Source organism: Streptomyces sp. NPDC051636 (assembly GCF_044453765.1).
GTDB lineage: Bacteria > Actinomycetota > Actinomycetes > Streptomycetales > Streptomycetaceae > Streptomyces.
The window spans coordinates 55,225-105,235 of the sequence record NZ_JBITDA010000029.1 but is presented as its reverse complement, the minus strand read 5'-3'; the positions used below and the strand labels follow the sequence as shown (position 1 = coordinate 105,235).

The window sequence follows — 50,011 nt, the reverse complement described above, 5'->3', positions numbered from 1 at the left end:
CTCCACTGGACCCGCCGCATGATCGAGATCCGCAAGCAGAATCCTGCCTTCGGACTGGGGTCCTACACCGAACTGCAGTCGTCGAACCCGGCGGTCCTCGCCTTCCTGCGCGAGTACGAGGACGACCTCGTCCTCTGTGTGCACAACTTCTCGCGGTTCGCGCAGCCCACCGAGCTGGACCTCAGGCGGTTCACCGGACGGCATCCGGTCGAGCTGTTCGGCGGGGTGCGCTTCCCGGCGATCGGCGAGCTGCCGTACCTGCTGACCCTGGCGGGCCATGGCTTCTACTGGTTCCGGCTGCGCAAGGAAGGCGCATAGAAGCCCGGGTGGGGCGGTTTCCCCCGCCCCACCCGGGGCACGCAACAGTAACCACCCCGACGACCCGGGGAAAGGACGTGACGCCATGGCGGATACGGTCACCCCATCCGGCACCACCACAAGTCCCGGCCAGATCCTCGCGTCGCTCGATCCACTGCTGCGCGAGTGGCTGCCGAGGCAGCGCTGGTTCGCGGGCAAGGGACGCCCGGTCACCGGCTTCACACCGGTCGCGGCCACCGAGTTGCTGCCGGCCGGCGGCCGGCTCGGCCTGTACCACCTGCTGGTCCAGGCCCACCAGCCGCCCACGCTGAGCTCCCCGCCCCACCCAGGTGACTGCTACCAGCTCCTCATAGGCGTGCGCGAGGCGCTGCCGCCCCGGCTGGCGCCCGCGCTGATCGGACATGTGGCCGAGGGGCCGCTCGCCGGGCGCACGGTGTACGACGCTCTGTACGATTCCCGGCCCGCCGAGGTGCTTCTGGAAGCCCTGCGTTCCCAGGCCCGCATCGGCGGGCTCCGTTTCGAACGGGACCCGCGCCAGGAGATCCGCGAAGGACTCGTGGCCCGCCTGATGACCGCCGAGCAGTCCAACACCTCGGTGGTCTATGGAGATACGTTCATTCTGAAGCTCTTGCGCCGGGTCGTGCCCGGCGTCAACCCCGACCTCGAGATACCCCTCGCCCTGGCTCGCGAGGGCTGCGCCCGGGTGCCCGCGCCGACCGCCTGGCTGCACGCCCAGCTGGACGGCGACTCCTATGTCCTCGGCGTTCTCCAGCCCTTCGTGCGGGGCGCGGCCGACGGCTGGGAGCTGGCGCTGCGCGAGCTGGCCAAGGGCGAGGACTTCGCCGCCGACGCCCGCGCGCTGGGCCGGGCCACCGCCGAGGTGCACACCGCGCTCGCCCGCGCCCTGCCCACCGTCACCCTGGGCCACAGCCAGCTGCGGGTCCTGGTCGACGGCATGGTGGAGCGGCTGGAGGCGGCCGTACAGGCGGTGCCCGCGCTCGGGCCGTACGAGACCGGGCTGCGCTCCGCCTTCGAGGCGCTGGCCGACCTGGCCGCCGAGGGCCGCACCTGGACCGCCCAGCGCGTCCACGGCGACCTGCACCTGGGCCAGTGCTTGCGCTCGCCGTCCGGCCAGTGGTCGCTGATCGACTTCGAGGGCGAACCGGCCCGGCCGCTGGCCGAGCGGCGCATGCCGCAGCCGCCCGTGCGGGACATCGCCGGGATGCTCCGCTCCTTCGACTACGCGGCGCACTCCGTGACCCCGCCCGCGCCGGGCTGGGCTACGGCGTGCCGGGCCGCCTACTGTTCGGGTTACGCCGAGGTGGCGGGCACCGACCCGCGCACCGATCCCGTAATGCTGCGCGCCCACGAAACCGACAAGGCGATCTACGAGGTCGTCTACGAGGCCCGGCACCGCCCCGACTGGCTGCCCGTACCGCTGTCGGCGGTCCACCGCCTCGCCACGTCCGACCTGACCTGACCCTCGCCCGGGAGACGCGTCCGTGACGTCCAAGAAGTCAGCGCCCGACAAGACCAAGTCCGCCAAGAACAAGACCGCAAAGCCCGCCACGCCCGCCAAGAAGCCGGCCGCTTCCCAGACCACACCGCCTGAGGTCAAGAAGGTGCCCGCGCCCGCGCTCTCGCCCGAGGCCGCCGTCTCCCCCGCCCTCGACGCCTCCGACCGCGAGCGGCTGCTCAGCGGCACCCATCACGACCCGCACGGGGTCCTCGGCGCCCACCCGGTGCCCGGCGGGATCGCCTTCCGGGCCTTCCGCCCGTACGCCCGGTCCGTCACCGTGGTCTCCGGCGACCTGCGGACCGAACTGCACGACGACGGCGAGGGTTTCTTCTCCGGGCTGCTCCCGCTGCGCGAGATCCCGGAATACCGGCTGCTGGTGGCGTACGAGGGGAACGTCCACGAGACCGAGGACGCCTACCGCTTCCTGCCCACGCTCGGCGATCTCGACCTGCACCTGATCGGCGAAGGCCGGCACGAGCAGCTGTGGCAGGCGCTGGGCGCGCACCCGACCACCCACCAGGGCGTGACCGGCACCCGCTTCGCGGTGTGGGCGCCGAACGCACGGGGCGTGCGGCTGGCGGGCAGCTTCAACTTCTTCGACGGCACCGGCCACCCGATGCGCTCGCTCGGCTCCTCCGGGGTGTGGGAGCTGTTCGTGCCGGGGCTCGGTGAGGGCGAGCTGTACAAGTTCGAGATCACCCGCCCGGACGGCTCCCGTACGCTGCGCGCCGACCCGCTGGCCCGGCGCACCGAGGTCCCGCCCGCCACCTCGTCGATCGTGACGGCCTCGCACCACGAGTGGGGCGACGAGGAGTGGCTGGCCCACCGCGCGGACACGCCGGTGCACGAGGCGCCGTTCTCGGTGTACGAGATCCACCTGCCCTCCTGGCGTCCCGGCCTCACCTACCGGCAGCTCGCCGAACAGCTCCCCGCCTACGTCAAGGACCTCGGCTTCACCCACGTCGAGCTGATGCCGGTCGCCGAGCACCCCTTCGGCGGCTCCTGGGGCTACCAGGTCACCGGGTTCTACGCGCCGACGGCCCGCCTGGGCACCCCGGACGACTTCAAGTACCTGGTGGACGCGCTGCACCAGGCCGGGATCGGCGTGCTGATGGACTGGGTGCCCGCGCACTTCCCGCGCGACGACTGGGCGCTGGCCGAGTTCGACGGCCGCCCGCTGTACGAACACTCCGACCCGCTGCGCGCCGCGCACCCCGACTGGGGCACCCTGGAGTTCGATTTCGGCCGCCGCGAGGTGCGCAACTTCCTGGTCGCCAACGCCGTGTACTGGTGCGAGGAGTTCCACATCGACGGGCTGCGGGTGGACGCCGTCGCCTCCATGCTCTACCTCGACTACTCCCGCGAGCCGGGCCAGTGGACGCCGAACGAGCGCGGCGGCCGGGAGAACCTGGACGCGGTGGCCTTCCTGCAGGAGATGAACGCCACCGTGTACCGGCGCTGCCCGGGCGTGGTGACCGTCGCCGAGGAGTCGACGGCGTGGGACGGCGTGACGCGGCCCACGCACCACAAGGGGCCGAGCGGCTTCGGCGGCCTGGGCTTCGGGCTGAAGTGGAACATGGGCTGGATGCACGACTCGCTTCAGTACATGAGCCACGAGCCGGTCCACCGCACGTACCACCACGGCGAGCTGACCTTCTCGATGGTGTACGCCTACAGCGAGAACTACGTCCTGCCGATCTCCCACGACGAGGTGGTCCACGGCAAGCGGTCCCTCGTGTCGAAGATGCCGGGCGACTGGTGGCAGCAGCGCGCCAACCACCGCGCCTACCTGGGCTTCATGTGGTCCCACCCGGGCAAGCAGTTGCTGTTCATGGGCCAGGAGTTCGCCCAGGGCGCCGAATGGTCCGAGGCGCACGGCCCCGACTGGTGGCTCCTCGACCCCGCCTACGGCGCCGAGTCCGACCACCGCGGCGTCCGTGACCTGGTCCGCGACCTGAACACGGTGTACCGGCACACCCCGGCCCTGTGGCAGCGCGACACCGACCCGTCCGGCTTCCAGTGGATCGTCGGGGACGCGGCCGACGACAACGTGCTGGCCTTCCTCCGGTACGACGCGGAGGGCACGCCCCTGCTGGCGGTCTCCCACTTCTCCACGGTCGGCCGCCACGACTACCGGCTCGGCGTCCCCGACGACTTCCCGGCCTGGCACGAGGTCCTCAACACCGACGCGGCCCGCTACGGCGGCAGCGGCGTCACCAACCCCGACCCGGTCAAACCGGAGGCCACCGCGTGGCACGGCCGCCCGGCGAGCATCCGGCTGACCCTGCCACCACTGGCCACGGTGTGGCTGCGGCCGGCCTAGACGGGGTCTGGTGACCCTGCGTGGGCACGTGCACGCAGGATCACCGGACGTCTGTTGAATCTTGGTGAACCCGTGTTACGAGAGCGCCGCAGCGAGAGGCTTCGGCAACTCCTCGGTGTGCAGCACGCCGAGCCGCTGGGTGGCCCGGGTCAGGGCCACGTACAGGTCGCTGGTGCCGTACCGCCCGGGCTCGACGACGAGTACGGAGTCGAACTCGAGCCCCTTGGACTGGCGGGGGTCGAGCAGGACGACCGTGCGGGTGAGATCGGGTTCCGCGCCCGCCGTGACCCCGTCCAGCCGGGCCGCCAGCCGGCGGTGCAGCTCGCGCGGGGCGATCACCGCCAACCGGCCCTCGGCGGGGGTGAGTTCGGCGACCGCCTCGGCCACCGCGCCGGGCAGGTCGTCGTATGCGCGCCGTGCCCAGGGCTGTACTCCGGTCGAGCGGACCGAGCTCGGCGGGTCGAAGTCCGGGTTCTCGGCGCGGACCACGGCCGCCGCGACGTCCATGATCTCGGACGGGGTGCGGTAGTTGACGCCGAGGCGGGTGTGCTCCCAGCGGTCCTCGACGTACGGCTGGAGGATGTCCGCCCAGGAGCCGACGCCCGCCGCCTCCGCGGTCTGCGCCGGGTCGCCGACCAGGGTCATCGAGCGGGTGGGGCTGCGGCGCATCAGCAGCCGCCACGCCATCGGCGACAGCTCCTGCGCCTCGTCGACGATGATGTGCCCGAACGCCCAGGTCCGGTCGGCCGCCGCGCGCTCGGCGGCGCTGCGGTGGTCGTCCTCCTCGTGCCGCTCGGCGAACCGCTCGGCGTCGATGATGTCGTGCGCGGACAGCACCTCGGACGACTCCGGGTCGCTGTCCTCCTTGTCCTCGAACTCGTACGTCCGGGAGGCGTACGACACGTCGAGCACGCCCTGCGCGTAGGCGATCTGCGCCTCCCGCTCCCGCTCCGCGCGGGCCCGGGCCACCCGGTCGTCCTCGCCGAGCAGTTCGGCAGCCTCGTCCAGCAGCGGCACGTCCGCCACCGTCCAGGCCCGCGTCACCGGGCGCCGGATGGCGTCGGCGTCCGCTTCGGACAGGTACCCGTCCGGCTCGGCGAGGAAGTCCGCGACCAGCCGTCGCGGAGTCAGCCGCGGCCACAACCGGTCGATGGCGGACCAGACTTCGGGGTTCTCGGCGAGTTCGTCGCGGATCTGGGTGATGTCGCCGGCGTCGAGCAGGTTGGTGCCGTCGTACGGGTCGGTGCCGATGCGCTCGGCGACCATGTCGGTGAGCGTGTTGAGGATGTGCCCCTCGAAGTGCTCGCGGGCGGCGTTGTGCGGCAGCTTGGCGGCCCGGGTGCGTTCGCGGGCCATGTTGACCAGGCCGTCGTCGAGCATCAGCACCTCGCGGTCGTGCTCGATGGCGATCACCGGGTCGGGCAGCGCCTGCCGGTCCCGGACGACGGCGGCGAGCACGTCGGCCATGTCGGCGCGGCCCTTCACGGCCGCCGCCTCGGGAGTGTCGGCGGCCGTCGCCTTCACGCCGGGGAACAGTTCGCCGACCGTCGCCAGCAGCACGCCGGTCTCGCCGAGGGAGGGCAGCACCTCGCCGATGTAGCCGAGGAAGGCGGGGTTGGGGCCGACGATCAGCACGGCCCGCTTGGCGAGCAGCTCCCGGTGCTCGTAGAGGAGATAGGCCGCCCGGTGCAGGGCGACGGCCGTCTTGCCGGTGCCGGGGCCGCCCTCGACCACCAGAACCCCGCGGTGCGGTGCCCGGATGATGCGGTCCTGGTCGGCCTGGATGGTCTGCACGATGTCGCTCATGCGGCCGGTGCGGGCGGAGTTGAGCGCGGCCAGCAGCACGGCGTCGCCGCTCGGGTCCTCGTGGCCGGTGCGGGTGGCGTCACCGAGGTCGAGGATCTCGTCGTGCAGGGAGGTGACGCGCCGGCCGTCGGTGGCGATGTGCCGGCGCCGGCGCAGCCCCATCGGGGTGTGGCCGGTGGCCAGGTAGAAGGGGCGGGCGACGTCGGCCCGCCAGTCGATGAGGACCGGGGTGCGCTCGGCGTCGTCCTTGCGCAGGCCGATCCGGCCGATGTGGTGACTGGTGCCGGAGGTGAGGTCGATACGGCCGAAGCAGAGCGAGCCGTCCACCGCGTTCAGCGCGGCGAGCAGCCCCGACCGCTCGGCGACCAGGATGTCCCGCTCCAGGCGGGCCTGCATGGGCTTGTCGCCCTGGGCGAGCGCGTCCGTGACGGAGGTCTCGGTGTCGCCGCGCAGGGCGTCCACGCGTGCGTACAGTCCGTCGATGAATTCCTGTTCGTGCCGCAATTCATCGTCTGGAAATTCGGTGTTTGACAATTCCGCTCCCGCCCGGATATACTGTGCTCACTGAACTTCTCCGTGACCTCATTCACCTGAAGTCGCGAACCATTGAATATACGCAAAGAAATCCCCCGAGCGCAATTGCTCGGGGGATTTCTTCTTGGCCCGGACCGGGGTTACAGCACGTCGGACAGCTCCTCCAGGAGCCTGCGCTTCGGGCGCGCCCCCACCATCGACTTCACCGGCTCCCCGCCGCGGAAGACCATCAGGGTCGGCGTCGACAGCACGCCGTAGGCGATCGTGGTCTGCGGATTCCGGTCCACGTCCAGCTGGACGATCCTCAGCCGGTCGCCCTCCTCGAAGGCGATGTCCTTCAGCACCGGCGCCAGCTGCCGGCACGGCCCGCACCAGTCGGCCGTGAACTGCACCAGCACCGGCAGTTCGGCGCCGATCACCTCGGTCTGGAAATTGTCGTCCGTCACCTCGTCGAGGCCGCTCACTTTGGTCACCGTATCCGCCCTCCCAGTTCGCACCCGGGTTCCGGACCCCCCGGAACCAGCGCCTCGGCGGCCAGCTCGTCCCTGGCCCGCTCCGCCCGCGCCAGCTGCCCGGCGACCTTCTCCCGGACCGCCGTCAGCTCGCCGATGAGCCCGTCGAGCTCGGCCAGCTTGCGCCGGTAGACCGCGAGCGACGCCGGGCACGAGTCGCCCTCCGGGTGACCGGCCCGCAGGCACTCCACGAACGGCCGCGTCTCCTCCAGCTCGAACCCGAAGTCCTGCAGCGTCCGGATCTGCGTGAGCAGCCGCAGGTCGTGCTCGTCGTAGGTGCGGTGGCCGTGGTCGTCGCGGCGCGCGGGCAGCAGCCCGCGCGCCTCGTAGTACCGCAGGGTGCGCGTGGTGGTCCCGGCCCGTGCGGCCAGCTCGCCGATTCGCATACCTGCGACCGTAGGCCTTGACGCCGACGTCAACGCAAGCACCTCCAGGTGCACGGTGTCGGTGACGGCCACCTAGAGGATCCAGCAGTCCTCACCGACGACGTGGTGCGCCCCGGTGATCTCCGGGCGGTCGAGCAGCGCCAGGGTCCGGGGGTGTTTCAGTGTGCAGCCGCCGTGCGGGTTGACCCGTACGAACGCAGCCTGATCCGCCCGCCGGTCTGCAGGAGGTCGAGGATCTGCCGGCCCAGCGCGTCGAAGGCCACCCGCGGTGATCGGCGGCAACGCGTGGGCGGGCCCCCGTCAGATCACCCCCGCCGACTCCTCCACCTCCAGCAGCGACGCGCTGTGCCGCTCCTCCTCGAAGACCTTCCGGCCACCCCGCAGCCCGAACAGCCGCTTGGTGAGGGCGATGTAGAGGACGGCAAGGATGTTGAGGACGAGGGTGGCGATCTTCAGCCAGCTGATGTGCTCGGTGAGTTCGTAGATCTCCAGGGGGAGGAACGCGGCGGTGGCGACCACCGTGAGGTACTCCGCCCAGCGCTTGGCGTACCACAGGCCGACCGCCTCGACGAGCTCGATCAGCGCGTACACCAGCAGCAGCGCGGCCACCAGCACCAACGTGGAGTGCTTGTAGCCGAAGACCTTCTGGATGGAGCCGACCACCGGCGAGTGGTCGAGGTCGTAGTGGAAGTGCCTGAAGACCGGGCGGAAGACATCCAGGTACTCGTTGAACAGCCGCCGCACCGCGTCCTGGCTGTTGCTGAACTTCCACACCGCGACCGCGACCAGCACGATGAACACGCCGCGCACGGCCCGCTCGACCGCCAGGAACCGCAGGACGAACAGATCCCGCAGCACCTTCCCGCGCGGCACCAGCGGAGCGTCGGCGGCCGGCCCCGAGCCGTGCGGCTCGCCGAGCACGAAGTCACCGCAGCGCAGACAGCGCCACACGTCCCCCAGTGCGGTCTGGGCGTGCAGCCGCAGCCGCAGCCGCGGGTCGTCCGGCGCGTACGTCACATGCCCCTTGCGGGAGCAGGTCCGCCGGTCCCAGTCGATCTTCATCCCCCGTGCCTCCATACGAACTTGAGCGGCTCACGAACACCAGAACGTGCCGCTCCGGTTGATCCGGACACGGCACGTTAGTGGATGCGGATGAGCGACGGGCGTGGGGGCCCCCGGTCAGCGCGCCCCGCTGCCCACCAGCTCCTTCTCCTCATCGGCCGGTGCCTCCCGCGCGGCGGCCTCCCGGCGCGGCGGCAGCACCGCCACCAGGACCGTGCCGACGCCCAGGATCACCGCGCCGGGGAGGCGAGCTGAGCGGCCTGCCCGGGGTCGCTCGCCCGCGCGGCCTGGGCCGCGACCTGCCGCGCCTTCTCCCCGACGCCCTGCGCGACCGCGTACCCGGCGCCGGCGGAGTCCTGCGCGGTGCCCAGGGCGCTCGCCGGAGGCCCGCTGCCGGCGGGTGGCGTCCGTGCGGTGGTCGGTCCGCGGGTCTGCTGACAGCACAGGAGGCGGGCCGCTCCGCCGCGGCCAGTGTCCTGAACGCGGCGGGCGTGCCCGCCTCGTCGCCCACCGTGGTGGCGAGGATGAGCGAGTACATCGCAAAGAGGGGTCTCCGGGCGGCTGAGCCCACGGGGGAGTCTCAGCCGCCCGGAGACGGTGGGCCGGGCGCCCGGCCCGGGTTCAGGCGGGGCCGGACGCCCGGGGCGGGCGGGGGCCGTCAGGCCTTGGCCAGCTCCTTCTCGCCGTCCTGGCGCGGCGCGGGCAGCTCCTCCGCCGGAGCGGCGGCCTGACCCTCGTCCAGCAGGGTTGTCTCGTCGAACGGCAGCTCACCGGCGAGCACCTGGCGCACGCGGTCCCGGTCGATCTCCTTCGTCCAGGTGCCGATCAGGACGGTGGCGACGGCGTTGCCCGCGAAGTTCGTCAGGGCGCGGGCCTCGCTCATGAAGCGGTCGATGCCGACGATCAGGCCGACGCCGTCGACCAGCGCGGGCTTGTGCGACTGCAGGCCACCGGCCAGCGTGGCCAGGCCGGCGCCGCTGACGCCCGCCGCGCCCTTGGAGGCGAGCAGCAGGAAGAGCAGCAGCGGGATCTGCTCGCCGACGGACATCGGCGTGCCCAGGGCGTCGGCGACGTACAGCGACGCCATGGTCATGTAGATCATCGTGCCGTCGAGGTTGAAGGAGTAGCCGGTCGGGACGGTGATGCCGACCACCGGCTTGCTGACGCCCAGGTGCTCCATCTTCGCGATCAGCCGCGGCAGCGCGGACTCGGAGGAGGAGGTGGACAGGATCAGCAGGAACTCCCGGCCCAGGTACGTGAACAGCGAGAAGATGTTCAGTCCGGTGATGACCCGCAGCAGCGTGCCGAGCACGACGAAGACGAACAGGACGCAGGTCACGTAGAAGCCGAACATCAGCACGGCGAGGCTCTTCAGCGCGTCCGGACCGGCCGAGCCGACCACCGCGGCGATGGCGCCGAAGGCACCGATCGGAGCGGCCCACATCACCATGGACAGGATGCGGAAGACGAGCCGCTGGATGTGCTCGACACCGCGCAGCACCGGCTGGCCGGCCGGACCCATCGCCTGCAGCGCGAACCCGGCGAGCAGCGCGACCAGCAGGGTCTGCAGCACCTGTCCCTCGGTGAAGGCGGAGACGAAGGTCACCGGGATGATCGACAGTACGAAGTCGACCGGCGGCAGCGCGTCGCTGGACACCTGGGCGTGCCCGGTCGCCTTGAGCGCGTTGGTCAGGTGCAGCCCGTCACCCGGGTGCAGCACGTTGCCGACGACGAGACCGATGGTCAGCGCGACCAGCGACATCACGGTGAAGTAGCCGAGCGCGATACCGCCGACGGCACCGACCTTGGCGGCCTTCCGGACGGACCCGATCCCGAGCACGATCGTGCAGAAGATGATCGGCGAGATCATCATCTTGATCAGGTTCACGAAGCCGGTACCCAGCGGCTTGAGCTCGACACCGGTGTCGGGCCAGATCAGACCCACCGCGATGCCGAGGGCCACCGCGACGATCACGGCGATGTACAGGTAGTGGGTACGGTCCCGCTTCACAGCGGGTGCGGCAGGTGCCGTATCGGGAGTGCTGGCGGCCACGGCTGCCCTCCTTGACGTTTTCGTCGGCAAACACCGGCGTGCGGCTCACGTCCGGGCTTTGCAGGGGAATGCCGTGAGCATCTCCCGCCCTGTGAGGGCGGTCACCCTTCCGTTCATTTAGTTCACACTTGACTCGGAGGCAGACTGACGACATGCGTGTTCCAGCCATCCCGAGGCCCCGCAGCCTGGCCGGCCAGCTGTTCGCCATGCAGGCCGTGCTGATCGCGGTGGTCGTGGCCGGATACGCGCTGTTCATGTACGTCAACGACCGCGACCAGGCCGAGGACGCGGCGACCAGCCAGGCCAGGGCGGTGGCCCGCTCGGTCGCGGACGCCCCCTCCGTGCGGGAGGCGATCGGCACGGCGGATCCGACGGCCCGGCTGCAGCCGTACGCGCTGCGGGTCCAGCGGGACACCGGCGTCGACTTCGTCACGATCATGAACCCGCAGGGCATCCGCTGGACCCACCCCGACCGGACGCAGATCGGCAAGCGCTTCCTCGGCCACATCGGCCCCGCCCAGCACGGCCGCACCTTCACCGAGACGTACACCGGCACGCTCGGCGCCTCCGTCCGCGCCGTCACCCCGGTGTGGAACGGCAACCGGGTCGTCGGCCTGGTGAGCGCCGGCATCCGGGTCGAGGCGATCAGCAAGCGGGTGGCGGATCAGGTGACGGCGTTGCTCGGCGTGGCGGCGAGCGCCCTGGCCCTGGGCGCCGTCGGCACGTACGTCGTCAACGCCCGCCTGCGCCGCCACACCCACGGCATGAACGCCACCGAGCTCAGCCACATGCACGACTACCACCAGGCCGCGCTGCACGCGGTGCGCGAGGGGCTGCTGATGCTGGACGGACAGTATCGGGTGGCACTGATCAACGACGGCGGACGGGAGCTGCTGGGGGTCGGCCCGGAGGAGGTGGTGGGCCGGTCGGTCGCGGATCTCGGCCTGCCCGCACCCCTGACGGGAGCGCTGCTGGCCTCGGAGCCACGGGTGGACGAGGTACACCTGACGGCGGACCGGGTGCTGGTGGTGAACACGTCACCGGTGTCGGGCGGGGAGCGCCGGGGCACGGTGGTGACGCTGCGCGACGTGACCGAACTCCAGTCCCTCATGGGCGAGTTGGACTCCGAACGCGGCTTCACGCAGGCGCTGCGCTCGCAGGCGCACGAGGCCGCGAACCGCCTCCACACGGTGGTCTCACTGATCGAGCTGGGCCGCGCGGAGGAGGCCGTGGACTTCGCCACGGCGGAACTGGAACTGGCCCAGGCCCTGACCGACCAGGTGGTCGCGGCGGTGAGCGAGCCGGTGCTGGCGGCCCTGCTGCTCGGCAAGACGGCCCAGGCCAACGAGCGGGGCGTGGAGCTGGTGGTCTCGGACGACAGCCGCCTGGACGACGGCCTGCTCCCGGAGAGCCTGTCGGCGCGGGACCTGGTGACCATCCTGGGCAACCTGATCGACAACGCGGTGGACGCGGCGCAGGGCAGCGTGCGGGCGCGGGTGACCGTGACCGCGTACACGGAGGGTGCCGAGCTGGTGATGCGGGTCGCGGACACCGGGCCGGGGGTGGACCCCGGCCATGCGGAGCTGGTATTCCAGCGGGGCTTCTCTACCAAGCCGGCCGGACCGGGCGGGCGCGGACTCGGGCTGGCGCTGGTACGGCAGGCGGTGACGCGGCACGGGGGGACGCTGTCGGTGGCGGAAGCGGCCGGGGGCGGAGCGGAGTTCGAGGTGCGGTTGCCGTTGGGCGGTGCGGTCACCGGGGGCACGGGCGGGAGAGGTGACGTATGACGGCGACCGGGCCGGCGGAGCAGCCCATTCGCGTCCTGGTGGTGGAGGACGACCCCGTCGCGGCCGACGCGCACGTGATGTACGTCGGCCGGGTGCCGGGCTTCGTCGCGGTCGGCAAGGCCCGCACGGGCGCGGAGGCGCGGCGCCTGCTCGACCGTACGGCCGTGGACCTGCTCCTGCTGGACCTGCACCTGCCGGACGTGCACGGACTGCAGCTGGCACGCTCACTGCGGGCGGCCGGGTATCACGCGGACGTGATAGCGGTGACGTCGGCACGGGACCTGACGGTGGTGCGGGAAGGGGTCTCGCTGGGTGTCGTCCAGTACGTCCTGAAGCCGTTCACCTTCGCCACGCTGCGGGACCGGCTGATGCGGTACGCCGAGTTCCATGCGGCGGTGGGTGAGGCGAGCGGGCAGGACGAGGTGGACCGCGCGTTGGCGGTCCTGCGCGCGCCCGGGCCCGCGGCGCTTCCGAAGGGGTTGAGCGGGCCGACGCTGGAGCGGGTGACCGGGGTGCTGCGGGAGGCCGCGGAGGGGCTCACGGCGGCGGGGGTCGCTGAGGCGGTGGGGATATCCCGGATTACCGCTCGGCGGTATCTGGAGCACTTGGTGGAGGGGGCCCGGGCTGAGCGGAAGCCGGTGTACGGGCAGGTGGGGAGGCCTGAGCTGGTCTATCGGTGGGTGAGTGGGGTGGAGAAGGGCCGGTAAGGGCGGCGAGGCGCCGTGAGGGCTGGGCTCCCGCCGCTCACCCCGCGCCGCTCACCGCCCGGAACGGCACGGCGTACAGCACGATGTGCGCTCCCAGCCCCACGACCGCGAGCGCCTCGACCACCGAGAGGACCAACAGCCCCGGCGAGGTCCCGCCCCCCGCCCAGTACACGACGAGCGCACTGAGCGGTACGACGCAGAAGGCGAGCAGGTCGACCAGGCACTGCACGACCTTGCGGGAGCAACGGCGTGCGTCTCCCCGGTGCGCGGCCTCCCACCGGAAGACGGCCGCCTCCTCCGCGCCGGCGACCGCGGCGAGCCGAGGCGCCAGCTCCTCCCGCACGTAGGCCCCGATCGCCGAGATCTTCTGGTCGTTGACGAGGTACGTCCACCCGAGGACCACGCACACCGGCGGCAAGGCGAGCAGCATCGACGCCTGCTTCGCCTGGGCCGTGGCGGCGACGACGGCGGCGACGACGGTGAGGGTGACGTAGAGGAGGTTGTCGCGAAAGCCGATACGGCTTTTCTGCTCGTCCTTGACGGTCTGGTACTCGGTGAGCAGCAACTGCCCCACGGTGACGTTTCGTTCGGGCACTGGAACCCCTTCCCCCGGCAGTACCTTAAGAGTGTGCCGGAGCCGCAGCCCACCGTCCTCGTCCTGACCGCGCTCCCGTTGGAGTACGCGGCTGTGCGTGCCCATGTGGAGCACCGGCGGGAAGACGTCCATCCCACCAACGGAACGCAGGTCGAACTGGGGCGGCTGCCCGGCACGCCCTGGCAGGTCGCCATCGGCGAGCTGGGCGAGGGGGCCAGGGCCACCGCCGCGCTCACCGCTTCGCTCATCGACTGGCTGCGCCCGCAGGCGGTTGTCTTCGCCGGGGTCGCCGGCAGCCTGAAAGACGACATCGTCATCGGCGATGTCGTCGTGGGCACGAAGGTGTACGGCATCCACGGCGCCAAACTGACTCCCGGCGGGCCGCTGGTCCGTCCCGAGGCGTGGTCCGGGTCGAACGCGCTGGTGCAGGCGGCCCGTTCGGCTGTACGCGACATGGCCGGCGTACGGGCGCACTTCAAGCCGATCGCCACCGGGGACGTGGTCCTCGCGGACGCCGGGTCGGAGATCGCCCGGTACATCCGGGAGCACTACAACGACGCCGCCGCCATCGAGATGGAGGGGTCCGGGGCGGCCCACGCGGCGCACCTGAGCGGGCAGGTGGACGCCCTCGTCGTCCGGGGCATCAGCGACCGGACCGACGAGCGGAAGTCCGCGGCGGACGCCGGGGGTTCGCAGGAGCGGGCTGCCGCGCAGGCGGCTTCGGTGACGGTGGGGGCGCTGCGGAAGTATCGGCCGAGGGGCGGCAGCGGGGGTTCCGCCGATTCCGAGGAGAATCCCCAGGCGGTCTACGGGGGTGACCACATCGACTTCCGGGGCGGGACCTTCTACGGGCCGGTCATCGGGAAGCAGACCGGACGGCAGTGAACGGTCAACCCGGCCAGACGCATTGACCTGACCGGACCACCGCTCATACCTTCACACGGCAACCACCCCGGCCACACCCCACAGTGCGCCCGCAGGAGGTCATGCCCGTGCGTCCCACCGCCGCCTTAACCGCCCTCCTCACCGCCACCCTCGCCGCATCCGCCCTCACCGCCTGCGGCACCGGATCCGGCAGCAGCCCCGACACCGTCAAGGTCTCCTTCAAGCAGTCGACGGACAACTCCGTCAAGGTGATGGACACCTACCTCGCCGGCATCAAGAAGCAGTTCGAGAAGGAGCACCCCGGCAAGAAGGTCCGGCTCGTCCCCATCAAGGCCCCGGACTCGGAGTACTACACCAAGCTCCAGCAGATGCTCCGCTCCCCCAGAACGGCCCCCGACCTGGTCTACGAGGACACCTTCCTCATCAACTCCGACATCACCAGCGGGTACTTGAAGCCCCTCGACCCCTACCTCGCCAAGTGGAAGGACTGGAGCCGGTTCATCGGCACGGCGAAGTCCGCGGCGAAGGGCGAGGACGGGAAGACGTACGGCGTCCCGGACGGCACCGACACCCGGGGGCTCTGGTTCGACAAGCGGATCTTCGACAGGGCCGGTCTTCCCGCCGACTGGCAGCCGAAGACCTGGGACGACGTCCTCGCCGCCGCCCGCACCATCAAACAGAAAGTCCCCGACGTCACCCCTCTCAACGTCTACACCGGCAAACCCGCCGGCGAAGCCGCCACCATGCAGAGTTTCGAGATGCTGCTCTACGGCACCGGTGACGGCAGGACAGACCCCCTGTACGACAAGACGACCAAGAAGTGGGTCTCCGGCAGCCAGGGCTTCAAGGACGCCCTCACCTTCGTCGAGACCGTCTACAAGGAGAAACTCGGCCCCGACGTCTCCGACGCCCTCGACCCCAACTTCAGCACCAGCGTCCGCGGTGAACTCCTCCCCCAGGGCAGACTCGGAATCGACCTCGACGGCTCCTGGCTGCCGCAGGACTGGCTCCCCGGCAGCGGCCACGCATGGCCCGACTGGTCCAAGCGGCTCGGCCTCGCCTGCATGCCCACCCAGCACGGCCAGGCCCCCGGCAAGGTGAGCATGTCCGGCGGCTGGACCTGGTCGATCCCCGCGAAGGCAGCCAACCCCGGCCTCGCCTTCGACTTCATCAAGACCATGCAGACGAAGGCGAACGCCCGGAAGTGGTACATCGCCAACTCCGGCATCGCGGTCCGCGAGGACGTCGCGAACGACCCCGCGTACGCCACCGCCCAGCCCGGCCTCAAGTTCTTCACGGACCTGGTCGCCGGCACCCACTACCGACCCGCCTACCCGGCGTACCCGAAGGTCTCCACCGCCGTCCAGGAGGCGATGGAGAGCGTTACCACCGGTGACGCCTCCGTCGAGAAGGCGGCGAGCGCGTACGACGAGGAGCTGAAGCAGGTCACCGGCGGCCAAGTGGTCCAGAAGTGACCGCGCGCCGTCTGCTCCGCGCCCTCCCCCTCACCCCGGCCCTCACCCTCCTGCTCCTCTTCCTCGCCGGCCCCATCGCCTACTGCGTCTACATCGCCTTCACCGACCTCCAGCTGACCGGCCAGGCCCACGCCTCCTTCGTCGGCTTCGACAACTTCCGTACGGCCTTCAAGGACGAGGCGTTCCGCAACGCGGTGTGGCTGACCCTGGTCTTCACGGTCCTGTCGTCCCTCGTCGGCCAGAACACCCTGGGCCTGGCCCTGGCCGCGCTGATGCAGCGCGCGTCGAAGCCCGTCCGTACGCTCACCGGCGGAATCGTGATCACGGCGTGGGTGCTGCCGGAGGTGGTGGCGGGCTTCCTGCTCTACGCCTTCTTCCGCCGCGAGGGCACCCTGAACGCCATACTGGACGCGCTCCGTCTCCCGCGCCAGAACTGGCTGTTCACGCTCCCGGTCCTGGCCGTGTCGTTCGCGAACGTCTGGCGGGGCACGGCCTTCTCGATGCTCGTGTACTCGGCGGCGCTGAACGAGATTCCCGGGGAGATCACGGAGGCCGCCGAGGTCGACGGCGCGGGCGGCTGGCGCCGCATGTGGCACATCACGCTTCCGATGATCCGCCGGTCCATCGCCACGAACCTGATGCTCAACACGTTGCAGACCCTGTCGGTCTTCGGGCTGATCTGGGTGATGACGAGGGGCGGGCCGGGGGACAAGAGCCAGACCCTCCCCCTCTTCATGTATGAACAGGCGTTCCAGAAGAGCATGATCGGCTACGGCACGGCGGTGGCTCTGCTGCTCCTCGTGGTCGGCTCCGTGTTCTCCGCCGTGTATCTGCGTCTGCTTCGGGCGGAGGTCTGAGGATGGCCCGCCGTCGCCGTACGTCCCGTCGCCCGGCCGCCGACGCGGGTCTCCTGCTCGTCGCCGCCGCCTTCGCACTCCCCCTGGCGTGGGTGGTCCTGTCCTCACTGGACGCGCACGCGGACCTCCGGGTGAAGGTCCCGGACGGCGTGACCCTGGACAACTACGACGCCGTACTGACGCCTGACATCACCCTCACGCCCCTGCTCAACAGCCTGATCCTGTGTGGCGGCGGGACACTGCTGACGGTGGTGTGCGCGACGCTGGCCGCGTATCCGTTGTCGCGCTTCCGGTCGCGGCTCAACCGGCCGTTCCTGCTGACGATCCTCTTCGCGACGAGTCTGCCGATCACGGCGATCATGGTTCCGGTGTACGCGCTGTTCGTGCGGGTGAATCTGATCGACACCATGCAGGGCACGATCTTCTTCTTCGCCGCGTCCCAACTGCCGTTCGCCGTCTGGTTGATGAAGAACTTCATGGACGGTGTACCGAAGGAACTGGAGGAGGCCGCCTGGACGGACGGGGCCGGGGTCCTTCAGTCGCTGGTACGGATCGTGCTGCCGTTGATGGGGCCGGGGGTCGCCGTGGTCACCGTCTTCTCGTTCGTGATGATGTGGGGCAACTTCTTCGTCCCCTTCATGCTGCTGCTCACGCCTGAGCAGATGCCGGCGTCCGTGAGCATCAACGAGTTCTTCGGGAATCGGGGGATGGTGGTGTACGGGCAGCTGGCGGCGTTCTCGGTGATCTATTCGACGCCGGTGATTTTGCTGTACGTGCTGGTGGCTCGGCGGGTGGGCGGGGGGTTTGCGTTGGGTGGGGCGGTCAAGGGGTGAGGGGAGGCTTGGACAAGTACCGAGCCCACGTGGACCGGATGGAATCCGCCTCCCTCTCGCCCGCCGCATCACACGGCTTCGTCCAGGCCGGCCGAGCCGGCCATCTCCTCTGACCGCCCGCCTCCGCACAGGTGTCACCACAGCACCCTGAAGATCATCACCACGCCGGCGAACAGCCAGAAGAAGGACCCGCCGACGAGCACGAAGACTCTGCCCACCACGAACGGCAGCCAGTCCGCGTGGACGGCACGCGTGGGCAGGTGCGGGTCGTACGCCAACTGGACGCGCTGGAGTCTTCGCTTGCAGGTGTACGTGTGGACGGCGCCGTCGGCGTCGACGTACTCGTACACGACCTTCTTCTTGCCCTCCGTGCCGACGGCCTCGGCAAGGACGGTGATGCCGCGCCGGCCCAGCAGGATCCGGCGGAAGGTCTCCTGCACGCCCGTGGCGAGCATGCCGAGGCCGAGCGTGAGGGGCACCAGGCCGGTGATCACTCCGACGACCCGCGTACCGTGCGTGAGGGCCACCCATACGACGTAACCGAGGAAGGCAAGCAGCAAGACGACGGCCAGGGCCATGAGCCCGGAAAGGCCCCGGTCACGCGGTGATCTCGGGTCGGTGACCACGGCACGGCCCGCCGGGTCCTGCTCGTCGGGGAGCACGGCGGTCAGGGCGGCGACGAAGGCGGTGGTGGCCGTCGGGTTGCCGCCCTCGACTCGGTGGGCCGTGCCGTCGGTGAGCACGATTTCGACGGTCCGCGCCTCGGCGGCCCGGACCTCCTGAATCGCCGAGAGCGGGATGTCGACCTGGTGGTCGGAGCGGTCGATGTGCACGCTGTTGGAGTCGAACGTCGCTTGAGACGCCTCGGCCGTTGAGAATCTGAGACATGACCGGACGACAACCGGGCTCACCGAAAGGTTGTCCCGCGCGAGGCCCCCCACCTGCCAGGAGGGCGAACGTACAGATTGCGCCGCCGCTTTCCCCCGCCACCGCGTCGGCGCGAGGCATACGCATCGCCCCGGGGGCATCCGGCCGAGTCGGCGAGCAGGCTCGCGCATATGCCCCCTTACCTTGCCCTTAGCCGAACCCGCGGCGCCGGAACGATCAATTCCAGCCACCCGTACCACCCGGCCGGGACCGTACGTTCCTACGATCCGTAATCCTGGCCGAACAGACCGTAGTCACCGCGTCTCCGCGCCCCCTACGGTGAGCCGCGTGCGCCGACCTTCGACCCGAGCGGACCAGCCAGGCCCCCCGTTCAACGCCCCCGCCGCCCGGAAACTCCGTGCCGCCCTCGGTATGGGCCCCGAGCATGTCGCCTACGGCATGCGCGCCTCGTACGGTCTGCCGTACGTCACCCCGGATCTCGTGGTCGCCTGGGAGCGCGGGGTCGCCTCGCCCAGCAGTCCCGAGCTCACCGCGCTCGCGGGCGTGCTGTGGTGTTCCCCGGGTGAGCTCATCGGCAAGCCGCGGACACTGCGGGAGCACCGGGTCGCCCGGGGGCTCGCCGCCGAGGACGTCGCCCGTACCGTCGGGCTGGAACTCCTCGCCTACCTGCACATGGAGGAGAACGACGAGTGGCGCGGCACCGACCGGCAGTCCGCCGCCCTGGCCGGTCTGCTGGAACTGTCGCTGCCCGACTTCGTCACCATCAGCGGACGGGGGCCGAAGCTGGCGGAGCTGCTGCGCAGCGCGGTGACCACCCGCTGGCAGGCCTACGTCCGTCCGGTCGCCCGCATGGTGCCGCTGGACCGGCGTCTGCTGGCGGCCACGCTCCAGGAGTTGCACCGTGACTACCAGGAGCAGATGGTGGCCACGCTGACCTGGGGCGGCACCGGCGCGGCGGAGGATTCGAAGGGCAACGGACGCGACTTCCTCGACCGGATCGTGGAGCACTTCTGGTCGCGGGTCGAGGCCAGTACCGCCTGAAAAGCAACCGCCTGGTGACGAACCGCCTAGAAGACCGACTCCGCCTCGTCCATCCTGTCCTTCGACACCGTCTTCAGCTCGGTCACCGCCTCCGCCAGCGGCACCATCACGACCTCCGTCCCGCGCAGGGCCGTCATCCTGCCGAACTCGCCCCGGTGCGCGGCCTCCACCGCGTGCCAGCCGAAACGGGTGGCGAGGACGCGGTCGTACGCGGTCGGGCTGCCGCCGCGCTGGACGTGGCCGAGGATGACCGGCTTGGCCTCCTTGCCGAGGCGGCGCTCCAGCTCGTAGGCCAGTGCCGTGCCGATGCCCTGGAAGCGCTCGTGGCCGAACTGGTCGATCTCGCCCTTGCTGTAGTCCATCGTGCCCTCGGCGGGGTGGGCGCCCTCGGCGACGCACACGACCGCGAACTTCTTGCCGCGGGCGAAGCGCTCCTCGACCATCTTGACCAGGTCGGCGGGGTCGAAGGGGCGCTCGGGCAGGCAGATGCCGTGGGCTCCGGCGGCCATGCCGGACTCCAGGGCGATCCAGCCCGCGTGGCGGCCCATGACCTCGACCACCATCACCCGCTGGTGGGACTCGGCCGTGGTCTTGAGGCGGTCCATCGCCTCCGTGGCGACGCCCACCGCCGTGTCGAAGCCGAAGGTGCGGTCGGTGGAGGAGATGTCGTTGTCGATCGTCTTCGGGACGCCCACGACCGGCAGGCCCGCGTCGGACAGCATGCGGGCCGCCGTCAGCGTGCCCTCGCCGCCGATCGGGATCAGGGCGTCGATGCCGAACTCGGCGACCATGTCGGTGGCCCGTTCGCACGCCTCGCGCAGCCGGTCGCGCTGGAGGCGGGAGGAGCCGAGGATGGTGCCGCCGCGGGCCAGGATGCCGCTGACCGCGTCCAGGTCGAGGGTGCGGTAGTGGCCGTCGAGCAGACCCCGGTAGCCGTCCTCGAAGCCGATCACCTCGTCGCCGTACTGTGTGACCGCTCGGTGCACGACCGACCGGATCACGGCGTTCAGGCCGGGGCAGTCGCCGCCTGCGGTGAGAACTCCGATGCGCATCGTGCTGTGTCTCCTGCTCGCTGTGGGTACCGGTGAGCCAGTCCGATTGTTTCATGTCCCCAGATGCGCCGCCCCTTCCCTCCTGACGCGCCACTGACGGGCGCCTTACCTAGCCTCAGGGGTATTGTCAAGAGGGTTCTGCTCACCTCGGTGGGCGATTTTTCTGAGCCCGAGACGGACCATGAGACGGAGAGGGAGAACACGCGTGACGCGCAGCGTGTACGTGACCGGGATCGACCGCGGCGACGGCCGCCAGGTCGTCGAGCTGGGGGTCATGGAGCTGCTGACCCGGCAGGTCGACCGGGTCGGCGTGTTCCGGCCACTCGTCCACCACAGCCCCGACCGTCTGTTCGAGCTGCTGCGGGCGCGCTACCGGCTGTCCCAGGACCCGGCGACCGTGTACGGCATGGACTACCACGAGGCGTCCGCGCTCCAGGCCGAGCAGGGCACGGACGAGCTGGTGTCCATCCTGGTCGACCGCTTCCACCTGGTCGCCCGTGACTACGACGTCGTCCTCGTCCTGGGCACCGACTTCGCCGACACCCTGGTCCCGGACGAGCTGTCGCTGAACGCGCGGCTGGCGAACGAGTTCGGCGCGTCCGTGATCCCGGTGGTCGGCGGCCGCAAGCAGACCACCGAGTCGGTGCTGGCCGAGACGCGGAACGCTTTCCGGGCCTACGACGGGCTGGGCTGTGACGTCCTCGCCATGGTCGCGAACCGGGTGGCCCGCGAGGACCGGGACGAGATAGCCGAGCGGCTCGCCAGCCGCCTGCCGGTGCCCTGTTACGTGATTCCGGACGAGCCCGCACTGTCCGCTCCGACCGTCTCCCAGATAGGCCAGGCCCTCGGCGCCAAGGTGCTGCTCGGGGACGACTCGGGGCTGGCCCGGGACGCGCTGGACTTCGTCTTCGGCGGCGCGATGCTGCCGAACTTCCTCGCCGCCCTGACGCCGGGCTGTCTGGTGGTCACCCCGGGCGACCGGGCCGACCTGGTCGTCGGCTCACTGGCCGCGCACAGCGCCGGCACCCCGCCGATAGCCGGCGTGCTGCTCACCCTGAACGAGCGGCCCCCCGACGAGATCCTCACCCTGGCCGCCCGCCTCGCCCCGGGCACCCCGGTCCTCTCGGTGACCGGCACCAGCTTCCCCACGGCCGAGCAGCTGTTCTCCCTGGAGGGCAAGCTGAACGCGGCCACCCCGCGCAAGGCGGAGACCGCGCTCGGCCTGTTCGAGCGGTACACCGACACCGCCGATCTCGCGAAGCGGGTCTCGGCGCCCAGCAGCGACCGGCTCACCCCGATGATGTTCGAGCACAAGCTGCTGGAGCAGGCCCGCTCCGACCGGCGGCGGGTCGTACTGCCGGAGGGCACCGAGGAGCGCGTGCTGCACGCGGCCGAGGTGCTGCTGCGCCGGGGCGTGTGCGACCTGACCCTACTGGGGCCGGTCGACCAGATCCGCAAGAGGGCCGCCGACCTCGGCATCGACCTCGGCGACACCCAGCTGATCGACCCGGCCACCTCCGAGCTGCGCGACGCCTTCGCCGAGCAGTACGCCCTGCTGCGCGCCCACAAGGGCGTGACGGTGGAGCTGGCGTACGACGTCGTCTCCGACGTGAACTACTTCGGCACGCTGATGGTCCAGGAAGGACTCGCGGACGGCATGGTGTCCGGGTCCGTGCACTCCACGGCCGCCACCATCCGGCCGGCCTTCGAGATCATCAAGACAAGGCCGGAGTCGTCGATCGTCTCGTCGGTGTTCTTCATGTGCCTCGCCGACAAGGTGCTGGTCTACGGCGACTGCGCGGTCAACCCCGACCCGAACGCCGAGCAGCTGGCCGACATCGCCATCCAGTCCGCGTCCACCGCCCAGCGGTTCGGTGTCGAGCCGCGGATCGCGATGCTGTCGTACTCGACGGGTACGTCCGGTTCGGGCGCCGACGTCGACAAGGTGCGCGAGGCGACCGAGCTGGCCCGTACGCGGCGGCCCGATCTGAAGATCGAGGGGCCGATCCAGTACGACGCGGCCGTGGAGCCCTCGGTCGCGGCCACCAAGCTGCCCGGCTCCGAGGTCGCGGGGCAGGCCAGCGTGCTGATCTTCCCCGACCTCAACACCGGCAACAACACCTACAAGGCCGTGCAGCGCTCGGCCGGCGCGATCGCCGTCGGCCCGGTCCTGCAGGGCCTGCGCAAGCCGGTCAACGACCTGTCCCGGGGCGCGCTCGTCCAGGACATCGTCAACACCGTCGCCATCACGGCGATCCAGGCACAGACCCCGAGCGAGAAGGCAGCCGCCCAGTGACCTCCCACCCGTCGCCCGCCACCGCCCTGTCCGACGAGCTGCGCCCGGTCCCCCTCGCGTCCCGGGTCCTCGTCCTCAACTCGGGCTCGTCGTCGGTGAAGTACCAGCTGCTCGACATGCACCACGGCATCAGGCTCGCGGTCGGTCTGGTCGAGCGCATCGGCGAGCAGTCCTCCCGGCTCCAGCACTCCCCGGGCGGCGGGAAGTCCCGCGAGTGGACCGGCCCGATCGCCGACCACGACGCCGCTCTGAAAGCCGTCGCGGAGGAGCTGGCCAAGGACGGCCTGGGCCTGGACTCGCCCGAGCTCGCCGCCATCGGGCACCGGGTGGTGCACGGCGGGAAGCACTTCACCGAGCCGACCGTGATCGACGCCGCCGTGCTCGCCGAGATCGAGCGCCTGATACCCGTGGCCCCGCTGCACAACCCGGCCAACCTCACGGGCATCCGCACGGCCCAGGCGCTGCGCCCCGACCTGCCCCAGGTCGCGGTCTTCGACACCGCCTTCCACACGACCATGCCGGAGGCGGCCGCCCGCTACGCCATCGACGTCGAGACCGCCGACGAGCACCGCATCCGCCGCTACGGCTTCCACGGCACCTCGCACGCCTACGTCTCGCGCGCCACCGCCGAACTGCTCGGCAGGAAGCCGGAGGACGTGAACGTGATCGTGCTGCACCTGGGCAACGGGGCGTCCGCCTCGGCCGTGCGGGGCGGGAAGTGCGTGGACACCTCCATGGGGCTGACGCCTTTGGAGGGTCTGGTGATGGGTACGCGCTCGGGAGACGTGGACCCGGCCGTCATCTTCCATTTGATGCGTGTCGGGGGAATGTCCGCCGACGAGATCGACACTCTCCTCAACAAGAAGAGCGGTCTGATCGGACTGTGCGGCGACAACGACATGCGGGAGATCCGCCGTCGGATCGACGAGGGGGACGAACAGGCCCGACTCGCCTTCGACATCTACATTCACCGCTTGAAGAAGTACATCGGCGCCTATTACGCGGTGCTCGGGACGGTGGACGCGGTCGCCTTCACAGCGGGGGTCGGGGAAAACGCGAGTCCGGTGCGGGAGGCTGCCGTGGCGGGCCTGGAGGAGCTGGGCCTTGTGGTGGACGCCGAGCTGAACGCCGTACGCGGCGACCAGCCGCGGCTGATCTCGCCGGAGTACGCGCGGGTGGCCGTCGCCGTGGTGCCGACCGACGAGGAACTGGAGATTGCCACACAGACCTACGCACTGGTCGAGAAGAACAGCTGAGTAATACACGGCAGTAACACGCCTGAGCGCAGAGCCGCCCACTTGTATCTTCCGCCAGACGGAATATTCCGTAGCGAAACAAACCGATAGGATCGCCCCATGCGCCGTTCGAAAATCGTCTGTACTCTCGGCCCCGCGGTCGACTCCCACGAGATGCTCGTGTCCCTGATCGAAGCCGGCATGAACGTGGCCCGCTTCAACTTCAGCCACGGCACCCACGCCGAGCACCAGGGCCGGTACGACCGTGTCCGGGCCGCCGCCAAGGAGACCGGCCGGGCCATCGGTGTCCTCGCCGACCTGCAGGGCCCGAAGATCCGTCTGGAGACCTTCGCCGAGGGGCCGGTCGAGCTCGAGCGGGGTGACGAGTTCGTCATCACCACCGAGGACGTCCCGGGCGACAAGCAGATCTGCGGGACCACGTACAAGGGCCTGCCGGGCGACGTCTCGCGCGGCGACCAGATCCTGATCAACGACGGCAACGTCGAGCTGAAGGTCCTGGACGTCGAGGGCCCGCGGGTGCGGACGATCGTCATCGAGGGCGGTGTCGTCTCCGACCACAAGGGCATCAATCTGCCCGGCGCGGCCGTGAACGTGCCCGCGCTGAGCGAGAAGGACGTCGAGGACCTGCGGTTCGCGCTGCGCATGGGCTGCGACCTGGTCGCGCTGTCCTTCGTGCGGGACGCCAAGGACGTCGCGGACGTCCACAAGGTGATGGACGAGGAGGGCCGCCGCGTCCCGGTCATCGCCAAGGTGGAGAAGCCGCAGGCGGTCGAGAACATGGAGGACGTCGTGATGGCGTTCGACGGCGTGATGGTCGCCCGTGGTGACCTCGCCGTCGAGTACCCGCTCGAGAAGGTCCCCATGGTGCAGAAGCGCCTGATCGAGCTGTGCCGGCGCAACGCCAAGCCGGTGATCGTGGCGACCCAGATGATGGAGTCGATGATCACCAACTCCCGCCCGACCCGCGCCGAGGCCTCCGACGTGGCCAACGCGATCCTGGACGGCGCCGACGCGGTCATGCTGTCCGCCGAGTCGAGCGTGGGCGCGTACCCGATCGAGACCGTGAAGACGATGTCGAAGATCGTCGCCGCGGCCGAGCAGGAGCTGCTCTCCAAGGGCCTGCAGCCGCTCGTCCCGGGCAAGAAGCCGCGTACGCAGGGTGGTTCGGTGGCCCGTGCCGCCTGCGAGATCGCGGACTTCCTCGGCGGCCGGGGCCTGGTGGCCTTCACCCAGTCCGGCGACACCGCCCGCCGCCTCTCGCGCTACCGCGCGCAGCAGCCGATCATCGCCTTCACCACGGACGAGAGCACCCGCAACCAGCTGGCGCTCAGCTGGGGCGTCGAGTCGCACGTCGTGCCGTTCGTGAACAGCACCGACGAGATGGTCGACCTGGTGGACCAGGAGATCACCAAGACCAACCGCTTCAACCCGGGGGAGATCGTCATCATCACCGCCGGCTCGCCCCCCGGTGTCTCCGGCACCACCAACATGCTCCGTGTCCACCACCTCGGCGCCAGCAACTGACCGCTGGGCCAAGGACTTGTACGGCGCCGAGGGCGCCCCCTGCGACAGGGGGCGCCCTCGACTTGTTGCGGCTCCCGAACGGGTCTGTGCGGTCGCTCAGCCGGTTGTGTACACGTGCATCCCGGGCACGTGCAGGTTGCCACCGAACTGGGCTGCCTGGGTCACCTTCGCGTTGGTGAAGTAGATCAGCGGGATGTTCAGCGGCGGCGGGCTGTCCGGGCTGAACGTCACGGGGATCAGGCCGAAGAGGTTGCCGGAGATGCTCTCGGTGTACATCACCGTGTCGCCGCCGCGGATGGTGGACGTCGAGCCGGAGGCCGCCTGCACGTGGTAGGTCTTGCCCGACTGCTTGTCGTTCACCGTCTGGTGCAGGTCTCCGATGTCGGTGCCGCCGGAGATGACGTACTTCAGGACCTTCTTCTTCGTCCCGTTGGCCGTCTTCACCTCGACGATGCCCTGGTAGTCGGCACCCTTCAGCAGCAGCGAGCTGGCGTTCAGGTACCAGGGGTCGTCCGCCACCGCCACCTTGTTGTCGACGCCGCCCTCGTCGTCCGTGGCGGCCGGGCAGTCCTCCGCGGAGGTGCTGGAGCTCGCCGACGGGCTGGGCGAGGAGGTCGCCGACTCGGCCGCCTTCTCGACCGCTGAGGTGGTGTCGTCGGCCGCCTTGGACGCCGTGTCGGTGGTGTCCTTCACGGTGTCCTCGACCGTCTTGGTGGCCCTGTCGGCCGTGTCCTTGACGGTGTCGGAGGTGCCGGAGCCCTTGCTGTCGCCGGAGGACGACGAGGACGACGAGGACGGCGAGGACGGCGAGGACGACGCCGAAGGAGTGGGCGCCGGACTCGCGCTGGAGGAGGAGCCGGAGCCGCCCGTGAAGATGTCGCCGATCGTGTCGCCGATGGTGTCGATCAGGTTGCCGCTGCTCTCGGACGCCGACGGGGCCGGGGAGGCGGTGGCACCGGACGAGCCGGCCTTTTCCCCCGGGGAGGACTCCGGGGAGGACGAGGAGGTCGGCGTGGGCGTCGCCTTGTCGCCCGAACCTGAGTCCGACGAACCCGACGAACCCGATGAAGAGGTCTTGCCCGAGGTGTCCTTGGCGTCGGCGGACGCCGAGGGGTCCGGCGTCGTCCCGCCCTTGTCCGCGGTCTCGCTCGCGCTCGACGAGGCCGACGGCGACGGCGAGGCGGAGGAGTCGGCGGAGTCGTCCAGGGCCTTGACGCAGTCCTTGTACTCGTCGGCCGTCAGGCTCTTCGACGAGGCCGACGGCGACGGCGCGGAGCTGTTGTTGTCGGCGAGGGCGAGGCTCGACGTGAACCCCATGCCCATGAGGACCGCGGTCGGCATCGCCACGGTGGCTATCGCCTTGCCGGCCGGCATGTGGAACCTGGTGAACAGCGGCTTCTTGGGTGCCGCGTGGCGCGGCCCGGTTCTCACACGGGACTCGTCCACCTCAGTCCCGAGGGTCACCTCGTCAGCCGGCACTGTGCCTCCCGTTCGCCCCGTTGGCCGGGCTCGTTCCTGACAGGTCGTTCTCCCCCAGTGCCTTGAAGGGCTGGGAGGGGCCCCCATTGCCGATCCCGTACGCGTCCGCGGCGGGCGGCGCGGTCTCGGGGGCGTCGTCCGGCCCCGCGGCACTCCCCTCGGCGGGCTGCGGCTCGCGCGGTGCGCCCGGCGCCCAGGCGACGGCCATGGCCCCGCCGATCAGCGCGAGCAGGAAGCCCATCAGGAAGCCACCGAGGTTGGAGAGGGGGAGGGACACCAGCGCCAGCAGGATCGCCGCGACGCCCGCGAAGACCCGTACCTGCGTCTGGAACCAGAGACTGATGCCCAGGACGACGAGCAGCACGCCGATGATCAGGGACCCCGCGCCCGCCGGCGTACCCATGGCCAGTGTCAGATGGCCGAGCTGCAGGTGCGCGTACGGGAAGTAGGCGATGGGGAATCCGCCGAGCATGACGAACAGGCCCGCCCAGAACGGCCTCGAGCCCCGCCAGGCGCGGAACTGCTGCCTCCTGCGGGTGAACTGGCCGGTTGCGGCAGGAGTCTCGGCGCTCATGGAAAACAGCTCCCTGGTGCGGCGTTGCTGTGGTGGTGATGTGTGCCGCCTGTGAAAGCGCGGCCCGGAGAGGGGACGGGCGGGGGCGCCACCGGCTCCCCCGCCCGTCAGCAAGTGCTCAGTAGCACTCGTGCGTACCGGTCGACAGCGACATGTGCAGACCGCTCAGCTTGAAGGTTCCGGCAGTGGTGGCCCACGCCGTCTGCTTCACGTCGGTCAGCGTGGCCGAGTCGGCCTGCTGGGCGAATCCGAAGGGGTTCGCCTGCTCGCCGCCGCCCTTCATGCCCGGACCCTTGGAGGCGTCCTTGGCGGCCACACCGATGTCGATGTTGTTGAAGGTCGCGTTGGCATCGAGGTCGGCGACGTCGATGTACAGGTTGTCGGCCTGTACCGGCTTGTCGCCGCCGCCCGCCTTCAGGATCAGGCTGACCGATCCGAAGATCGGGACGTCCGGGGTGACCACGGACTGGCACATGTTGGTGATCTTGGCCGACTTGAACGCCGAGACGGCGACGGGGTGAGCCGTCTTCTTGCCGTCCATCGTGTAGCCGGAGTCGATCGCGCCGTACTGCGAGAAGCCGGTGCCCTCGAGCTTGTCGGCCGTCACCTTGAACGACTGGCCGGAAACGCTGAAGGACGCGGCGAGAGCGCCCTGCGCGAGGGCGACACCTATCGCGGCCGTAGCGGCGACGCTGGGCACCATGACCACAGCGAACCGCTTCCATCTGGTCCCGCCACGCACCTGGGACTCCATATTTCCTCCTTCTCGGACGTACATCTCCTGGCCCGGGCTCGCCACCAAGTCGGCGGCTCAGCCGGGCAGGGATGGGAGAAGTGCTACGTCCTCGGGAAGGGGAGCGCCCGCGCTCGGCGGCGCGAACCGCGCCCGAATCACCGGCGATCACCCCCGAGCGACAACCACTGGTCGCGCCTGAAACGCATCACGCACAACCCTGCTGGACAGGCTTCGCCGTGTGACGAAGACCCCCCTGCCCTAGAGCCGGCGCCACTGCCGCCGACTCTGCTCGGTGGGGACCCAGATTGCCCCGTTGACCCGACCGGCTGTCGGGGTACGGGAATGGACCGAGCGTCGCCGATCGTGGTGCATTCTCGCCGCCCGCACAAGGGGGTTCGTTACTCGCTAGTAACGGCCGGATAACCGAGCAACGGCCCGGTGATCCCGGAGTGCGACGCTCGGTGTCATTTATAGGTAGAACAAAACTGTTGATCCTTGGACGGAACCAGACAGACCAACGCCCGCGTTTTACTGGGAGTAACAGCGGCCGCGATTACCAAGATTTGGTAAAGCGCGGCCGCTCTGACGCCTCACTGGCGGATCTTTCACCCCGACATCACTCGCCAGGGCGTTTAGTCACTGGTCAACCCCGGGTCAGAAAAGGGCGCGTGCCAGCTCCCGGCGCGCCCCCACCACCCGCGGGTCCTCCGACCCGACCACCTCGAACAGCTCCAGCAGTCGGCGCCGTACGGCGTCCCGGTCGTCCCCCGCCGTGCGCCGCACGGTCTCGATCAGCCGCCCGAACGCGTCCTCGACGTGCCCGCCCACCAGATCCAGGTCGGCGGCCGCGATCTGGGCCTCGACGTCACCCGGCCTGTCGGCCGCGTCCTTGCGCACCCGCTGCGGGTCCACTCCCTGGACCCGCTGCAGCAAATCCGCCTGCGCGAGGCCCAGTTTGGCCTCGGTGTTGCCCGGATCGTCGCTGAGCACGTTCTTGTACGCCTGGATGGCCCCGCCCAGGTCGCCCGCGTCCAGGGCCTGTACGGCGGCCTCCAGCAGCGCGTCGTACGGTCCGGCCGGCACCCGGGCCTCGGTCGGCACGTCGCCGGGCCGGGCGTCCGGGTCGACGGCCAGACCGGTCAGCCCGAAGCGCTGCTCGGCGACCTGCACCAGCTGGTCGAGGGTCTGCCGGATCTGCGCCTCGCCGGCGGCCCCCTGGAAGAGTGGCAGCGCCTGCCCCGCGACGACGGCGAAGACGGCCGGGATGCCCTGCACCCCGAACTGCTGCATCAGCATCTGGTTGGCGTCGACGTCGATCTTGGCGAGCAGGATGCGGCCGTTGTACTCGACGGCCAGCCGCTCCAGGACCGGGCTCAGCTGCTTGCAGGGCTGACACCACTCGGCCCAGAAGTCGATGACGACCGGTACCTCTGCGGAGCGCTGGAGGACATCGCGTTCGAAGGTGGCCTCGTCGACGTCGATGACGAGATCGGCCGGGGAGACGGCACCCGGTCCGCCCTGCCGGGCGGCATCGGCGCGCGCCTGCTCCGCCTTGGCCTTGGCCTCCTGGGCCGCCTTCACCGCGGCGAGGTCGACGACGCCGCTCATGGACATGTTCCGTGGCTGCATGCGTCTATCCTCCCCCGTTCCCGCGCGTGTGTGAAAAGCGCTGTGAAAGCCGGTCCACCGGGTGGCCGGTCTGCTGCGTGGCTGCGGCGCCGGGTCCCCACCCCACGCCTTGTGGTCGTCGCTTTCGCTACGACCCGTAGCGTAATGCCATCGGGGGTCCGCGCGACACCACACCCCGGTGATCTCCCTCACGGCTTCACAGGAACGGCCGGTTATGGTCGGGGAATGCAGAGCCGCACCCCCGCCAGCCGCCCCGGACGCCCGCGCAGCGCCGCCGCGGACACCGCGATCCTGGCCGCGACCCGGGAGGCCCTGGTGGAACTGGGCTGGTCCAAGCTCACCTTGGGAGACGTGGCGATGCGCGCGGGGGTCGCGAAGACGACCCTCTACCGCCGCTGGGCGGGCAAGAACGAACTCGTCGTCGACGCGGTGGCCGAACTCTTCGACGAACTCCGGCTCCCCGACCGCGGCACCCTCGCCGCCGACATCGAGGGCGTGGTCCTCCAGTTCGCCGCCATCCTGGCCCGCCCGGAGGCCAAGAGCGGCCTGATGGCGGCGGTCGCCGAGTCGACCCGGGACGACGCGCTGCGGGAACGCATCCGCGAGTCCATCGTGGACCGCCAGAAACGCCTCGTCCAGGAAGGCCGCGCCCGCGCCCAGGTGCGCGGCGAACTCCCTCCGGAATCCGGCCCCGAGGAAGCCGCCCGCACCGCCGACCTCATCTTCGACATGGTCGCGGGCGCGGTGGTCCACCGCACCCTGGTGAGCGGCAAGCCGGCGGACGAGGAGTGGGTGCGCAGTTTCACGCGGGTACTGCTCATGGGGCTGACTTCTCGGCCGACCGAGTCGGGTGCCGGGTGGCCGTAGGGCGGGGGTTCAGGGGGCGGAGCCCCCTGGTGGCGCCCTGGTGGCGCCCGCACCGGGCAACGGCGCCTAGAACCCCGCCGGCTCCGTATACACCCCCCACTCGTCCCGCAGCACCCCGCAGATCTCCCCCAGCGTCGCCTCCGCCCGCACCGCGTCCAGCATCGGCTCGATCATGTTGGCCCCCGACCGGGCCGCGGCGAGCATCCCGTCCAGCGCCGCACGGACACCGGCCTCATCCCGCGCCGCCCGCCGCTCGGAGAGCACCCGCACCTGCTCCCGCTCCACCTCGTGACTGACCCGCAGGATCTCCAGATCCCCGGTGACCGACCCGGTGTGGACGTTGACGCCCACCACCTTCTTGTCACCCTTCTCCAGCGCCTGCTGGTAGCGGAACGCCGACTCCGCGATCTCCCCGGTGAACCACCCGTCCTCGATCCCGCGCAGGATCCCGGAGGTGATCGGCCCGATCGGGTGCTGCCCGTCCGGGTGCGCCCTGAGCCCCCGCTCCCTGATCTGCTCGAAGACCTTCTCCGCGTCCGCCTCGATCCGGTCCGTCAGCTGCTCGACGTACCACGAACCACCCAGCGGGTCCGCCACGTTGGCGACCCCGGTCTCCTCCATCAGCACCTGCTGCGTGCGCAGCGCGATCTCCGCGGCCTGCTCGGAAGGCAGCGCAAGGGTCTCGTCCAGGGCGTTGGTGTGCAGCGAGTTCGTCCCGCCGAGCACCGCCGCCAGCGCCTCCACGGCCGTACGCACCACGTTGTTGTACGGCTGCTGGGCGGTCAGCGAGACCCCGGCGGTCTGGGTGTGGAAGCGCAGCCACTGCGCCTTCTCGCTCCGCGCGCCGTACACGTCCCGCATCCACCGCGCCCAGATCCGCCGCGCGGCGCGGAACTTGGCGATCTCCTCGAAGAAGTCGACGTGCGCGTCGAAGAAGAAGGACAGCCCCGGGGCGAAGACATCCACGTCGAGCCCGCGCGACAGCCCCAGCTCCACGTACCCGAACCCGTCGGCCAGCGTGTACGCCAGCTCCTGCGCGGCGGTCGCGCCGGCCTCCCGGATGTGGTAGCCGGACACGGACAGCGGCTTGTAGGCGGGGATGCCGGCCGCGCAGTACTCCATCAGGTCGCCGATGAGGCGCAGATGGGGCTCGGGCTGGAAGAGCCACTCCTTCTGGGCGATGTACTCCTTGAAGATGTCGGTCTGGAGCGTGCCGTTGAGCACGGAGGGGTCCACGCCCTGGCGCTCGGCGGCGACAAGGTACATGCAGAAGACGGGCACGGCCGGACCGCTGATGGTCATGGACGTCGTCACGTCGCCGAGCGGGATGTCCTTGAACAGGACCTCCATGTCCGCCGCCGAGTCGATGGCCACCCCGCAGTGCCCGACCTCGCCCAGGGAGCGCGGGTCGTCGGAGTCGCGGCCCATCAGCGTCGGCATGTCGAAGGCGACGGACAGCCCGCCACCGCCGGCGGCCAGGATCATCTTGTAGCGCTCGTTGGTCTGCTCGGCGTTGCCGAACCCGGCGAACTGCCGGATGGTCCACGTGCGCCCCCGGTAGCCGGTCGGGTACAGCCCGCGCGTGAAGGGGTACTCCCCGGGCCAGCCGATCCGCTCGAAGCCCTCGTAGCTGTCCCCGGGGCGGGGTCCGTACACCGGGTCCACGGGGTCGCCGGAGAGCGTGGTGAAATCAGCGTCGCGCTTGCGCGCGGCGTCGTAGCGGGCCTGCCAGCGACGGCGGCCTTCCTCGATGGCGTCAGCGTCCATACCATCGAATTTACTAGGACGTCCTAGTAAATGTCGACGGCAAACCAGGGCGCTCGAGGAACGCCCTGGTCAAAGGCGGTCAAGCCTTGGCGACCGCGGGCGCGCCGTCCGCGGCCCTGGCCTCGAGCTCGTGACTGATCCTGCGCTCCACGAAGAAGGCGGCCGTGGGGATGGTCCCGGCGAGCAACACCCACAACTGCTTGCCCACCGGCCACTTCGCCTTGGAGCCCAGATCGAAGGCGAAGACCAGGTAGACGACGTAGAGCCAGCCGTGCGCGATGGCGACGACCCGGGTGAAGTCGGCGGCACCGTCGATGTCCAGCCCGTACTTCGCGATCATGCTCAGGCACAGCAGCACCAGCAGCACACCGGTGACGTAGGCCATGACGCGGTAGCGGGTCAGCACGCTTTTCTTCATGCCGACGAGCGTAACCGCCCGTTCCGGGAGATCTTGTCCCGGGTCACTCCTCCTCGAAGTCGTGCACCGCGATCCTCAGCGGCCGCAGCATCGCGAAGATCTCCGCGCACTCCTCGGCGTCGTACACCCCGAGCCCGAAGTCCATCGCCATCAGGTCCCGGGTGGCCGCGTCGACCACCTCGCGCCCCTTGTCGGTGATACCGGCGAGCGTGCCGCGCCCGTCGTTCGGGTTGGGCCGCTTGTCCACCAGCCCCGACCGCACCAGCCGGTCGACGGTGTTCGTCACGGACGTGGGATGCACCATCAGCCGCTCACCGATCTTGGACATGGGCAGCTCACCGGCCTTGGAGAAGGTGAGCAGCACCAGCGCCTCGTACCGCGCGAACGTCAGTCCGTACGGCTTGACCACCGCGTCCACCTCGGCCAGCAGGATCTGGTGCGCCCGCATGATCGAGGTGATCGCCGCCATCGACGGCACGTTTCCCCACCGCTGCTTCCAGAGCTCGTCCGCGCGGGCGATGGGGTCGAAGGGAAGGCTGAGAGGCTTCGGCACGTCATCAGACATTACCGGCCAGTCATATGCTGGTCAGCCCTGTCTCGGCTTTCGGTCAGCTCGGCGCAGATGGTGGCGGACCGCGCGCTGGGCCACGGGGCCGAGGTCCTCCAGCGCGGCCACGAGGGCGCCGAGCTGCTCCAGGGCGTCGAGAGCCGCGTGGGCGCCGGCCTCGTCCACGCCTTCGTACAGTTCGATGCCGACGAAGGACGCGGCGACCGCGCGGGCCAGGCTCGCCGGGTCGGTGAACTCGCCGAAGGGGGTCGCCGCGAGGACCCTCCTGAGGACCCGCTCTATCTCCGCGATCCACAGATCGAGGCCCGCCGCCGTGGCCGGCCCCAGGGCGGCGTGGGTCTGGGCACCGGCCAGGAGCTGGCCGAGGAGGGCGACATGGCCGCCGGCGCGTTCCTGTTCGTGGATCTCCCGCCCGACCGCGAGGAGCTCGGAGAGCGAGGAGACCGAGGCGAGCCGCGTACGGTACTGGGCCACCGCCTTCTCGGCGCCGTACCGGCAGGCCGCGGCGAGGAGTTCGTCCACCGAGCCGAAGTGGTAGAAGACCAGCGCCTGATTGACCCCGGCCGCCGCCGCGACCGTACGGCCGGACGCCTTGGCGATCCCCTGCTCGGTGAGCACCCGCAACGCGCCCTCCAGGAGCCTGGTCTTCGTCTCCTGGGACTTGCCCTGGGGTTTCGCCGGCTCCGGGCTCATGCGCGCGCCGTCTCACGGCCGAGGGAGTCCGCGCAGGGCGAGTTCTCGAGGACGGTCATGACCGGTTCTCCAGGGTGCGCAGGAGGCGCGGGGCGCGGACCCGCTCGGCCGGGGTGCGCAGGCAGCGGCGGGCGGCCGGGGTGCAGGACAGGGGCGCCTTGAAGAGGGCGAGGGAGATGCCGACGACGAGGAGCAGCGGGCAGAGGTAGGCCACGGCGGGGGCGAACGGGCCGAAGACGCGGCTGAAGGGGCCGAGGCGCAGGCCGGCGCAGCACACGGTGAGCACGAGCGCGCGGACCGCCAGCTCGGCCAGCCAGTGCCGGCGCGCCCGCTCGGGCGTGATCCCGTGCTCCAGCCACAGCCGCAGCCGGTCGAAGGACCAGGCCGTCGCCCAGCCCATCAGCGGACGCAGCAGCAGCCGGTCGGCGAGCGCGCCGACGGCGCCCCAGCGGGGGCGGTAGTCGTAGCCGGTGAGGAAGCGGACGCCGTCGGAGTCGGGGACGTAGCGCCAGTAGCCGCTGCCCTCGGCGATCAGGGAGAGCGGGTGCGGGGAGGTGAAGCGCAGGGCGGAGGTACGGGTGCCGTCCGGGCGCTCCTTCTCGCCGGCGGAGACGCCGGTGCCGGAGACGGTGAGGAAGGGCAGGACGCGGGAGGCGTAGCGGAAGCGCTGCGGTTCGCCCTCCGCGCGCGGGAGGTGGTCGATCTCGGTGAAGCGGAGGTCCCAGCGCAGGTGCTCGGACGGCTGCTGGGTGCGCGCCCAGAGCTCGTCCAGGTCGGCCCGTATGTGCGTCTCTATGTGGAGCGCCATTGGTGTGTCCCCCTGTCAGCCGGCCGTCGAGCGCGTTTGAGCGACCGCTCAACGTGTGTGGGAAACGGAAGCTACACCTCTTTGAGCGATCGCTCAAACAACGGGCACGCGAAAACCCCGGCCCTGGGGCGGACCGGGGCTGCCGCTCGGAACAGCGGGGTCAGCGGGCCAGATGGCGCTCGACGGTCTCGACCTTCGAGGTGAGGCCGTCGCTCACCCCGGGACGGATGTCGGCCTTCAGCACCAGCGACACGCGCGGAGCCCGTGCCTCGACGACGGCGACGGCGCGCTGCACGACGGCCATGACCTCGTCCCACTCGCCCTCGATGGAGGTGAACATGGCGTCGGTGCGGTGGGGCAGGCCGGACTCGCGGACCACACGGACGGCGTCGGCGACGTACTCCCCCACGTCCTCGCCGACACCCAGTGGCGTCACGGAGAAGGCGACGATCACGCGTTCACGACTCCTTCCTTGCGGGCCCGGGCGGCGATGACCGCGTCCTCGGCCTCGCGACGGAGCCGGCGCTCGGCGATGAAGCCGCCGCCGGGGATGATCGAGTAGGCGAAGTACACGGCGGCCTTCCCCTTCTCCCACTTGGTGCGGTTCCAGGCGTCGAGCCAGAAGATCACGTAGAGGATGAACAGCACGCCGTGGATCGGGCCCAGCACCGGGGCGACGTCGAAGCCGGAGGCGACCGTGTACTTGATCACCGTGCAGGCCGCGAGCACGATCCAGGAGACGCCCTCGGGTACGGAGACCAGGCGCAGGCGGCGGATGGCGGAGGCTGTCTTGAGGTCCACGGGTCACCTTCGGTGGGAGAGTCGCTGACGACGCGGTCGCCTTGTGAAGGGAAGCACAAAGGCTCGCCCATTGTGACAAACGACGGCACGGCCCCCACGAGAGGGGTCTGTCGGTCGCCGCCCGGTCGCCGCTACCTTCACCCCGTGGCGATGTTCCGACTTCAAGGCAGCAAGGTGCTCGCCGTCGACCTGACCGGGGACGCCGTGAAGGCGAAGAACGGCTCCATGGTCGCGTACGACGGACAGATGGCCTTCAAGAAGCTCAGCGGGGGCGGTGAGGGTCTGCGGGGGATGGTGACCCGGCGGCTCACCGGTGAGCAGATGACCGTGATGGAGGTGAGAGGGAACGGGACGTGCTGGTTCGCCGACCGGGCCTCGGAGATCAGCCTCGTCGGTCTCCAGGGGGACAAGCTGTACGTGGAATCGAGCAATCTGCTCGCGACCGACGCCGGGCTCAGGACCGGGACGACGTTCACGGGGCTGCGCGGGGCCTCGCAGGGCAACGGGCTGTTCACCACGACCGTCGAGGGGCACGGACAGGCGGCGATCATGTCGGAGGGACCGGCGGTCGTGCTCCGCGTGAGCCCCCAGTACCCGCTGATCGTCGACCCGGGCGCCTACATCGCCCACCAGGGCGACGTCCGGCAGTCCTTCCAGTCCGGTGTGACCTTCCGCACCTTCATCGGCGAGGGCGGGGGCGAGGCCTTCCAGATCCGGTTCGAGGGGGACGGGCTGGTGTACGTACAGCCGAGCGAGCGGAACACCATCGCGGGGGACGTGTGAGATGACGCTCCGAGAGATCAACTCCAAGATGGTCGAGGCCACGGTCGCGCCCGGCCAGCGGCTGTTCAGTCAGCGCGGCGCGATGCTCGCCTACCGGGGCGACGTCTCCTTCACCCCCAACGTCCAGGGCGGCCAGGGGGGACTGATGTCGATGATCGGGCGGCGGGTCGCGGGCGAGGCCACCCCTCTGATGACCGTCGAGGGCAGCGGCACCGTCTTCTTCGGGCACGGCGGCCACCACCTGCACGTCATCAGCCTCTCCGGCGACACGCTCTACGTGGAGGCGGACCGGCTGCTGGCCTTCGAGGGCACGCTCCGGCAGGGCACGATGTTCATGGGCTCGCAGGGCGGGGTGATGGGCATGGTGCGGGGGCAGGTCACCGGGCAGGGACTGTTCACGACGACCCTGCAGGGACACGGGGCGGTGGCGGTGATGGCGCACGGCGGGGTCTTCGAGATCCCGATCACACCGCAGCGGCCCGTCCACGTCGACCCTCAGGCGTACGTCGCCCACCACGGGGACGTCCGCAACAAACTGTCCACCGCCCTCGGCTGGCGCGACATGGTGGGGCGCGGCTCCGGCGAGGCGTTCCAGCTGGAGCTCAGCGGCAGCGGCACGGTGTACGTGCAGGCGTCGGAGGAGAAGCTGTGACCACCCACCAGGGCCAGGGCCCCGTGATCCACGACCCCATGACGCTGCCCGCCGACGACAACGTCAACAAGTACACCTTCTGTGTGGAGCTCAAGGGCGCGGAGTGGTTCCTGCAGAAGGGGAAGATGATCGCCTACTACGGGGCGATCGAGTTCAACGGCATCGGGCACGGGCGACTCGACCGACTTGTCCGTACGTCCTTCCATTCGCCTCTGCACGCGAGCGACTGGGTCGTGGCGGCGGGCTCGGGCAAGATGCTCCTCGCCGACCGGGCGTTTGATGTGAACGCGTACGACCTGGACGACGGCAACCTGACCATTCGCTCGGGCAACCTGCTCGCTTTTCAGCCAAGTCTTGCCCTCAAGCAGTCGATCGTGCCGGGTTTTCTGACACTCATCGGAACCGGAAAGTTCGTGGCCGCATCCAACGGTCCGGTGGTGTTCCTGGAACCGCCGATCCGGGTGGACCCGCAGGCGCTCGTCGGCTGGGCCGACTGCCCGTCTCCGTGCCATCACTACGACCACGGTTACCTGACGGGCGTAATGGGCGGTCTACGTGCGATGACGGGCCTGGGCGGGGCTTCCGGGGAGGAGCATCAGTTCGAGTTCGTGGGGGCCGGCACGGTCCTCCTCCAGTCGACCGAGACCCTGATGGCGGAGCAGGCCACGGGGGCGGTTCCGCCTGAACCAGGTGTGCCCGGCGGTGGCGCAGGGACACCTGGTGGACACGGAGCGCAACCGTCGGGCGCACCGCGCCTTCCCGGACAGCTGGGGGACCTCCAACGTCGCTTCGGGCTGTGAGCGGTAGTCTGCGGAGTGTGACGTCGAACGCGTGCGCACAGTCACACAACCCTCACTAGTTCGCCTTTCAACATTTTAGGTAGACTTCACTTATGGAGACCGAGACGGCCACGCGCTGGCTGACCGATGCGGAGCAGTGCGCCTGGCGCACCCACCTGGAGGTCAACAGGCTGTTGACGTACCAGCTCGAAAGGGATCTGCAGCCGTTCGGCCTGACAATGAACGACTACGAGATCCTGGTGAACCTCTCCGAGTCCGAGGACGTACGGATGCGGATGAGCGACCTCGCGTCCGCCACCCTCCAGTCCAAGAGCCGGCTCTCCCACCAGATCACCCGCATGGAGAACGCGAACCTGGTCCGCCGCGAGAACTGCGAGTCCGACCGACGCGGCCTGTACGCCGTCCTCACCGAGCACGGCATGGAAACCATGAAGAAGGTCGCGCCCCATCATGTGGCGTCCGTCCGCAGGCACTTCATCGACCTGCTGTCACCCGAGGCCCTGGTGGAGCTGGACAAGGCCCTGAAGCCGATCGCCGAGCATCTTCGGGGGCAGCGGGGGCGTCCCTGACCCTGGCCGGGGCCGGGGCGGCAGGCGGGTGTTCAGGTCCCGCCTGCCGCTCCGGCTCCGGCGCCGCCCACGGCCAGGCAGGTGACGCCGGCCGCCAGCGCCACCCCGCCCGCCGGCACGAAGCACACCCCGACCGGCACCCGGCCGATCAGCACCCCGGCCACCAGCGAACCGCTCGAGCTGCCCGCGTTCACCGCGGTGTTCACCCACGCCCCCGCCTGCGTCCGGGCCCCCGGGTCCGCCGTCTCCTCCGCGAGGAGGTACGCCGTCGTCAGGGCCGGGGCGATGAAGAGGCCCGCGCCCGTCATGACCGCCGTGAGGGTCCACACTCCGGGGGCCAGCCCCGTGGCGGCGAGCACCAGGCCGAGGCCCGCCGCGGAACAGGCCAGACGCACCGGGCGGGCGTACGCCAGTCGATCGCCCCGTTGAGCAGTCCGCCCACCGCGCTGCCCGCCGAGAGCGCGGCCAGGATCCAGGGGACCACGGCGTCGTCGTACGAGCGTTGCGCCGCGAAGGCCATCACCAGCAGTTCCACGCCGCTGAGCGCGAGGCCCATGCCCGCGGCCACGACCACCGGGGAGAGCAGCCCGCGGGCGCCCGCGAGAGGGCGCCGGGCTTGCCGGGGCCAGGCGTGGGGCGGGGTCCGGGCATCGCCCGGGAGGACACGAACGCACAGGTCCCGGCCACGATCAGCAGCGCGCTCAGCAGTACCCCGGCGGCGGGCGAGGTGAAGGGGACGAGGACGCCGACCAGCATCGGGCCGGAGACGTACAACAGTTCCTCCGCCACCCCGTCCAGGCTGTACGCCCGCGCCAGGAGCCGGGGGCCGTCCAGGAGTCCGGCCCATACCGTGCGCGTGGTGGGGCCCAGCGGGGGCGCACAGGCACCGGCGAGGGCGGCGGCGGTGCCGAGGAGCGCCGGCCGGGCGCCCGGCCGCCAGGTCAGCGCCGCCAGGGCGCACAGCAGGGCGCCGTACAGCGACACCATGGGGATCAGGGCCCGGCGTGGGCCGTGCCGGTCGACCAGGGCCGCCCGCGGCGGCATCAGGAAGACGGTGGCGGCGCCGTACAGGCCATCACGATGCCGGAGACGGCGTACGAGCCGGTCGCCCGGGTCACCGACAGCATCAGGGAGAGCCCGACCGTGCCGTACGACAGCCGGGCGGTCAGCGCGGCGGCGAAGGTGCGGCGCGCGTGCGGGACGCGCAGGACGGCGGCGTACGACGGCCGCGGGGCGGGAGGAGGGCGCGACGAAGTGGGCGCGGACATGAGTGGGTTCCTCAAGGCGAGGCGGATGAGGGGACACCGGAGCGCCGCGACGGCCGGCAGCCGCTCAGGGGCCGCCGGGCGCGGGCGCGGTGCGCGCTCTACGCCAAGGAGAGCAAGGAGAGGAACATACGGTCAAGTTACCAGGCCCGCCGTGGAGTTGGCCCGGTCAGCCCTCCGTCAGCCCCGCCACCAGCTCGTCCGCCGCCCGGTACGGGTCCAGGTCGCCGGCGACGATCCGCTCCGCGAGCGCGCTCAGGCGCCGGTCGCCGTGCAGGTCCCCGATCCGCTCCCGCAGCGCGGTGACCGCGATGGTCTCCACCTCCCGGGCCGCGCGGGCCAGACGGCGCTCCGCGAGGACCCCGCGCTCCTCCATCCAGGCCCGGTGCTTGTCCAGGGCCTCCAGGACCTCGTCGACGCCCTCCGCCCGGGCCGCGACCGTCTTGACGATGGGCGGGCGCCAGTCGCCGGGGCCGCGGGACTCGCCGAGGCCGAGCATGTGGTTGAGTTCCCGCGCCGTGGCGTCCGCGCCGTCGCGGTCGGCCTTGTTGACGACGTACACGTCGCCGATCTCCAGGATGCCCGCCTTGGCCGCCTGGATGCCGTCGCCCATGCCCGGCGCCAGCAGGACCACCGAGGTGTCCGCCTGGGAGGCGATCTCCACCTCCGACTGGCCCACGCCGACCGTCTCCACCAGGATCACGTCGCAGCCCGCCGCGTCCAGCACGCGGATGGCCTGCGGGGCCGCCCAGGCGAGGCCGCCCAGATGGCCGCGGGTGGCCATGGAGCGGATGTAGACGCCGGGGTCGGAGGCGTGCTCCGACATGCGGACCCGGTCGCCGAGCAGGGCGCCCCCCGAGAAGGGCGAGGAGGGGTCCACCGCGAGGACCCCCACCCGTCTGCCCTGTTTGCGGTACGCGGTCACCAGCGCCGAGGTGGACGTCGACTTGCCGACGCCCGGGGAGCCGGTGAGGCCGACCACGTACGCGTTCCCGGTCAGCGGCGCGAGGGCCGCCATGACCTCCCTGAGCTGCGGGGACGCCCCCTCCACCAGGGAGATCAGCCGGGCCACGGCCCGCGGCCGGCCTTCCCTGGCCTGGGCCACCAGAGAGGAGACGTCCTGCATCACAGCTCCGTTCGCTTACGAGACGTACGACGTACAGGGCACCACGTACAGGGAACTACGAGACGTACCGGAGACTCACGCCTTCGGCACCCGCACGATCAGCGCGTCACCCTGCCCGCCGCCACCGCACAGCGCCGCCGCGCCGACCCCGCCGCCCCGGCGCTTCAGCTCGAGGGCCAGGTGCAGGACCAGACGGGCGCCGGACATGCCGATGGGGTGGCCGAGGGCGATGGCGCCGCCGTTGACGTTCACCTTTTCCGTGGAAACCCCGAGGTCCTTCATTGACTGGACCGCGACGGCGGCGAAGGCCTCGTTGATCTCGATGAGGTCGAGGTCGGAGACCTCCAGGCCCTCCTTCTTCAGGGCGTGCAGGATGGCGTTGGAGGGCTGGGACTGCAGGGAGTTGTCCGGCCCCGCCACGTTGCCGTGCGCGCCGATCTCGGCGATCCAGGCCAGGCCCAGCTCCTGCGCCTTGGCCTTGCTCATCACGACCACGGCCGCCGCGCCGTCGGAAATCTGCGACGAGGAGCCGGCGGTGATGGTGCCGTCCTTGGCGAAGGCCGGGCGCAGCTTGCCCAGCGACTCCGCGGTGGTGTCGCCGCGGATGCCCTCGTCCTTGCTGAAGACGACCGGCTCGCCCTTGCGCTGCGGGATCTCCACCGGGGTGATCTCGGCCTCGAAGATGCCGTTCTTCTGGGCGGCGGCGGCGCGCTGGTGGGACAGGGCCGCGATCTCGTCCTGCTCGGGGCGCTTGATGCCGAGCCGCGTGTTGTGCTTCTCCGTGGACTCGCCCATGGCGATGCCCTCGAAGGCGTCGGTCAGGCCGTCGTACGCCATGGCGTCGAGCATCTCGATCGCCCCGTACTTGAAGCCCTCCCGGGACTTGGGCAGCAGGTGCGGCGCGTTGGTCATGGACTCCTGGCCGCCGGCGACGACGATGTCGAACTCGCCGGCCCGGATCAGCTGGTCGGCCAGGGCGATGGCGTCGAGGCCGGACAGGCACACCTTGTTGATCGTGAGCGCCGGGACGTTCATGGGGATGCCCGCCTTGACCGCGGCCTGGCGGGCCGGGATCTGGCCTGCCCCGGCCTGGAGCACCTGGCCCATGATCACGTACTGAACCTGGTCGCCACCGATCCCCGCACGGTCGAGGGCGGCCTTGATCGCGAAGCCGCCCAGATCGGCTCCGGAGAATGACGTGAGCGAGCCGAGCAGCCGTCCCATCGGGGTGCGTGCACCCGCGACGATGACGGAGGTCGTGCTGTTCGATGCTGACATGAGGTGGGATCCCCTTCCAGCTGCACAAGCTGAGGAGTGAACGAGGGTTTACTTCGAATGTACTGACCGGTAGACGGCCCCGTCATCGGGCCGTCGGTGTGATCGCGCGCACGTTGCGTAACCACCTGAGGAGCGCTGCACTAACACCATGCTGACGCGAATCGACCACATCGGGATCGCCTGCCACGACCTCGACGCGACCGTCGAGTTCTACAAGGCCACCTACGGCTTCGAGGTCTTCCACACCGAGGTCAACGAGGAGCAGGGCGTGCGCGAGGCCATGCTCAAGATCAACGATACGTCCGACGGGGGTTCCTCGTACCTCCAGCTGCTGGAACCGACCCGGGAGGACTCCACCGTCGCCAAGTGGCTGGCGAAGAACGGAGAGGGCGTCCACCACATCGCCTTCGGTACGGCGGACGTCGACGCCGACGCCGCGGACATCCGCCAGAAGGGGGTACGCGTTCTGTACGACGAGCCACGACGCGGCTCCATGGGGTCGCGGATCACCTTCCTGCACCCCAAGGATTGCCATGGTGTACTCACAGAACTGGTCACATCGGCGCCTGTTGAGTCACCTGAGCACTGACCCTCGTACATAGGGGCCGGTAGGGTTGGGGGCGGTCGTCGCTGTTTGGGCAGCGCGACCGCTTGCCGGGGTCCGGGTTTCGGGGGACGAGCGTCGGGGCAGCCCATGCTCCGCCGTTGATCTGACACCATTCCCCGGGGGCCCCGTTCGGCGGATGGACGGAGCTCGTTTGGACAGGCTTGCGACCAGGGGACGGATGGGACCGCGCAGTGCGGGGCTACGAGAGCCAGGAGCGAGAGCCGGCGGCTGACGTCGACCACCTCTCTCGGTTCGAGGCCGAGATGAAGCGGCTGAAGACCGAGCGGGAAAAGGCGATCCAGCATGCCGAGGACCTCGGCTACCAGGTCGAGGTGCTGCGCGCCAAGCTGCACGAGGCGCGGCGCACCATCATGTCCCGGCCCGCCTTCGACGGCGCGGACATCGGCTACCAGGCCGAGCAGTTGCTGCGCAACGCCCAGATCCAGGCCGACCAGCTGCGTCAGGACGCCGAGCGGGAGCTGAGCCAGGCCCGCGCCCAGACCCAGCGCATCCTGCAGGAGCACGCCGAGCAGGCGGCCCGGCTCCAGGCCGAGCTGCACGCCGAGGCGGTCGCCAGGCGCCAGCAGCTGGACCAGGAGCTGGCCGAGCGCCGGCAGACGGTCGAGTCCCACGTCAACGAGAACGTGGCGTGGGCCGAGCAGCTGCGCGCCCGTACGGAGTCCCAGGCCCGCCGGCTCCTGGAGGAGTCCCGCGCCGAGGCCGAGCAGGCGCTGGCCGCCGCCCGCGCGGAGGCCGAGCGGCTGACCGCCGAGGCCCGGCAGCGGCTGCAGAGCGAGGCCGAGGCGGCCCGCGCGGAGGCCGAGCAGCTCCTGCGCCGCGCCCGCGCGGACGCCGAGCGGCTGCTGAACGCCGCCTCCACGCAGGCCCAGGAAGCCACCGACCACGCCGAGCAGCTGCGCACGTCCACCGCGACGGAGTCGGACGCCGCCCGCCGCCAGGCCACCGAGCTGAGCCGGGCCGCCGAGCAGCGCATGGCCGAGGCGGAGGAGGCACTGCGCAAGGCGCAGACCGCGGCCGAGAAGCTGGTCACGGAGGCCAAGGAGGCCGCGGCCAAGGCGCTGGCCAGCGCCGAGTCGGCCAACGAGCAGCGCACGCGCACGGCGAAGGAGCAGGTCGCCCGGCTGGTCGAGGAGGCCACCAAGGAGGCCGAGAACACCAAGTCCGAGGCCGAGCAGCTGGTCGCCGACGCCCGTGCCGAGGCCGAGAAGATCGTCGCGGAGGCCTCCGAGAAGGCCCGTGCGCTCACCGCCGAGGAGAGCGCGACCCAGCTGTCCAAGGCGGCCAAGACCGCCGAGGACGTGCTGAACAAGGCGGCCGAGGACGCCCGGAAGACCACCAGGGCCGCCGCCGAGGAGGCCGAGCGGATCCGCCGCGAGGCCGAGACCGAGGCGGACCGGCTGCGCGCCGAGGCGCACGACATCGCCGAACAGCTCAAGGGCGCGGCGAAGGACGACACCAAGGAGTACCGCGCCAAGACGGTCGAGCTGCAGGAGGAGGCCCGCCGGCTGCGCGGCGAGGCCGAGCAGCTGCGCGCCGACGCGGTCGCCGAGGGCGAGAGCATCCGCGCCGAGGCCCGGCGCGAGGCCGTGGCGCAGATCGAGGAGGCGGCCAAGTCCGCCGAGGAGCTGCTGTCCAAGGCCAAGGCGGACGCGGACGAACTGCGGCAGAAGGCCACGACGGACAGCGAGAAGGTCCGTACGGAGGCCATTGAGCGGGCGACGACGCTGCGCCGGCAGGCCGAGGAGACGCTGGAGCGCACCCGCAAGGAGGCCGAGCGGCACCGCGCGGAGGTGCTGGAGCAGTCCGAGGCGCTGAAGGCGGACGCCGAGCGGGCCGCGCGGGAGCTGCGCGAGGAGACCGAGCGGGCGGTCGCGGCCCGGCAGGCGGAGGCCGCCGAGGAGCTGACCCGGCTGCACACCGAGGCCGAGGAGCGGCTCGCGTCGGCCGAGCAGGCGCTGTCCGAGGCGCGCGAGGAGGCCGCGCGGATCCGCCGGGAGGCCGGCGAGGAGGCCGAGCGGCTGCGCGCCGAGGCCGCCGAGCGGATCCGTACGCTCCAGCAGCAGGCGGAGGCGGAGGCCGAGCGGCTGCGCACCGAGGCCGCCGCCGACGCGTCGGCGTCCCGGGCGGAGGGCGAGGCGATCGCCGTACGCCTGCGCTCGGAGGCCGCGGCCGAGGCCGAGCGGCTGAAATCGGAGGCCCAGGACACCGCCGACCGGGTGCGGGCGGAGGCGCAGGCCGCCGCCGAGCGGCTCGCCACGGAGGCGTCCGAGACGCTGGCCGCCGCCCAGGAGGAGGCCGCCCGGCGCCGCCGCGAGGCCGAGGAGCTGCTCGGCGCCGCGCGGGCCGAGGCCGACCAGGAGCGCGAGCGGGCCCGCGAGCAGAGCGAGGAGCTGCTGGCCTCCGCGCGCCGGCGCGTGGAGGACGCGCAGACCGAGGCGACCCGGCTGGTGGAGGAGGCCGACCGGCGCGCCAACGAGATGGTCTCGGCGGCCGAGCTCCACGCCCAGCAGGTACGGGACTCCGTCGCCGGGCTGCACGAGCAGGCGCAGGAGGAGATCGCGGGCCTGCGCTCGGCCGCCGAGCACGTGGCGGACCGTATGCGCCGGGAGGCCGAGGAGGAGGCGGACCGGGTCCGCGCCGACGCCTACGCCGAGCGGGAGCGGGCCGGCGAGGACGCGAGCAGGTTCCGGCGCGAGGCGCAGGAGGAGTCCGAGGCCGCCAGGGCGCTCGCCGAACGCACGATGGCGGAGGCGATCGCCGAGTCCGAGCGGCTGCGTTCGGACGCGGCGGCGCACGCCCAGCGGGTGCGGACGGAGGCGTCGGACGCGCTGGCCGAGGCCGACCAGGCCGCCGCGCGTACCCGTGCGGAGGCCCGGGAGGACGCCAACCGGATCCGTTCGGACGCGGCGACCCAGGCGGACACGCTCATCACCGAGGCGCGCAGCGAGGCCGAGCGGCTGCAGACGGAGACCATCGCCGAGGCTGAGCGGCTGCAGTCGGAGACGGCCGCCGAGGCCGACCGGGTGCGGGCCGAGGCGGTCGCCAAGGCCGAGAAGCTGATCGCGGACGCCACCGGCGACGCGGAGCGGCTGCGTGCCGAGGCGGCCGAGACGGTCGGTTCCGCGCAGCAGCACGCGGAGCGGATCCGCACCGAGTCCGAGCGGGTCAGGGCGGACGCGGCGGCGGAGGCCGAGCGGCTGGTGACGTCCGCGCGCGAGGAGGCCGAGCGGACGCTGGACGAGGCGCGCCAGGACGCCAACAAGCGGCGCTCGGAGGCGGCCGAGCAGGTCGACAAGCTCATCACGGAGACCACCGCCGAGGCGGACAAGCTGCTCACCGAGGCGCAGCAGCAGGCGCTGAAGACCACCGCGGACGCCGAGTCGCAGGCCGACACCATGGTGGGCGTGGCCCGCCGGGAGGCCGAGCGGCTGGTGGCCGAGGCCCGGGTCGAGGGCAACTCGACGGTGGAGAAGGCGCGTACGGACGCGGACGAACTGCTCGTCGGCGCCCGCCGGGACGCCACCGCCATAAGGGAGCGGGCGGAGGAGCTGCGCGACCGCATCACCGCCGAGATCGAGGAGCTGCACGAGCGGGCCCGCCGCGAGGCCGCCGAGACGATGAAGTCGACCGGCGACCGCTGCGACGCGCTCATCAAGGCCGCCGAGGAGCAGCTCGCCAAGGCTCAGGCCAAGGCCAAGGAGATCGTCTCGGAGGCCAACTCCGAGGCGGGCAAGGTCCGTATCGCCGCGGTGAAGAAGGCGGAGGGGCTGCTCAAGGAGGCCGAGCAGAAGAAGGCCACGCTGGTCAGGGAGGCCGAGGAGCTCAAGGCCGAGGCGATCCGGGAGGCCAGGCGTACGGTCGAGGAGGGCAAGCGCGAGCTGGAGATCCTGGTGCGCCGGCGCGAGGACATCAACGCCGAGATCTCCCGTGTCCAGGACGTGCTGGAGGCGTTGGAGTCCTTTGAGGCCCCGTCGTCCGCCAAGGACAGCGGAGTCAAGGCGGGTGCCACCGTGGGTCCCCCTCGATCGGGTGGCAAGTCGTCGGACAGCTAGCGCACAGGAGGGGTTCTGATGTCTTCTGGGTGCTTTGACCACGTCCTCGACGAGATCATTCGCAAGTCGTCCGGGGGTCAGCCACTCAAAAGAGGTGTCATTCTCCAGATCAAACACGTATCCGCTCGATGACACACCGCTTCGGCCCCTAGGATTCCACCTATCACCTCACCGGTCTCATTCGACAGGAACCCCATGAGCGACACTTCCCCCTACGGCTTCGAGCTTGTGCGGCGTGGGTACGACCGCGCTCAGGTGGACGAACGGATCTCCAAGCTCGTCTCCGACCGTGACAGCGCTCTCTCCCGCATCACCGCTCTGGAAAAGCGCATCGAGGAGCTCCATCTCGAAACCCAGAACGCCCAGGCCCAGATCACCGACGCCGAGCCGTCGTACGCGGGCCTCGGCGCGCGGGTCGAGAAGATCCTCCGCCTCGCCGAGGAGGAGGCCAAGGATCTGCGTGAGGAGGCGCGGCGCGCGGCCGAGCAGCATCGCGAGCTCGCCGAGTCGGCGGCCCAGCAGGTCCGCAACGACGCGGAATCGTTCGCCGCGGAGCGCAAGGCCAAGGCCGAGGACGAGGGCGTCCGGATCGTCGAGAAGGCCAAGAGCGAGGCCGCGCAGCTGCGCTCCGAGGCGCAGAAGGACGCGCAGTCCAAGCGGGAGGAGGCGGACGCCCTCTTCGAGGAGACCCGTGCCAAGGCCGCGCAGGCCGCCGCCGACTTCGAGACGAACCTCGCCAAGCGGCGTGAGCAGTCCGAGCGGGACCTGGCCTCGCGTCAGCAGAAGGCGGAGAAGCGGCTCGCCGAGATCGAGCACCGCGCGGAGCAGCTGCGCCTGGAGGCGGAGAAGCTGCGCACGGACGCCGAGCGCCGCGCCCGCCAGACGGTCGAGACCGCTCAGCGCCAGGCCGAGGACATCGTGGCCGACGCCAACGCCAAGGCCGACCGCATCCGCTCGGAATCCGAGCGGGAGCTCGCCGCGCTGACCAACCGCCGCGACAGCATCAACGCCCAGCTGACGAACGTCCGCGAGATGCTCGCCACGCTGACGGGCGCCGCGGTGGCGGCCGCCGGTTCGCCGGCCGAGGACGAGCCGATCTCCCGGGGGGTTCCGGCCCAGCAGTCCCGGTAACACCCGGCCGTACGTCGACTGACCGTCGCAGAGCCCCCTGCCACTCCGGTGGCAGGGGGCTGTGTCCCGTTTTAGCGTGACCCCATGATCGAGCTGGCGGGGCTGACCAAGCGGTACGGCGAGAAGGTCGCGGTTGACGACCTCACCTTCGCCGTGCGGCCGGGGATCGTCACGGGGTTTCTCGGGCCCAACGGCGCCGGGAAGTCCACGACCATGCGGATGATCCTCGGGCTGGACCACCCCACCGCCGGGGACGTCCGGATCGACGGCAGGCGCTACGACCAGTTGAAGGATCCGCTGACGTACATCGGGGCGCTGCTGGACGCGAAGGCCGTGCACGGCGGGCGCAGTGCCTTGAGCCATCTGCTGTGCCTCGCGCAGAGCAACGGGATCCCGAAGAGCCGGGTGCGCGAGGTGCTGGACACGGTCGGGCTGACGGCGGTGGCCCGGAAGAAGACCAAGGGGTTCTCGCTGGGGATGGGGCAGCGGCTGGGGATCGCGGGGGCGCTGCTCGGCGATCCGCGGATCCTGATGTTCGACGAGCCGGTCAACGGGCTCGACCCGGAGGGCATCCACTGGATCCGCACCTTGATGAAGTCGCTGGCCGCGCAGGGCCGGACGGTGTTCGTGTCGAGCCATCTGATGAGCGAGATGGCGGTGACCGCCGACCATCTGGTGGTCATCGGTCAGGGGCGGCTGCTGGCGGACACCTCCATGGCCGAGTTCATCCGGCGGAACTCGCGGTCGTACGTCCGGATCCGCACCCCCGAGCGTGAGCGGCTGCTCGACGTGCTGCACGGCGCCGGGATCACGGTCCTGGAGGCGGGCGGCGACGCGCTGGAGGTGGACGGCGAGAAGGGCGAGCTGATCGGCGAGCTGGCCGCGCGGCACCAGGTCGTGCTGCACGAACTCAGTCCCCAGCGGGCCTCGCTCGAGGAGGCGTTCATGCGGCTGACGGCGGAGTCGGTGGAGTACCACGCGCACAGCGACACTGCCGGCCTCCAGGACTGGGGCGCCGGCTGGGAGAAGGGGTCCTGAGGTATGGCCGTCGTCCAGGTCGTCCGGTCCGAGTGGACCAAGATCCGGTCCGTCGCGTCCACGGTGTGGACGCTGTCCCTCGCCGTGGTCGTCACGATCGCCCTGGGGATGCTGATCTCCGCCCTGTCGAGGAGTCAGTACGACAGGATGCCGGTCCAGGACCGGCTGTCGTTCGACCCCACCTTCGTCAGCTTCGCCGGGATGAGCCTCGGGCAGCTGGCGATGATCGTGTTCGGGGTGCTGGTGGTGTCCAACGAGTACAGCACCGGCATGATCCGCACCTCGCTGGCCGCCGTACCGCGGCGCGGCACCTTCCTGTTCGGCAAGATCGCGGTGGCGACCGGCCTCGCGCTGGTCGTCGCCTTCGCCACCGGCTTCGCCGCCTTCTTCCTGGGGCAGGCCGTGCTCGGCCCCTACCGGGCACACCTCTTCGACCCCGGCGTGCTGCGGGCGGTGATCGGCGGCGGGCTCTACATGACCCTCATCGCCCTGTTCTCGATGGGCGTCGCCGCGATGCTGCGCTCGCCGATGCTGTCGCTGGGCATCCTGATGCCGTTCTTCTTCCTGATCTCCAACATCCTCGGCAACGTCGACGCGACGAAGCGGATCGGCCGCTACCTGCCCGACCAGGCGGGCAGCC

47 protein-coding genes (1 of these 47 cut by a window edge) are annotated in these 50,011 nt (G+C 70.7%); 23 read left to right on the top strand and 24 right to left on the bottom strand.

Going from position 1 to position 50,011, the window contains the following annotated elements; genetic code table 11:
- From ACIBBH_RS35415 to glgB, 3 genes are all read left to right on the top strand, one after another.
- The coding region (locus ACIBBH_RS35415) for an alpha-glucosidase C-terminal domain-containing protein (RefSeq protein WP_399411882.1) at window positions 1-318 on the top strand (318 nt) is incomplete at its 5' end.
- An 85-nt stretch (window positions 319-403) separates the two neighbouring features.
- Complete coding sequence (locus ACIBBH_RS35410; RefSeq protein WP_399411880.1) at window positions 404-1,798, top strand: phosphotransferase; 1,395 nt, start codon at window positions 404-406, stop codon at window positions 1,796-1,798.
- A gap of 22 nt (window positions 1,799-1,820) precedes the next feature.
- On the top strand, window positions 1,821-4,160 hold the full coding sequence (glgB, locus tag ACIBBH_RS35405) for a 1,4-alpha-glucan branching enzyme (RefSeq protein ID WP_399411878.1): 2,340 nt from the start codon (window positions 1,821-1,823) through the stop codon (window positions 4,158-4,160).
- A 75-nt stretch (window positions 4,161-4,235) separates the two neighbouring features.
- On the opposite strand, the gene ACIBBH_RS35400 is transcribed toward glgB, so the two are convergent.
- The 5 genes from ACIBBH_RS35400 to ACIBBH_RS35380 form a co-directional block, all read right to left on the bottom strand.
- The gene (locus tag ACIBBH_RS35400; RefSeq protein WP_399411876.1) at window positions 4,236-6,470 is read right to left on the bottom strand and encodes a HelD family protein; all 2,235 of its coding nucleotides are present in this window, start codon (window positions 6,468-6,470) and stop codon (window positions 4,236-4,238) included.
- 170 nt (window positions 6,471-6,640) lie between these two features.
- Window positions 6,641-6,973, bottom strand: coding sequence for a thioredoxin (gene trxA / locus ACIBBH_RS35395; protein WP_399411874.1), 333 nt, complete (start codon window positions 6,971-6,973; stop codon window positions 6,641-6,643).
- Window positions 6,970-7,398 (bottom strand): MerR family transcriptional regulator, encoded by a 429-nt coding sequence (locus ACIBBH_RS35390; RefSeq protein WP_399411873.1) that lies wholly within the window; start codon window positions 7,396-7,398, stop codon window positions 6,970-6,972. The genes trxA and ACIBBH_RS35390 overlap by 4 nt, the downstream gene beginning before the upstream one ends.
- Before the next feature lie 300 nt (window positions 7,399-7,698).
- Window positions 7,699-8,460: a DUF2127 domain-containing protein gene (locus ACIBBH_RS35385; protein WP_399411871.1), complete on the bottom strand. Its 762-nt coding sequence runs from the start codon at window positions 8,458-8,460 to the stop codon at window positions 7,699-7,701.
- A gap of 658 nt (window positions 8,461-9,118) precedes the next feature.
- Window positions 9,119-10,513 carry a cation:dicarboxylate symporter family transporter gene (locus ACIBBH_RS35380; protein WP_399411869.1) on the bottom strand — a complete coding sequence of 465 codons (1,395 nt, stop codon included), beginning with the start codon at window positions 10,511-10,513 and terminating at the stop codon, window positions 9,119-9,121.
- 152 nt (window positions 10,514-10,665) lie between these two features.
- Here ACIBBH_RS35380 and ACIBBH_RS35375 point away from each other — a divergent pair, with 152 nt between their 5' ends.
- On the top strand, window positions 10,666-12,300 hold the full coding sequence (locus ACIBBH_RS35375) for an ATP-binding protein (protein ID WP_399411867.1): 1,635 nt from the start codon (window positions 10,666-10,668) through the stop codon (window positions 12,298-12,300).
- Window positions 12,297-13,007 carry a response regulator gene (locus ACIBBH_RS35370; protein WP_399411865.1) on the top strand — a complete coding sequence of 237 codons (711 nt, stop codon included), beginning with the start codon at window positions 12,297-12,299 and terminating at the stop codon, window positions 13,005-13,007. Before ACIBBH_RS35375 ends, ACIBBH_RS35370 begins: the two co-directional genes overlap by 4 nt.
- Before the next feature lie 37 nt (window positions 13,008-13,044).
- Here ACIBBH_RS35370 and ACIBBH_RS35365 read toward each other — a convergent pair whose 3' ends face one another.
- The gene (locus ACIBBH_RS35365; protein ID WP_399411863.1) at window positions 13,045-13,602 is read right to left on the bottom strand and encodes a hypothetical protein; all 558 of its coding nucleotides are present in this window, start codon (window positions 13,600-13,602) and stop codon (window positions 13,045-13,047) included.
- A gap of 33 nt (window positions 13,603-13,635) precedes the next feature.
- Here ACIBBH_RS35365 and ACIBBH_RS35360 point away from each other — a divergent pair, with 33 nt between their 5' ends.
- The 4 genes from ACIBBH_RS35360 to ACIBBH_RS35345 all read left to right on the top strand — a co-directional run bounded on the left by ACIBBH_RS35360 (window position 13,636) and on the right by ACIBBH_RS35345 (window position 17,652).
- Window positions 13,636-14,487: a nucleosidase gene (locus ACIBBH_RS35360; protein WP_399411861.1), complete on the top strand. Its 852-nt coding sequence runs from the start codon at window positions 13,636-13,638 to the stop codon at window positions 14,485-14,487.
- A gap of 101 nt (window positions 14,488-14,588) precedes the next feature.
- Window positions 14,589-15,962 (top strand): extracellular solute-binding protein, encoded by a 1,374-nt coding sequence (locus ACIBBH_RS35355; RefSeq protein WP_399411859.1) that lies wholly within the window; start codon window positions 14,589-14,591, stop codon window positions 15,960-15,962.
- Window positions 15,959-16,819, top strand: coding sequence for a carbohydrate ABC transporter permease (locus tag ACIBBH_RS35350; protein ID WP_399411857.1), 861 nt, complete (start codon window positions 15,959-15,961; stop codon window positions 16,817-16,819). The genes ACIBBH_RS35355 and ACIBBH_RS35350 overlap by 4 nt, the downstream gene beginning before the upstream one ends.
- Before the next feature lie 2 nt (window positions 16,820-16,821).
- Entirely contained in the window at window positions 16,822-17,652 is an 831-nt protein-coding gene (locus ACIBBH_RS35345; RefSeq protein ID WP_399411855.1) for a carbohydrate ABC transporter permease, read from the top strand.
- A gap of 134 nt (window positions 17,653-17,786) precedes the next feature.
- Here the strand turns inward: ACIBBH_RS35345 and ACIBBH_RS35340 are convergent, their stop codons facing one another.
- Window positions 17,787-18,485 (bottom strand): DUF3592 domain-containing protein, encoded by a 699-nt coding sequence (locus ACIBBH_RS35340; RefSeq protein WP_399411853.1) that lies wholly within the window; start codon window positions 18,483-18,485, stop codon window positions 17,787-17,789.
- A 382-nt stretch (window positions 18,486-18,867) separates the two neighbouring features.
- On the opposite strand from ACIBBH_RS35340, the gene ACIBBH_RS35335 reads away from it, so the two are divergent.
- The gene (locus ACIBBH_RS35335; RefSeq protein WP_399411851.1) at window positions 18,868-19,581 is read left to right on the top strand and encodes a helix-turn-helix domain-containing protein; all 714 of its coding nucleotides are present in this window, start codon (window positions 18,868-18,870) and stop codon (window positions 19,579-19,581) included.
- A gap of 26 nt (window positions 19,582-19,607) precedes the next feature.
- Here the strand turns inward: ACIBBH_RS35335 and ACIBBH_RS35330 are convergent, their stop codons facing one another.
- The gene (locus ACIBBH_RS35330; protein ID WP_399411849.1) at window positions 19,608-20,633 is read right to left on the bottom strand and encodes an ATP-dependent 6-phosphofructokinase; all 1,026 of its coding nucleotides are present in this window, start codon (window positions 20,631-20,633) and stop codon (window positions 19,608-19,610) included.
- A gap of 205 nt (window positions 20,634-20,838) precedes the next feature.
- On the opposite strand from ACIBBH_RS35330, the gene pta reads away from it, so the two are divergent.
- From pta to pyk, 3 genes are all read left to right on the top strand, one after another.
- On the top strand, window positions 20,839-22,929 hold the full coding sequence (pta, locus tag ACIBBH_RS35325) for a phosphate acetyltransferase (protein ID WP_399411847.1): 2,091 nt from the start codon (window positions 20,839-20,841) through the stop codon (window positions 22,927-22,929).
- A 38-nt stretch (window positions 22,930-22,967) separates the two neighbouring features.
- Window positions 22,968-24,185 (top strand): acetate kinase, encoded by a 1,218-nt coding sequence (locus ACIBBH_RS35320; RefSeq protein WP_399411890.1) that lies wholly within the window; start codon window positions 22,968-22,970, stop codon window positions 24,183-24,185.
- 99 nt (window positions 24,186-24,284) lie between these two features.
- On the top strand, window positions 24,285-25,709 hold the full coding sequence (pyk, locus tag ACIBBH_RS35315; protein ID WP_399411845.1) for a pyruvate kinase: 1,425 nt from the start codon (window positions 24,285-24,287) through the stop codon (window positions 25,707-25,709).
- 96 nt (window positions 25,710-25,805) lie between these two features.
- Here pyk and ACIBBH_RS35310 read toward each other — a convergent pair whose 3' ends face one another.
- The 4 genes from ACIBBH_RS35310 to ACIBBH_RS35295 all read right to left on the bottom strand — a co-directional run bounded on the left by ACIBBH_RS35310 (window position 25,806) and on the right by ACIBBH_RS35295 (window position 30,127).
- Window positions 25,806-27,188 carry a hypothetical protein gene (locus tag ACIBBH_RS35310; protein WP_399411843.1) on the bottom strand — a complete coding sequence of 461 codons (1,383 nt, stop codon included), beginning with the start codon at window positions 27,186-27,188 and terminating at the stop codon, window positions 25,806-25,808.
- Window positions 27,178-27,762 (bottom strand): DUF6114 domain-containing protein, encoded by a 585-nt coding sequence (locus ACIBBH_RS35305; protein ID WP_399411841.1) that lies wholly within the window; start codon window positions 27,760-27,762, stop codon window positions 27,178-27,180. The genes ACIBBH_RS35310 and ACIBBH_RS35305 overlap by 11 nt, the downstream gene beginning before the upstream one ends.
- Window positions 27,763-27,880: 118 nt before the next feature.
- A complete protein-coding gene (locus ACIBBH_RS35300) occupies window positions 27,881-28,516 on the bottom strand; it encodes a DUF6230 family protein (protein WP_399411839.1) in 636 nt (211 codons plus the stop codon).
- Window positions 28,517-29,152: 636 nt separating this feature from the next.
- A complete protein-coding gene (locus tag ACIBBH_RS35295) occupies window positions 29,153-30,127 on the bottom strand; it encodes a tetratricopeptide repeat protein (RefSeq protein ID WP_399411837.1) in 975 nt (324 codons plus the stop codon).
- Between the two features lie 225 nt (window positions 30,128-30,352).
- On the opposite strand from ACIBBH_RS35295, the gene ACIBBH_RS35290 reads away from it, so the two are divergent.
- Window positions 30,353-30,994 (top strand): TetR/AcrR family transcriptional regulator, encoded by a 642-nt coding sequence (locus ACIBBH_RS35290; RefSeq protein ID WP_399411835.1) that lies wholly within the window; start codon window positions 30,353-30,355, stop codon window positions 30,992-30,994.
- A 66-nt stretch (window positions 30,995-31,060) separates the two neighbouring features.
- On the opposite strand, the gene ACIBBH_RS35285 is transcribed toward ACIBBH_RS35290, so the two are convergent.
- The 7 genes from ACIBBH_RS35285 to ACIBBH_RS35255 all read right to left on the bottom strand — a co-directional run bounded on the left by ACIBBH_RS35285 (window position 31,061) and on the right by ACIBBH_RS35255 (window position 36,049).
- On the bottom strand, window positions 31,061-32,761 hold the full coding sequence (locus ACIBBH_RS35285) for a methylmalonyl-CoA mutase (protein WP_399411833.1): 1,701 nt from the start codon (window positions 32,759-32,761) through the stop codon (window positions 31,061-31,063).
- A gap of 79 nt (window positions 32,762-32,840) precedes the next feature.
- Complete coding sequence (locus tag ACIBBH_RS35280) at window positions 32,841-33,179, bottom strand: DUF3817 domain-containing protein (protein WP_399411831.1); 339 nt, start codon at window positions 33,177-33,179, stop codon at window positions 32,841-32,843.
- 43 nt (window positions 33,180-33,222) lie between these two features.
- Window positions 33,223-33,732, bottom strand: a complete 510-nt coding sequence (locus ACIBBH_RS35275) for a MarR family winged helix-turn-helix transcriptional regulator (protein WP_399411829.1) — start codon at window positions 33,730-33,732, stop codon at window positions 33,223-33,225.
- Window positions 33,733-33,765: 33 nt separating this feature from the next.
- Window positions 33,766-34,440: a TetR/AcrR family transcriptional regulator gene (locus ACIBBH_RS35270; RefSeq protein WP_399411827.1), complete on the bottom strand. Its 675-nt coding sequence runs from the start codon at window positions 34,438-34,440 to the stop codon at window positions 33,766-33,768.
- Window positions 34,441-34,495: 55 nt separating this feature from the next.
- Window positions 34,496-35,248 (bottom strand): hypothetical protein, encoded by a 753-nt coding sequence (locus tag ACIBBH_RS35265; RefSeq protein ID WP_399411824.1) that lies wholly within the window; start codon window positions 35,246-35,248, stop codon window positions 34,496-34,498.
- 160 nt (window positions 35,249-35,408) lie between these two features.
- Window positions 35,409-35,702 (bottom strand): MTH1187 family thiamine-binding protein, encoded by a 294-nt coding sequence (locus ACIBBH_RS35260; RefSeq protein ID WP_399411822.1) that lies wholly within the window; start codon window positions 35,700-35,702, stop codon window positions 35,409-35,411.
- Entirely contained in the window at window positions 35,699-36,049 is a 351-nt protein-coding gene (locus tag ACIBBH_RS35255; protein WP_399411820.1) for a DUF3817 domain-containing protein, read from the bottom strand. The genes ACIBBH_RS35260 and ACIBBH_RS35255 overlap by 4 nt, the downstream gene beginning before the upstream one ends.
- 150 nt (window positions 36,050-36,199) lie before the next feature.
- Between ACIBBH_RS35255 and ACIBBH_RS35250 the strand changes: the two genes are divergently transcribed.
- The 4 genes from ACIBBH_RS35250 to ACIBBH_RS35235 all read left to right on the top strand — a co-directional run bounded on the left by ACIBBH_RS35250 (window position 36,200) and on the right by ACIBBH_RS35235 (window position 38,853).
- Window positions 36,200-36,832 carry an AIM24 family protein gene (locus ACIBBH_RS35250; RefSeq protein WP_399411887.1) on the top strand — a complete coding sequence of 211 codons (633 nt, stop codon included), beginning with the start codon at window positions 36,200-36,202 and terminating at the stop codon, window positions 36,830-36,832.
- A 1-nt stretch (window position 36,833) separates the two neighbouring features.
- On the top strand, window positions 36,834-37,484 hold the full coding sequence (locus ACIBBH_RS35245) for an AIM24 family protein (RefSeq protein ID WP_399411818.1): 651 nt from the start codon (window positions 36,834-36,836) through the stop codon (window positions 37,482-37,484).
- A gap of 38 nt (window positions 37,485-37,522) precedes the next feature.
- The gene (locus ACIBBH_RS35240) at window positions 37,523-38,284 is read left to right on the top strand and encodes an AIM24 family protein (protein ID WP_399411816.1); all 762 of its coding nucleotides are present in this window, start codon (window positions 37,523-37,525) and stop codon (window positions 38,282-38,284) included.
- 92 nt (window positions 38,285-38,376) lie between these two features.
- Window positions 38,377-38,853, top strand: coding sequence for a MarR family winged helix-turn-helix transcriptional regulator (locus ACIBBH_RS35235; RefSeq protein WP_399411814.1), 477 nt, complete (start codon window positions 38,377-38,379; stop codon window positions 38,851-38,853).
- Window positions 38,854-38,885: 32 nt separating this feature from the next.
- Here the strand turns inward: ACIBBH_RS35235 and ACIBBH_RS35230 are convergent, their stop codons facing one another.
- From ACIBBH_RS35230 to ACIBBH_RS35210, 5 genes are all read right to left on the bottom strand, one after another.
- Complete coding sequence (locus tag ACIBBH_RS35230; RefSeq protein ID WP_399411812.1) at window positions 38,886-39,248, bottom strand: hypothetical protein; 363 nt, start codon at window positions 39,246-39,248, stop codon at window positions 38,886-38,888.
- A 124-nt stretch (window positions 39,249-39,372) separates the two neighbouring features.
- Entirely contained in the window at window positions 39,373-39,897 is a 525-nt protein-coding gene (locus ACIBBH_RS35225; RefSeq protein WP_399411810.1) for a hypothetical protein, read from the bottom strand.
- Window positions 39,897-40,121, bottom strand: coding sequence for a hypothetical protein (locus ACIBBH_RS35220; protein WP_399411807.1), 225 nt, complete (start codon window positions 40,119-40,121; stop codon window positions 39,897-39,899). The genes ACIBBH_RS35225 and ACIBBH_RS35220 overlap by 1 nt, the downstream gene beginning before the upstream one ends.
- A gap of 166 nt (window positions 40,122-40,287) precedes the next feature.
- Window positions 40,288-41,244 (bottom strand): methylmalonyl Co-A mutase-associated GTPase MeaB, encoded by a 957-nt coding sequence (meaB, locus tag ACIBBH_RS35215; RefSeq protein WP_399411805.1) that lies wholly within the window; start codon window positions 41,242-41,244, stop codon window positions 40,288-40,290.
- Between the two features lie 75 nt (window positions 41,245-41,319).
- Window positions 41,320-42,522 (bottom strand): acetyl-CoA C-acetyltransferase, encoded by a 1,203-nt coding sequence (locus tag ACIBBH_RS35210; protein ID WP_399411803.1) that lies wholly within the window; start codon window positions 42,520-42,522, stop codon window positions 41,320-41,322.
- A gap of 148 nt (window positions 42,523-42,670) precedes the next feature.
- On the opposite strand from ACIBBH_RS35210, the gene mce reads away from it, so the two are divergent.
- The 5 genes from mce to ACIBBH_RS35185 form a co-directional block, all read left to right on the top strand.
- Entirely contained in the window at window positions 42,671-43,111 is a 441-nt protein-coding gene (gene mce, locus ACIBBH_RS35205; protein WP_399411801.1) for a methylmalonyl-CoA epimerase, read from the top strand.
- 209 nt (window positions 43,112-43,320) lie between these two features.
- The gene (gene scy / locus ACIBBH_RS35200; RefSeq protein WP_399411799.1) at window positions 43,321-47,202 is read left to right on the top strand and encodes a polarized growth protein Scy; all 3,882 of its coding nucleotides are present in this window, start codon (window positions 43,321-43,323) and stop codon (window positions 47,200-47,202) included.
- 195 nt (window positions 47,203-47,397) lie between these two features.
- Window positions 47,398-48,333 carry a cellulose-binding protein gene (locus ACIBBH_RS35195; protein ID WP_399411797.1) on the top strand — a complete coding sequence of 312 codons (936 nt, stop codon included), beginning with the start codon at window positions 47,398-47,400 and terminating at the stop codon, window positions 48,331-48,333.
- Window positions 48,334-48,417: 84 nt separating this feature from the next.
- Window positions 48,418-49,371 carry an ATP-binding cassette domain-containing protein gene (locus tag ACIBBH_RS35190; protein ID WP_399411795.1) on the top strand — a complete coding sequence of 318 codons (954 nt, stop codon included), beginning with the start codon at window positions 48,418-48,420 and terminating at the stop codon, window positions 49,369-49,371.
- A 3-nt stretch (window positions 49,372-49,374) separates the two neighbouring features.
- Window positions 49,375-50,011, top strand: the 5' portion of a protein-coding gene (locus ACIBBH_RS35185) for an ABC transporter permease (RefSeq protein ID WP_399411793.1). Its footprint extends 134 nt past the window's final position; only the first 637 of its 771 coding nucleotides appear in the window; its start codon is at window positions 49,375-49,377; its stop codon lies beyond the right edge, outside the window.

Bases quoted from the DNA above. Each gene is read 5' to 3' on its own strand.
- ACIBBH_RS35410 (WP_399411880.1), top strand. From the start codon at position 404: ATGGCGGATACGGTCACCCCATCCGGCACCACCACAAGTCCCGGCCAG.
- ACIBBH_RS35390 (WP_399411873.1), bottom strand. From the start codon at position 7,398: ATGCGAATCGGCGAGCTGGCCGCACGGGCCGGGACCACCACGCGCACC.
- ACIBBH_RS35385 (WP_399411871.1), bottom strand. From the start codon at position 8,460: ATGAAGATCGACTGGGACCGGCGGACCTGCTCCCGCAAGGGGCATGTG.
- ACIBBH_RS35375 (WP_399411867.1), top strand. From the start codon at position 10,666: ATGCGTGTTCCAGCCATCCCGAGGCCCCGCAGCCTGGCCGGCCAGCTG.
- ACIBBH_RS35370 (WP_399411865.1), top strand. From the start codon at position 12,297: ATGACGGCGACCGGGCCGGCGGAGCAGCCCATTCGCGTCCTGGTGGTG.
- ACIBBH_RS35355 (WP_399411859.1), top strand. From the start codon at position 14,589: ATGCCCGTGCGTCCCACCGCCGCCTTAACCGCCCTCCTCACCGCCACC.
- ACIBBH_RS35345 (WP_399411855.1), top strand. From the start codon at position 16,822: ATGGCCCGCCGTCGCCGTACGTCCCGTCGCCCGGCCGCCGACGCGGGT.
- ACIBBH_RS35330 (WP_399411849.1), bottom strand. From the start codon at position 20,633: ATGCGCATCGGAGTTCTCACCGCAGGCGGCGACTGCCCCGGCCTGAAC.
- pyk (WP_399411845.1), top strand. From the start codon at position 24,285: ATGCGCCGTTCGAAAATCGTCTGTACTCTCGGCCCCGCGGTCGACTCC.
- ACIBBH_RS35305 (WP_399411841.1), bottom strand. From the start codon at position 27,762: ATGAGCGCCGAGACTCCTGCCGCAACCGGCCAGTTCACCCGCAGGAGG.
- ACIBBH_RS35300 (WP_399411839.1), bottom strand. From the start codon at position 28,516: ATGGAGTCCCAGGTGCGTGGCGGGACCAGATGGAAGCGGTTCGCTGTG.
- ACIBBH_RS35295 (WP_399411837.1), bottom strand. From the start codon at position 30,127: ATGCAGCCACGGAACATGTCCATGAGCGGCGTCGTCGACCTCGCCGCG.
- ACIBBH_RS35290 (WP_399411835.1), top strand. From the start codon at position 30,353: ATGCAGAGCCGCACCCCCGCCAGCCGCCCCGGACGCCCGCGCAGCGCC.
- ACIBBH_RS35285 (WP_399411833.1), bottom strand. From the start codon at position 32,761: ATGGACGCTGACGCCATCGAGGAAGGCCGCCGTCGCTGGCAGGCCCGC.
- ACIBBH_RS35280 (WP_399411831.1), bottom strand. From the start codon at position 33,179: ATGAAGAAAAGCGTGCTGACCCGCTACCGCGTCATGGCCTACGTCACC.
- ACIBBH_RS35270 (WP_399411827.1), bottom strand. From the start codon at position 34,440: ATGAGCCCGGAGCCGGCGAAACCCCAGGGCAAGTCCCAGGAGACGAAG.
- ACIBBH_RS35265 (WP_399411824.1), bottom strand. From the start codon at position 35,248: ATGGCGCTCCACATAGAGACGCACATACGGGCCGACCTGGACGAGCTC.
- ACIBBH_RS35250 (WP_399411887.1), top strand. From the start codon at position 36,200: ATGTTCCGACTTCAAGGCAGCAAGGTGCTCGCCGTCGACCTGACCGGG.
- ACIBBH_RS35245 (WP_399411818.1), top strand. From the start codon at position 36,834: ATGACGCTCCGAGAGATCAACTCCAAGATGGTCGAGGCCACGGTCGCG.
- ACIBBH_RS35240 (WP_399411816.1), top strand. From the start codon at position 37,523: ATGACGCTGCCCGCCGACGACAACGTCAACAAGTACACCTTCTGTGTG.
- ACIBBH_RS35235 (WP_399411814.1), top strand. From the start codon at position 38,377: ATGGAGACCGAGACGGCCACGCGCTGGCTGACCGATGCGGAGCAGTGC.
- ACIBBH_RS35225 (WP_399411810.1), bottom strand. From the start codon at position 39,897: ATGCCGCCGCGGGCGGCCCTGGTCGACCGGCACGGCCCACGCCGGGCC.
- ACIBBH_RS35220 (WP_399411807.1), bottom strand. From the start codon at position 40,121: ATGTCCGCGCCCACTTCGTCGCGCCCTCCTCCCGCCCCGCGGCCGTCG.
- meaB (WP_399411805.1), bottom strand. From the start codon at position 41,244: ATGCAGGACGTCTCCTCTCTGGTGGCCCAGGCCAGGGAAGGCCGGCCG.
- ACIBBH_RS35210 (WP_399411803.1), bottom strand. From the start codon at position 42,522: ATGTCAGCATCGAACAGCACGACCTCCGTCATCGTCGCGGGTGCACGC.
- mce (WP_399411801.1), top strand. From the start codon at position 42,671: ATGCTGACGCGAATCGACCACATCGGGATCGCCTGCCACGACCTCGAC.
- ACIBBH_RS35195 (WP_399411797.1), top strand. From the start codon at position 47,398: ATGAGCGACACTTCCCCCTACGGCTTCGAGCTTGTGCGGCGTGGGTAC.
- ACIBBH_RS35190 (WP_399411795.1), top strand. From the start codon at position 48,418: ATGATCGAGCTGGCGGGGCTGACCAAGCGGTACGGCGAGAAGGTCGCG.